This window comes from Pacificibacter marinus, assembly GCF_900109555.1.
In the GTDB taxonomy this organism is placed as follows: Bacteria; Pseudomonadota; Alphaproteobacteria; order Rhodobacterales; family Rhodobacteraceae; genus Celeribacter; species Celeribacter marinus_C.
On the sequence record NZ_FNZV01000001.1, the window covers coordinates 403,701 to 461,371 of the forward strand.

At 51.7% G+C, this 57,671-nt stretch carries 55 protein-coding genes (2 of these 55 cut by a window edge); 17 read left to right on the forward strand and 38 right to left on the reverse strand.

Annotated features, from left to right (window positions below):
• From BM025_RS01820 to BM025_RS01835, 4 genes are all read right to left on the reverse strand, one after another.
• Positions 1 to 746, reverse strand: the 5' portion of a protein-coding gene (locus tag BM025_RS01820) for a shikimate dehydrogenase family protein (RefSeq protein ID WP_085847190.1). 106 nt of this gene lie to the left of the window's left edge; 746 of the gene's 852 nt are visible here — the first part of the coding sequence; it begins with the start codon at positions 744 to 746; its stop codon lies off the left edge, out of view.
• A complete protein-coding gene (locus BM025_RS01825) occupies positions 746 to 2,251 on the reverse strand; it encodes a tripartite tricarboxylate transporter permease (RefSeq protein WP_085847189.1) in 1,506 nt (501 codons plus the stop codon). Before BM025_RS01825 ends, BM025_RS01820 begins: the two co-directional genes overlap by 1 nt.
• Positions 2,251 to 2,826: a tripartite tricarboxylate transporter TctB family protein gene (locus BM025_RS01830; RefSeq protein WP_085847188.1), complete on the reverse strand. Its 576-nt coding sequence runs from the start codon at positions 2,824 to 2,826 to the stop codon at positions 2,251 to 2,253. Before BM025_RS01830 ends, BM025_RS01825 begins: the two co-directional genes overlap by 1 nt.
• A gap of 127 nt (positions 2,827 to 2,953) precedes the next feature.
• A complete protein-coding gene (locus BM025_RS01835) occupies positions 2,954 to 3,952 on the reverse strand; it encodes a Bug family tripartite tricarboxylate transporter substrate binding protein (protein WP_085847187.1) in 999 nt (332 codons plus the stop codon).
• Positions 3,953 to 4,111: 159 nt separating this feature from the next.
• On the opposite strand from BM025_RS01835, the gene BM025_RS01840 reads away from it, so the two are divergent.
• Positions 4,112 to 4,807, forward strand: a complete 696-nt coding sequence (locus BM025_RS01840; protein WP_085847186.1) for a TetR/AcrR family transcriptional regulator — start codon at positions 4,112 to 4,114, stop codon at positions 4,805 to 4,807.
• A gap of 101 nt (positions 4,808 to 4,908) precedes the next feature.
• Here the strand turns inward: BM025_RS01840 and trpA are convergent, their stop codons facing one another.
• From trpA to BM025_RS01885, 9 genes are all read right to left on the reverse strand, one after another.
• Positions 4,909 to 5,775: a tryptophan synthase subunit alpha gene (trpA, locus tag BM025_RS01845; protein ID WP_085847185.1), complete on the reverse strand. Its 867-nt coding sequence runs from the start codon at positions 5,773 to 5,775 to the stop codon at positions 4,909 to 4,911.
• On the reverse strand, positions 5,772 to 6,965 hold the full coding sequence (gene trpB / locus BM025_RS01850) for a tryptophan synthase subunit beta (protein WP_170842086.1): 1,194 nt from the start codon (positions 6,963 to 6,965) through the stop codon (positions 5,772 to 5,774). The genes trpA and trpB overlap by 4 nt, the downstream gene beginning before the upstream one ends.
• A gap of 2 nt (positions 6,966 to 6,967) precedes the next feature.
• Entirely contained in the window at positions 6,968 to 7,900 is a 933-nt protein-coding gene (locus tag BM025_RS01855) for an ABC transporter permease (protein WP_085847183.1), read from the reverse strand.
• The gene (locus tag BM025_RS01860; protein WP_085847182.1) at positions 7,897 to 9,453 is read right to left on the reverse strand and encodes a sugar ABC transporter ATP-binding protein; all 1,557 of its coding nucleotides are present in this window, start codon (positions 9,451 to 9,453) and stop codon (positions 7,897 to 7,899) included. Before BM025_RS01860 ends, BM025_RS01855 begins: the two co-directional genes overlap by 4 nt.
• A complete protein-coding gene (locus BM025_RS01865) occupies positions 9,450 to 10,367 on the reverse strand; it encodes a sugar ABC transporter substrate-binding protein (RefSeq protein WP_085847181.1) in 918 nt (305 codons plus the stop codon). The genes BM025_RS01860 and BM025_RS01865 overlap by 4 nt, the downstream gene beginning before the upstream one ends.
• Positions 10,368 to 10,391: 24 nt before the next feature.
• Positions 10,392 to 11,879: a xylulokinase gene (locus BM025_RS01870; protein WP_139204524.1), complete on the reverse strand. Its 1,488-nt coding sequence runs from the start codon at positions 11,877 to 11,879 to the stop codon at positions 10,392 to 10,394.
• Positions 11,872 to 12,648: a tryptophan synthase subunit alpha gene (locus tag BM025_RS01875; protein ID WP_085847179.1), complete on the reverse strand. Its 777-nt coding sequence runs from the start codon at positions 12,646 to 12,648 to the stop codon at positions 11,872 to 11,874. The genes BM025_RS01870 and BM025_RS01875 overlap by 8 nt, the downstream gene beginning before the upstream one ends.
• Positions 12,649 to 12,798: 150 nt before the next feature.
• Entirely contained in the window at positions 12,799 to 13,758 is a 960-nt protein-coding gene (locus BM025_RS01880; RefSeq protein WP_085847178.1) for an AraC family transcriptional regulator, read from the reverse strand.
• A 117-nt stretch (positions 13,759 to 13,875) separates the two neighbouring features.
• On the reverse strand, positions 13,876 to 14,901 hold the full coding sequence (locus tag BM025_RS01885; RefSeq protein ID WP_170842088.1) for an AraC family transcriptional regulator: 1,026 nt from the start codon (positions 14,899 to 14,901) through the stop codon (positions 13,876 to 13,878).
• Positions 14,902 to 15,042: 141 nt separating this feature from the next.
• Here BM025_RS01885 and BM025_RS01890 point away from each other — a divergent pair, with 141 nt between their 5' ends.
• The 3 genes from BM025_RS01890 to BM025_RS01900 are packed head-to-tail and all read left to right on the forward strand — an operon-like array spanning position 15,043 to position 17,586.
• Positions 15,043 to 15,819 carry an SDR family oxidoreductase gene (locus tag BM025_RS01890; protein ID WP_085847176.1) on the forward strand — a complete coding sequence of 259 codons (777 nt, stop codon included), beginning with the start codon at positions 15,043 to 15,045 and terminating at the stop codon, positions 15,817 to 15,819.
• Between the two features lie 44 nt (positions 15,820 to 15,863).
• Positions 15,864 to 17,093 (forward strand): styrene monooxygenase/indole monooxygenase family protein, encoded by a 1,230-nt coding sequence (locus tag BM025_RS01895; RefSeq protein WP_085847175.1) that lies wholly within the window; start codon positions 15,864 to 15,866, stop codon positions 17,091 to 17,093.
• A 1-nt stretch (position 17,094) separates the two neighbouring features.
• A complete protein-coding gene (locus BM025_RS01900) occupies positions 17,095 to 17,586 on the forward strand; it encodes a flavin reductase family protein (RefSeq protein ID WP_170842089.1) in 492 nt (163 codons plus the stop codon).
• Positions 17,587 to 17,774: 188 nt separating this feature from the next.
• Here BM025_RS01900 and BM025_RS01905 read toward each other — a convergent pair whose 3' ends face one another.
• Positions 17,775 to 18,617, reverse strand: coding sequence for a helix-turn-helix domain-containing protein (locus BM025_RS01905; RefSeq protein ID WP_085847173.1), 843 nt, complete (start codon positions 18,615 to 18,617; stop codon positions 17,775 to 17,777).
• Positions 18,618 to 18,741: 124 nt separating this feature from the next.
• Here BM025_RS01905 and BM025_RS01910 point away from each other — a divergent pair, with 124 nt between their 5' ends.
• Positions 18,742 to 18,963, forward strand: coding sequence for a DUF2061 domain-containing protein (locus tag BM025_RS01910; RefSeq protein ID WP_085847172.1), 222 nt, complete (start codon positions 18,742 to 18,744; stop codon positions 18,961 to 18,963).
• Positions 18,964 to 19,110: 147 nt separating this feature from the next.
• On the opposite strand, the gene BM025_RS01915 is transcribed toward BM025_RS01910, so the two are convergent.
• Positions 19,111 to 19,620 carry a MarR family winged helix-turn-helix transcriptional regulator gene (locus BM025_RS01915; RefSeq protein WP_085847171.1) on the reverse strand — a complete coding sequence of 170 codons (510 nt, stop codon included), beginning with the start codon at positions 19,618 to 19,620 and terminating at the stop codon, positions 19,111 to 19,113.
• 80 nt (positions 19,621 to 19,700) lie between these two features.
• Between BM025_RS01915 and BM025_RS01920 the strand changes: the two genes are divergently transcribed.
• Complete coding sequence (locus BM025_RS01920) at positions 19,701 to 20,576, forward strand: EamA family transporter (RefSeq protein WP_085847170.1); 876 nt, start codon at positions 19,701 to 19,703, stop codon at positions 20,574 to 20,576.
• Positions 20,577 to 20,647: 71 nt separating this feature from the next.
• On the opposite strand, the gene BM025_RS01925 is transcribed toward BM025_RS01920, so the two are convergent.
• The 7 genes from BM025_RS01925 to BM025_RS01955 all read right to left on the reverse strand — a co-directional run bounded on the left by BM025_RS01925 (position 20,648) and on the right by BM025_RS01955 (position 26,439).
• Positions 20,648 to 21,925: a TRAP transporter large permease gene (locus BM025_RS01925; protein ID WP_085847169.1), complete on the reverse strand. Its 1,278-nt coding sequence runs from the start codon at positions 21,923 to 21,925 to the stop codon at positions 20,648 to 20,650.
• Between the two features lies 1 nt (position 21,926).
• Positions 21,927 to 22,457: a TRAP transporter small permease gene (locus BM025_RS01930; RefSeq protein WP_085847168.1), complete on the reverse strand. Its 531-nt coding sequence runs from the start codon at positions 22,455 to 22,457 to the stop codon at positions 21,927 to 21,929.
• 84 nt (positions 22,458 to 22,541) lie between these two features.
• On the reverse strand, positions 22,542 to 23,525 hold the full coding sequence (locus BM025_RS01935; protein ID WP_085847167.1) for a TRAP transporter substrate-binding protein: 984 nt from the start codon (positions 23,523 to 23,525) through the stop codon (positions 22,542 to 22,544).
• Positions 23,526 to 23,723: 198 nt separating this feature from the next.
• Positions 23,724 to 24,242, reverse strand: coding sequence for a peroxiredoxin family protein (locus tag BM025_RS01940; protein WP_085847166.1), 519 nt, complete (start codon positions 24,240 to 24,242; stop codon positions 23,724 to 23,726).
• 191 nt (positions 24,243 to 24,433) lie between these two features.
• On the reverse strand, positions 24,434 to 25,345 hold the full coding sequence (locus tag BM025_RS01945; protein WP_085847165.1) for a sugar kinase: 912 nt from the start codon (positions 25,343 to 25,345) through the stop codon (positions 24,434 to 24,436).
• An 18-nt stretch (positions 25,346 to 25,363) separates the two neighbouring features.
• On the reverse strand, positions 25,364 to 25,675 hold the full coding sequence (locus BM025_RS01950) for a cupin domain-containing protein (RefSeq protein ID WP_085847164.1): 312 nt from the start codon (positions 25,673 to 25,675) through the stop codon (positions 25,364 to 25,366).
• Positions 25,676 to 25,695: 20 nt separating this feature from the next.
• A complete protein-coding gene (locus BM025_RS01955) occupies positions 25,696 to 26,439 on the reverse strand; it encodes an SDR family NAD(P)-dependent oxidoreductase (RefSeq protein WP_085847163.1) in 744 nt (247 codons plus the stop codon).
• A gap of 596 nt (positions 26,440 to 27,035) precedes the next feature.
• On the opposite strand from BM025_RS01955, the gene BM025_RS01960 reads away from it, so the two are divergent.
• Positions 27,036 to 27,728: a GntR family transcriptional regulator gene (locus tag BM025_RS01960; protein WP_085847162.1), complete on the forward strand. Its 693-nt coding sequence runs from the start codon at positions 27,036 to 27,038 to the stop codon at positions 27,726 to 27,728.
• Positions 27,729 to 28,431: 703 nt separating this feature from the next.
• On the opposite strand, the gene BM025_RS01965 is transcribed toward BM025_RS01960, so the two are convergent.
• The 5 genes from BM025_RS01965 to BM025_RS01985 all read right to left on the reverse strand — a co-directional run bounded on the left by BM025_RS01965 (position 28,432) and on the right by BM025_RS01985 (position 33,609).
• Positions 28,432 to 29,256 carry a phosphodiesterase gene (locus BM025_RS01965; protein WP_085847161.1) on the reverse strand — a complete coding sequence of 275 codons (825 nt, stop codon included), beginning with the start codon at positions 29,254 to 29,256 and terminating at the stop codon, positions 28,432 to 28,434.
• 57 nt (positions 29,257 to 29,313) lie between these two features.
• Positions 29,314 to 30,567, reverse strand: coding sequence for an extracellular solute-binding protein (locus BM025_RS01970; protein ID WP_085847160.1), 1,254 nt, complete (start codon positions 30,565 to 30,567; stop codon positions 29,314 to 29,316).
• A gap of 105 nt (positions 30,568 to 30,672) precedes the next feature.
• Positions 30,673 to 31,566: a carbohydrate ABC transporter permease gene (locus BM025_RS01975; protein ID WP_085847159.1), complete on the reverse strand. Its 894-nt coding sequence runs from the start codon at positions 31,564 to 31,566 to the stop codon at positions 30,673 to 30,675.
• The gene (locus BM025_RS01980; protein WP_085847158.1) at positions 31,559 to 32,479 is read right to left on the reverse strand and encodes a carbohydrate ABC transporter permease; all 921 of its coding nucleotides are present in this window, start codon (positions 32,477 to 32,479) and stop codon (positions 31,559 to 31,561) included. The genes BM025_RS01975 and BM025_RS01980 overlap by 8 nt, the downstream gene beginning before the upstream one ends.
• Positions 32,479 to 33,609, reverse strand: coding sequence for an ABC transporter ATP-binding protein (locus tag BM025_RS01985; protein ID WP_085847157.1), 1,131 nt, complete (start codon positions 33,607 to 33,609; stop codon positions 32,479 to 32,481). Before BM025_RS01985 ends, BM025_RS01980 begins: the two co-directional genes overlap by 1 nt.
• 118 nt (positions 33,610 to 33,727) lie before the next feature.
• Between BM025_RS01985 and BM025_RS01990 the strand changes: the two genes are divergently transcribed.
• A complete protein-coding gene (locus tag BM025_RS01990) occupies positions 33,728 to 34,615 on the forward strand; it encodes a LysR family transcriptional regulator (protein WP_085847156.1) in 888 nt (295 codons plus the stop codon).
• Positions 34,616 to 34,757: 142 nt separating this feature from the next.
• Here BM025_RS01990 and BM025_RS01995 read toward each other — a convergent pair whose 3' ends face one another.
• Entirely contained in the window at positions 34,758 to 35,300 is a 543-nt protein-coding gene (locus BM025_RS01995) for a LuxR family transcriptional regulator (protein WP_085847155.1), read from the reverse strand.
• Between the two features lie 63 nt (positions 35,301 to 35,363).
• Here BM025_RS01995 and BM025_RS02000 point away from each other — a divergent pair, with 63 nt between their 5' ends.
• The 8 genes from BM025_RS02000 (at position 35,364) to BM025_RS02035 (ending at position 44,847) form a co-directional block, all read left to right on the forward strand.
• On the forward strand, positions 35,364 to 36,671 hold the full coding sequence (locus BM025_RS02000; RefSeq protein ID WP_170842090.1) for an acetylornithine deacetylase/succinyl-diaminopimelate desuccinylase family protein: 1,308 nt from the start codon (positions 35,364 to 35,366) through the stop codon (positions 36,669 to 36,671).
• Between the two features lie 12 nt (positions 36,672 to 36,683).
• The gene (locus BM025_RS02005; RefSeq protein WP_370738049.1) at positions 36,684 to 38,153 is read left to right on the forward strand and encodes an ABC transporter substrate-binding protein; all 1,470 of its coding nucleotides are present in this window, start codon (positions 36,684 to 36,686) and stop codon (positions 38,151 to 38,153) included.
• A gap of 165 nt (positions 38,154 to 38,318) precedes the next feature.
• Positions 38,319 to 39,263, forward strand: a complete 945-nt coding sequence (locus BM025_RS02010; RefSeq protein WP_085847550.1) for an ABC transporter permease — start codon at positions 38,319 to 38,321, stop codon at positions 39,261 to 39,263.
• The gene (locus tag BM025_RS02015) at positions 39,260 to 40,075 is read left to right on the forward strand and encodes an ABC transporter permease (protein WP_085847154.1); all 816 of its coding nucleotides are present in this window, start codon (positions 39,260 to 39,262) and stop codon (positions 40,073 to 40,075) included. Before BM025_RS02010 ends, BM025_RS02015 begins: the two co-directional genes overlap by 4 nt.
• Entirely contained in the window at positions 40,072 to 41,667 is a 1,596-nt protein-coding gene (locus tag BM025_RS02020) for an ABC transporter ATP-binding protein (RefSeq protein WP_085847153.1), read from the forward strand. The genes BM025_RS02015 and BM025_RS02020 overlap by 4 nt, the downstream gene beginning before the upstream one ends.
• Positions 41,648 to 43,090, forward strand: coding sequence for an aldehyde dehydrogenase family protein (locus tag BM025_RS02025; RefSeq protein WP_085847152.1), 1,443 nt, complete (start codon positions 41,648 to 41,650; stop codon positions 43,088 to 43,090). The genes BM025_RS02020 and BM025_RS02025 overlap by 20 nt, the downstream gene beginning before the upstream one ends.
• Positions 43,091 to 43,094: 4 nt before the next feature.
• On the forward strand, positions 43,095 to 43,835 hold the full coding sequence (locus tag BM025_RS02030; protein WP_085847151.1) for an SDR family oxidoreductase: 741 nt from the start codon (positions 43,095 to 43,097) through the stop codon (positions 43,833 to 43,835).
• Complete coding sequence (locus tag BM025_RS02035; RefSeq protein WP_085847150.1) at positions 43,819 to 44,847, forward strand: P1 family peptidase; 1,029 nt, start codon at positions 43,819 to 43,821, stop codon at positions 44,845 to 44,847. The genes BM025_RS02030 and BM025_RS02035 overlap by 17 nt, the downstream gene beginning before the upstream one ends.
• A 276-nt stretch (positions 44,848 to 45,123) precedes the next feature.
• Here the strand turns inward: BM025_RS02035 and BM025_RS02040 are convergent, their stop codons facing one another.
• Positions 45,124 to 46,677, reverse strand: a complete 1,554-nt coding sequence (locus tag BM025_RS02040) for an alanine/glycine:cation symporter family protein (protein ID WP_085847149.1) — start codon at positions 46,675 to 46,677, stop codon at positions 45,124 to 45,126.
• Between the two features lie 10 nt (positions 46,678 to 46,687).
• A complete protein-coding gene (locus BM025_RS02045) occupies positions 46,688 to 47,125 on the reverse strand; it encodes a universal stress protein (protein WP_085847148.1) in 438 nt (145 codons plus the stop codon).
• 182 nt (positions 47,126 to 47,307) lie between these two features.
• Between BM025_RS02045 and BM025_RS02050 the strand changes: the two genes are divergently transcribed.
• Positions 47,308 to 47,790 (forward strand): Lrp/AsnC family transcriptional regulator, encoded by a 483-nt coding sequence (locus BM025_RS02050; RefSeq protein ID WP_085847147.1) that lies wholly within the window; start codon positions 47,308 to 47,310, stop codon positions 47,788 to 47,790.
• A 126-nt stretch (positions 47,791 to 47,916) separates the two neighbouring features.
• Here the strand turns inward: BM025_RS02050 and BM025_RS02055 are convergent, their stop codons facing one another.
• The 8 genes from BM025_RS02055 to BM025_RS02090 all read right to left on the reverse strand — a co-directional run.
• Positions 47,917 to 48,747: a sterol desaturase family protein gene (locus BM025_RS02055; protein WP_085847146.1), complete on the reverse strand. Its 831-nt coding sequence runs from the start codon at positions 48,745 to 48,747 to the stop codon at positions 47,917 to 47,919.
• A 171-nt stretch (positions 48,748 to 48,918) separates the two neighbouring features.
• Positions 48,919 to 49,938 (reverse strand): ABC transporter ATP-binding protein, encoded by a 1,020-nt coding sequence (locus BM025_RS02060; RefSeq protein ID WP_085847145.1) that lies wholly within the window; start codon positions 49,936 to 49,938, stop codon positions 48,919 to 48,921.
• Positions 49,926 to 51,344: a mannitol dehydrogenase family protein gene (locus BM025_RS02065; protein ID WP_085847144.1), complete on the reverse strand. Its 1,419-nt coding sequence runs from the start codon at positions 51,342 to 51,344 to the stop codon at positions 49,926 to 49,928. Before BM025_RS02065 ends, BM025_RS02060 begins: the two co-directional genes overlap by 13 nt.
• The gene (locus tag BM025_RS02070) at positions 51,341 to 52,252 is read right to left on the reverse strand and encodes a helix-turn-helix domain-containing protein (protein ID WP_085847143.1); all 912 of its coding nucleotides are present in this window, start codon (positions 52,250 to 52,252) and stop codon (positions 51,341 to 51,343) included. Before BM025_RS02070 ends, BM025_RS02065 begins: the two co-directional genes overlap by 4 nt.
• Complete coding sequence (locus BM025_RS02075; protein WP_085847142.1) at positions 52,252 to 53,082, reverse strand: carbohydrate ABC transporter permease; 831 nt, start codon at positions 53,080 to 53,082, stop codon at positions 52,252 to 52,254. Before BM025_RS02075 ends, BM025_RS02070 begins: the two co-directional genes overlap by 1 nt.
• Positions 53,083 to 53,086: 4 nt before the next feature.
• On the reverse strand, positions 53,087 to 53,947 hold the full coding sequence (locus tag BM025_RS02080) for a carbohydrate ABC transporter permease (RefSeq protein WP_085847141.1): 861 nt from the start codon (positions 53,945 to 53,947) through the stop codon (positions 53,087 to 53,089).
• Between the two features lie 89 nt (positions 53,948 to 54,036).
• Positions 54,037 to 55,344, reverse strand: a complete 1,308-nt coding sequence (locus BM025_RS02085) for an ABC transporter substrate-binding protein (RefSeq protein WP_085847140.1) — start codon at positions 55,342 to 55,344, stop codon at positions 54,037 to 54,039.
• Positions 55,345 to 55,706: 362 nt separating this feature from the next.
• Positions 55,707 to 57,671, reverse strand: the 3' portion of a protein-coding gene (locus BM025_RS02090) for a Tex family protein (protein ID WP_090875138.1). The gene runs 396 nt beyond the window's last position; the window shows 1,965 of its 2,361 coding nt (coding positions 397–2,361); the start codon falls outside the window, past its right edge — the gene reads right to left on this strand; the stop codon is at positions 55,707 to 55,709.

Here is a 57,671-nt window from a genome sequence, read left to right on the forward strand (position 1 = left end):
CCCGAAATTACCGTAAGACTGGCCAGCTTGGCATCTTGCAAAAACTGTGTTTCTACAGGGGTATAGACAGCATCAAAGGCCCAACTTGCCCCCTGCATAGCGTCAGCAGGCAAAGAGGATCCACCAATCCCAACCATGCCCAACGGGGTGCAATTGATAAGTCCATCCGCATCTTTGGCGGCAAGGACCGCATCGCTTGATGTTTCGATCAATGTGTCGGCCCCAAGGGCGCTCAAAGCCTGAGCAAGAGCCTCTACTTTGGCCGCATCAAGGTCGACACATCGAATGGTTTTCGCATTAAGGGCAACCAGACCAAAAGCCACAGCCTTGCCCACGCCACCTGTGCCAATAAGGCAAACTGTACCGGGGGGTTGCCCCCCCCGAACACTTCGGTAGGCATTCATAAACCCAGTGTAATCCGTGTTGAACCCTTTGGGACCATCAGCGTCGAAAACGACCGTATTGACCGCACCGATGGCACGGACCAACGGGTCGCAAACGGTCACTTTGGACGTTACCAATTCTTTGTAAGGGTAAGTGACATTGATCCCGCGAAATCCATCAATGCGCGCTTGCTGAAAGACGTCATCAAACGAAAGGCCCATGTCCTTGGGGATGAGCCTGTCATATGTGACATCTAATCCAGCCAATCGTCCAGCGGTGCGATGTAGCCGCGGCGATTTAGACCGAACAATATTGTCGCCGATCAAACCAAGCTTGATGGTATTTGTATGAGTGGATGTCATCACGATGTCTTTCTAAACAAGCGTTTTTTCAGTATCGCCCAAAGCGGTGTTTGGCTCACAAAAATCAAAATCACGGCCACGAACAGCACCAAAGAAAGAGGGCTTGTGAAGATGCCATGGAAAAACCGGCCCAGTTCTTCACGCTCAGAAATGATGGCACGGCGCCAATTGTCATCAAGCAGACGTGACAGGATGACGCCCAAGATCACAGGCCCCAAAGGATAGCCGTAATGACGCATGAAATAACCAAAAACACCAAAGCCGAGCATCCAATACACATCGGTGATTGAATTGTTCACCGCGTAGGCCCCGACAATCGATAAAAGCAGGATGAGAGGAATAATGATTGACCGCGGTATCTCAACGATCTTGGTGAATATCTTAATGCCGGTTAGGCCAAAAATTAGCATGAAAATATTTGCGGTGAATAAAGCACCAACAATGAACCAAAACATATCTGGCTGATCGATCATCAGCATAGGTCCGGGGTTCAAACCGTGAATGAAAAGCGCGCCAATCATGATTGCGGTGACCGCATCACCGGGGATACCCAAAGTCATCATCGGAATAAACGCGCCACCAACAGCCGCGTTATTGGCTGTTTCCGGCGCAACCAGCCCTTCCATTGCGCCTTGGCCGAATGGCACCTTAGGTTTCTTAGTCACCCGTTTTGCGTGATCATAGGCCATCAAAGCCGCGATATCGCCGCCTGTTCCTGGCAAGGCCCCTATAATGACCCCAATGGTTGACGTCTGCAGGGAAAGCGGCAGGTATTTTTTGACAGTCCCAAACGAGGGGACAATTCTGTCAATCTTTTGGCGAACCGCTTTCATGTTGACGTTTTGCAATTGCATCAACGCCTCAGACACGCCGAACATACCGATCATCACGGCGATAAAAGAAATCCCACCTTCCATGATCTGAAAATCAAACGTGAACCGTTCCGTAAACGTCAGCGGGTCACGCCCTACGGCACCGATGGCAATGCCCAAAGAACCCGCAAAAATACCTTTTATCATCGATCCGCTGGACAAAGACCCAACCAAAAGGATGCCTAAAACCGCCAACAGCATGTAATCACGTGGCTGAAAGCTCAGCGCGAATTCGGACACAAACGGGGCTGCAAGAGCCAAGACCAAAATACCAATCAAACCGCCAAAGAAAGACATGACTGTCGTGACGCCGATTGCCTGACCAGCCTCGCCGCGTTGCGCCATAGGATAACCATCCATGGCGGTGGCAATCGCCGAAGGCGCGCCCGGAATGTTCAGCAGAATTGCTGTACGCGACCCGCCATAAACGCCCCCCATATAGATGCCGACCATCAACGAAATCGCGGGATATACATCCCACGAAAAAGTAAAGGAAATCAGGATGGACACGGCCATGGTGACCGAAAGACCGGGAATGGCGCCGATATAAATACCAACAAAGGTGCCCACACCGACAAGCACAAGCAGATCAAGTTGGGTGAAAACTGTAAATATAGCGAGAAACGTATCCATCAGGATGCTCCTGCGGACATAAGGTTGCGAAAATACTGAATGAACTCAGCTTCGGGCAGAACGCCTGCGGGCAAAAGCACGGTAAACACCACACGAAAAACGATCCAGATCACAACCAAAGATCCTAATGCAACGGCCAGCGTGTAACCCCAGCCCCGCTTGGCAAGCACTTTGATCGCAACAATGAGAAACACTGCAGCCGTCAGGACAAAACCCAGTGGTTGCAAAAGCAAACCGAACACAATCAAAAAGCCAATAAAAAGAACCACTGTTCCGGGCAGAATATCTTTGGAAAGCGTTTCGGTTGTGACCTTTTTCAAGCGGGCCGTACGCAAGACCACCGCAAAGGCCGAAATGGCCATCACCAGCGTTGTGGCCATTGGAATGGCACCGGGGGCGGATAAGGCATCAAATCCAGAGATGCCATAGGCACTGTAAAGCAAAAACAGGCTGGCGAGTGTCAGAAATATTGCGAAAGCCAATTCGCCGGGGCGTTGTTTTTCGACATATCCACCAGGTATTGCATCAGATGTGCCATCGTGATGATCCATGTCGCCTCTAAACTCAGGATGCATGATCCACTCCTTATTAGGGATTGATCCGACTCCTCCGCCGGACTGTAAAGCGCCGCCCACAATTGTATGGTGTGGGCGGTACCCAGTTTAAACGGCCTTTAGACCATCCGACAAAGTCGGTTATGCCTTATGGACGGGCGATACCGAACTCTTCTGGAGACGTCTTAGCCAAGCCCGAGTCCTGAAGAAGCCAAGCCGTACCCTGCTGCCACTTCGACAGAAAGGCTGTCGCTTCAGCACCACTGATACCCATCATGGTAAAACCACGATCTTCCATGAGCTTCATGAAGTCAGGATTTGCAGCCCCCTCTGTGTAAGCGGCGCTCAGTTTGGCCACGACATCATCTGGCGTATCTTTTGGCGCGAAAACACCAAAGAACGGCCCCCAAGGCAGGTATGTGTTGTAGCCGTCATTGAACGACGTCACGAGCGGCACGTCCGGCAGATTTTCGTTCTGTTCGACATCAAAAATCGCAATTGGCTTTATCGCACCCGCACGGATGGTTTCAATTGCAGCGCCCAAAACAGCAGGCATTACGTCAATCGCACCACCTTGCAAGGCTGTCAGTGCTGGACCATCACCATCATAAGGGACAGCAATTACATCCAGTTCACCTTCGACGGTGTTCATCATAGCGGTGATGACCGACGGAAGACCACCCGGCCCTGTTGAGCCCAAGCGCAACGCGCCAGGATTGCTTGCGATGTAATCCAGCATACCAGAGTAATCATCAAACGGTGCATCTTTATTGGCCACGAGAATTGGCGTGCCGCGTGCCAAAATGTTGATAGGTGTGAATTCAGAATAGTCTTTGTCGCCAAGCCCCATCACTTTGTAAAGTAGTGGGTTTTCAGCCCCCATAAGCAACGTGTAGCCGTCAGCTTTTGCCCCAGCGACATGGTTGAGCGCGATAGCACCAACTGCTCCGGTCATGTTCTGCATAACAACCGTCCCACCAAGCGCCGCTTCGGCGTGCGGTGTGACCGACCGCATCACGGTATCGGTTGATCCACCAGCACTCCATTGAATGATGCCTTGAATTTCTTTGGTTGGGTAATCCTGAGCCACTGCAATGGTGGTGCTTAGTCCAAGCGCAATTACTGCGCTGATCAGTTTACGAGACATTTTCGTCCTCCCTAGGTGTTTTTTTAGTCGACGATTCGCTCCTCGCATCGCCTCCACATACCTCCTTATGTACCTCTGGGTTAATTTGTCAACAGAATGTACCCAAGGGTTAATTTTGTGCTACTGCTTAAGAATCACAAGAAACTGAGAGGCATTGAAATGGATAAAGATACTGATACAGCAGGACAAAAGCGAAAGACCACTTGGAAAAAAGACCCAGCAGCTGTCAAAGAAAATATCCTAACAATCGCTACTGAAGAATTTGCAGCGCATGGTTTGTCAGGTGCAAATATCAACGAAATTGCTCGAAAGACAGCGACGTCAAAACGGATGATTTACTATTATTTTGGCGACAAAGAAGGGCTGTATCAACACGTGCTTGAGCGGGTGTATTCGTCACTTCGCAACGAAGAACAGATGCTGAATGTTGCAGACCTTGCCCCCATCCCTGCCCTGCGCCGCCTGACAGAGGCAACGTTCGATTCACACGTAAACAACCCTCAGTTCATCCGCCTTGTGATGATCGAAAACATTCACAATGCAGAGTACGTTAAAAAATCAAAAAGTATCCCAAAGCTGAACAAAGCCATCATAGACAAACTGACTGACGTTTGTGAACGCGGCAAAGCAAGTGGTGTTTTGCGCGTGGATGCTGATCCACTCGAACTCCACTGGATGACCAGTTCGGCAAGCTTCTACAATGTCTCGAATATGGCAACGTTTTCAACATCTTTTGGGGACAGCCTTTATACAGAACAAGGCCAGAAAAGATTGCGCCAACGCGTTGTCGATATGGTTCTAGGGACCGTGGTTATTGGGTATCAGCCAGACACACCCAGTTCCAATTGCGCCTGAAACCAATGAAATAGGCGTCAACGGTTCTGTCGCAATCCTAAGCTCGCTTGATGCGATCTATCTGCTGTAATCCTAACCTGCGGACGCTAAGGCCAAATTCGTCATTTAGAAGATGCATCTATGGCAGTTCGATAAAGTGAAATCTGCTCTGCGACATAGTCCAAAAATGCATCACCATCCTTGTCACCAAGGTCCTTATCACCACAATCCAAAACGGCCTGAAACGTATCAATCAACGCTGTGGCAACGATGACACCATCCGCCACCTGCCCGACGTCCGCCGCCATCTTGGGTGTTTTCACACCAAACCCGACCATGACAGGCAATGTGCTTACCTCTCGGCAGCGCGCCACACCTTGTGCAATCGCGTCAATAGATGCCGAAGGGCCGCCAGTTGGGCCCACCACGGGGATGCAATACAAAAAGCCGCCCACAGCCGGATGATCTGACGTGAAATCCTTGGCCTCAAGTGTCGGGGCCGCCATAGGAATCATGAAAATCCCCTGTTCCGCCAAAGCATCAAGCAAAGCGTTTGCTTCTCGTAAAGGGAAATCACCAGCGATTAACCCATCCACACCAGCAGCGGCGGCACGTTCGGCAAAACGCTCATACCCCATCACAGCCAATGGGTTGGCATAGCCCATCAACACCAGTGGTGTCGTCGTATCGGTTTGGCGAAACGCCGCGCAAAGCTCCAGCGTACGGGTCAAATTTCCGCCTGCAGCAAGTCCGCGAATGTTGGCTTTTTGGATGGTCGCGCCATCAAGGATAGGGTCCGAAAACGGGTGACCAATTTCGATCAGGTCAATGCCAGACGCAACGAACCTATGCATCAAAACCAGAGACGCCTCAAATGACGGATCACTCGCAACCGTGTAGGTCACAAACGCAGGTCTGCCCTCGCGTTTGAGCCGCTGAAACATCACATCAATCCGGCGCGTGTCAGGTGTCGTTGCGGCTTGCATCATGGCGTGGTCTCTTCCAGTAAAGTTTCGATATCTTTATCGCCAGAAGATTGCGCCATCACGACGATAGATTGATCTGGGGACAATTGCGCGGCAAGCTGCTCTGCTGCGGCCAATGCGTGCCCTGCTTCAAGACACAGCAAAATGCCCTCGCGCTGCGCAAGACGCAAAACCGCGTCCTTTGCTGCGGCGTCTGAAATGGCCATTGTTTCTACACGGCCAGTTTCGACAAGATCAGCCAATTGCGGCGACGAACCGGGATAGGACAGTCCCGGAGCAATAGATCCCGTCGGAATAATTTGACCGTGCACATCAGACAAGACCATCGTTTCAGCCCCATGAAAGATGCCGCGACGCCCACGTCCTAAACGCGCCGAATGTGCGCAAGCTTCGCCGCCTGTGCCTGCGCCTTCGACGGCCACCAAGCGTGCTTGTGTGTCCCCCAAAAAGGCGGAAAACAACCCGATGGTAGAAGACCCGCCGCCCACAGCTGAAACATAGATTGCGGGCGCCAGCCCGTGGTCGATCAATTGCAGACGAGTTTCTCGCCCGATCACAGCTTGGAAGGCTGCGACCATTTCAGGGTAAGGGTGCGGGCCAATCGGGGCGCCAGCCACATAGGTGGTTGTGTCGCTATGCCCCATCCAATGGCGTGTCGCAGCACTGGTCGCAGCACTCAGCGCACGGTCCGCATCTTTCACGATCTGAACCTGCGCCCCAAACAAACGCATTTTGTTAACTGCACTGGGTTGGCGTGCGGCGTCACTTGCGCCGATGTAGATTGTGCATTCCATCCCGAAACGTGCCGCGACCGCCGCCGTTGCGATTCCGTTTTGCCCAGATCCAGTGTCACACACGACAGCATTGAGCCCCATGCGCTTGGCCAACAGGCATTGCCCCACAGCGGAATTGGCATAATTGCCGCCGTTGAAAGTTAGATCATCGCGTTTCAAGACAATTTGAGCACCGCCTTCGCGGGTCGAAAAGCGTGGAATGTCGAAAAGTGGCGTTGGTCGGCCCACGTAACGATTGAGAAGCAAAGTCAGCGTTTCGCGGAACTCCGCATCGCGCCATGCGTCTTGAAACGCGGTTTCTAACCGATCCAGAACCGGCAACAAAACCGGTGCCACGAATTGTCCGCCGAAGCTGCCGAAACGACCCGCTTTGGCGATGATGTGTGTCTCATGGCCCATGGTCATCGCCCCTGCGCACCGGTTCGGCGCACCAACACGGCAGCCAGAATGATCAAGCCAGTGATAATATCTTGCATAAACGTAGAGACGCCAAGGATTGTCAGCCCATTGCCCACCACCGCGATGATCGCCGCGCCAACCAGCGTGCCGGGAACATTTGCCTCCCCTTCACGAAAGGCCGTCATCCCCAGAAAAACAGCGGCATAGGCAGACAATAAGAAACCTCCACCGCCCGTTGGGCTGGCGCTGCCGATGCGTGCCGTGAGCAACATCCCAACAAGTGCCGCCAAAACCGCAGATGCGATAAAGGCAACCATGGTGTTGGATACAATCCTCACCCCCGCCAAACGTGCAGCTTCTCGGTTGCCCCCAATCGCATAAAGGCGGCGACCGATTTCGATTTTATCAAGCACCAGCCAAGCCATGATCGCCACGCCGATCAACCAAAACGTCAAGATCGGGATGCCAAAGCTTTTGCCACGTGCAAGATCGCGAAAGCCTGCGGGAATATCGCCAAACAACGTCGCGCCATTTGAAAGCCAAAATGTAATGCCGCCGATGATTGTCCCAACCGCGAGCGTCGTGATGAATGACAGGACTTCAAACCGCGCAACGATGAACCCCGAGACAGCGCCAAACACACCCGCAGCAGCAAGAACCGCAAGGCAAGCCAGAGGCGCGGGGACCCCCAGCTTGAATAAGAACACCGAAAAGATGCCGCCAAAGGACACGACAGAAGCGGTCGACAGGTCGAATTCTCCGACGGCCATCACCACAGTGGCACCGATTGCAACAATCGCCAAAAGGGTCATTTGCTGCGTGATATTGATAAGATTGGACGCAGTGCCAAAAGCCTGCGGGGATGCGATTGAAAAGGCGGCGATGATCGCCACAAGCGCCACCAAGGTCCCGTAGCGGCGGACAAAGGTTGTCATACTTGGGTCTCTTTCTCTGTCTGGTGTTGAAAGGCTGCGTCAATGACGCGCGTTGGAGTAAGGCTGTCGCCGGTCAGTTCGGCGGTGATTTCACCGCTTGCAAGCACAAGCACACGTGCGCTCAGCGCCATAAGTTCGTCCATGTCACTGGTCGTCATCAGCACGGCCGCCCCCTGTGCCGCAAAGCGACGTGCAAGCGCGTGAATTTCTGCTTTGGCACCGACATCAACGCCGCGACTTGGTTCATCAAGGATAAGCAATCGTGTTGCCTGTCCGAACCAACGCCCGAACAAAAGCTTTTGTTGATTGCCCCCCGACAGTGTCAGTGGGCCATCCCAAGGCGAGCCCATTTTAACCGATAATGTTGATTGTACAGCTTCGCTGCGTTCAACCATCTTACGGCGGCTTGTCCATGGCATCCCCGCCTGATGGCGGACTTTGGGCAGTTGCGACACAGCAAGATTATCAGCGATTGAGCGACTGGTGATCAGCCCTTCATTGCGCCGATCCTCGGGGACATAGGCCGCGCCTTTGGCAATACGATCACTGATACGACCAGCGCGCAGCACTTTGCCATCCAGCTCGATCTGTCCGCCAGCATGTGGCTGTGCGCCCCAAATCAGTTTCATCAATGAAGATCGCCCAGCGCCCACCAAACCGTAGAGACCGAGAATTTCGCCAGCCCGAATATCGAAAGACACTTGAGTGCCGCGAGATCCGTAAGGCACATCGCGCACACGCAACACCACAGGGCTATCGGGCGCGGGCATCTGTGCAGCGCCGCGCACCTCTTCGCGTCCAGACATCAGATGTACCAGCCCAGCGCGATCCGTCTCGGCAATACGCCCTGCCCCGACAGTGCAGCCACTGCGCAGTACCGTAAAGCTGTCGCAAATCTGCATAACCTCATCAAGGCGGTGCGAGATGAAAATAACAGCCACGCCTTTGTCCGACATCTTTTTGACGGCTTCATGCAGACGTGCGGCTTCGCCATCAGACAAAGATGCGGTAGGCTCATCCATGACGATCAAACGCGCAGGTGCGCCAATGAGCGCGCGGATGATTTCAACCAATTGCTTTTGCCCTGTCGTCATTTGCCCCACAGGAATATCCAGCGGCAAATCAGGCGCAATACTGCGCGCGGTCTCTTCAATCGTGCGCCGCATGGCTGCGCGGTCAATGAACGGCCCCTTGCGTGGATATGGTCGCCCGATGAACGCGTTTTCTACGGCCGTGAAATACGGCACAAGGCTAAGTTCTTGGTGGATAAACCGAAAGCCCAAAGACTCGGCATGTTGCACCCCAGCGATGGTCACGGGCAAACCATCGACCAATATTTCACCCGCATCAGGCACGATCAGCCCTGACAGGGTTTTGATCAAGGTCGATTTGCCTGCACCGTTTTCTCCGACCAAGCTGTGAACGGAGCCAGCCTCAACCACGAGGTCAGCACCATCAAGCGCCTTGGCGCCGCCAAAGTGCTTTTTCAATCCACGCAGCGTCAAAAAGGCATGATCTGCGCGCAAGGTTAGATCCGGCTCCGGCTTTGTCATTTACAGTCGACTCCGAGACTTTCCACGGTGATCGGAACCGCCGCCACGTAGATTTCGTCGCTTTCAGCGGTGCCACCTGCGAGAATTGTCTCAAGTTGCTGCGCGCCGATTTGCGCCATGCCTGCAAAATCTTGCCGCAAAGACATTTTGTAATGGGTGCAAGACTCGATCATATCCACGGCTTGCTCGTTGCCGTCGATCCCCATGATAATGGCTTTTGACTCTGGTGCTTCTGCTTCAAAAGCCAGTTCAGCGCCGATGCCTGGATCGTCAAACGCGGCCCAAACGCCATCAATTTGATCGCCATATTGGCGCAGGATGTTTTCCATCGCCACACGCCCATTGTCCACGGGGCCCGGTACCTGAACAAAATGTTCGGCAATCACATTGATATCGGGATATCTGGCCAATGTTGCGTCCAGACCCAATTCACGTTGGTAGACACCCGGATGGGCCGAATGGAAGAACTTGACGATATTGCCTTTGCCGTCGAGCGCCGTGAACAAGGCTTCGGACAATTGCACACCAAGATCAAAGTTGTTCGATGTCACATTCACAGCGACATTTTCAGCCTTTGCCCCATCAAGCGAGATCACTGGAATGCCCGCGTCAGCCGCCAATGCCACTTGATCCGCGATCAATTCAGCCGTAGTTGAAACCAACACAATCGCATCCGCTTTTGCGTTAACCGTGTCTTCCATACGCGAGGCCAACTGCGCGAAATCATTGCGGGTGTCGATAACCGTCACGTTCCAACCACGCGCCTCGCCCTCGGTTTTGAACGCCTGAACCATATCGTTTGTGGGAATGGAACTCATGTAAGGCGTCAAAATATTGACATCCGTCGCGAGCGCAGGAAGGCTGCTACAGGTCGCAAGCGTCAGCGCAGTAAGAGAAACTTTCAAAGTCGTCATCATATATCTCCTTATAAGTTGGGGTTAAGTTGGCATCTTTTTATGATGCTCTTTGGTGTTGAAAACAGTAATCGGTTCCAGCGCGTCAATCGCGCGCAAATAGGCCTCAAACATGGCGTCATATCGGTCTTTTTGGCGAAGGTCTGGTTCGAAAATCGCCTCGACCCGCGTCATGTTTGGCACGGCACTTTTGATATCAGGAAACGCGCCCAAACCAACGGCAGCCATAATCGCAGCGCCAAGACACCCGACATCGCCATATTCGAACCTATGCAGCGCAATACCCAGAACGTCTGCACGAATCTGGCTCCATAAATCTGAGCGCGCACCGCCACCGCCGTATAGCAAATAGTCAGGCCGCGTTCCTGCAGCTTGGATCAAAGCATCAAACAAATGACGCGCGGACAGGGCAACGCCTTCCAAGACCGCCATGGCAAACTCCGGACCTGCCGATCGGCTGTCCAGCCCGATAAACGATCCACGTATGTTAGAATTCCAAATTGGCGCACGCTCGCCTTCGAGTTGCGGCAAGAAAAGCACGTTGCTTTGCGCACGGTCCGCTTGCTCAGCCAGCGCGATCAATTGCGCAGGTGTCTTTTCCACAACGTCGCCCCACCAACGCAGACTGTCCGCGCCACTTTGGGTTGGGCCTGCGTTCACCACCAGCTTGTCTACCGTGGCAAATGTGACAACCCCAGGCGCGCCAATACGTTCGCTGCCCACCACTGACAAAATTTCACTTGTACCGCTGACATACATGCCCTGCCCCGGCGCAAAAACACCGCAGCCAAACAGGTTGCCCCATGCATCCATCGTGCCGGCAACCACAGGCACTTTGCGTACATGACTGCCAAGCGCCATCTCTCCTACGACATCGGTGAAAAAGCGCAATGGGGGCAACCGCTCTGCAGCCCCCGGCATCAAATCAAGAAGTGGTGCGATGTATTCCAGATCCGCGCCCACCTGGCCGAAAGACGTGATGGGATCAGAAACGGCAGCCCCCGTCAGTTTGAAGAGGCAATAATCCTTGGGCGACAAAACATAGCGCGTGCGATCCCAAATATCAGGATGTGTTTGTGCCATCCATTGCATTTTGGCCATAACATGACTTGCGCCAATCGGCATATCCGTGCCCCACCAAGCCTGTTTGAGCGCTGGCGAAATACGATCATTCAGACCCTTAGCTTGATCAGCCGAACGCACATCTTGCCATGTGATTGCGGGACACAGCGGTGTGCCTGACGCATCAACAAACACTTCAGTATTGACCTGACTGCACATGCCGATGGCCGCCACGCAATTGGGATCGCGGTTCTGAAGCAAGGCATCGATCGCATCGCGAATGCCATCCAGCCAATCTTGTGGATTTTGCTCCACCAATCCTGGGCCAGGGCGCGAGGTGGGATAGGACCTGCTCCAATGATCCACAACCGTACCATCAATGCCAAACAGACCCGCCTTCACGGCTGTTGAGCCGATGTCAAAACCGATGATTAATGTATCGTCACGCATCAAGGCCACTCCGCAAATCTATCAATAAAGACGCCAACGCCTGCGGCCCCTCAAGTGCGGCCCGCAAAACTTGCGATCCGACAATCACCCCATCTGCGCCAAACGCAAGAGCCTCGCGTGCTTGCATCCCATTCGAAATTCCAAATCCCAACAAGATTGGAACACTCACACCAGCGGCACGCAGATGCGTGATCCTATTGCGGCTTTCAGGGTCCAGAACTTTTCGCGGTCCTGTCTGGCCTGCACTCGCCTGCAGCATAACGTAAAACGCTGCCTTTTGGGCAGCCGTCACCCCCTGCTCTGTAAGCGGCACTTCAATAAACGCCGAAGGAGCAACACCCGCGCCAATTGCAGTGTTCTGGATTTGTTGTGTAATAGCGTCATTGTTGCGAGAGACGATCAGACAACTGTCTAACCCCGCCCAAAACTCAGCATCAGCATACCCAGCATGTTCAGCTTCACCATAGCCCATCAGCAAGGCTTTCGGAGCGATAGTGCGCTTGGCCAAGCGTTCCATAATCGCATCCAAATTTGCCCGAGCGCGGTCAGAATTGGCGCGTTTCATAGAGGCGCGTACATCTGGCCCATCCATAAACGGATCGACGGCTGACAGCCCAATTTCCAACACATCGACCCCTTGGTCGGCATAAACGTCGATCATATCCAACGGTATTTTAGGATCTCCCAGAGGGAAATAGCAGCTCAACAGCGGCTTGTCGCTTTCGAAGTGAGGCGAGGCTTTCCGTAAAGATCGTCGCGGCATCTGCATGTCTATCCTTGTCAAACCCAACGCGATTTACCGCATTCGGCAGTGCTTTAAAGTTAAAGGAAAGAGAAATGAGATGTTGGGTTTGGTCAAGAGACAGAATGCGACACGCAACCGTATTGTGCAGGATGCGGATAAAACTACAGGCACGCGCTATTCTTTTAAACCAAAACCTCTCCGTCGGTCGGCCAAAGGGAGCACCCCAAAGGTTTTTCGGTACTGCCCCGAGAACCGGCTTTGATGCGGCATACCAACTTGTTTGGCCACATCCGACAAGGGCAAGTTTCCAGTTCGGATCAAGTGACGCGCAGCGTCCATGCGGATACGCATCAACACCTCATAGGGTGGCTTTTGATAATACCGCTGAAACCCGTCATAGAGAGCCCGCTCAGAAACGCCGACATCTTGCGCCACATCTGCAATCGCCACAGGCATGTGAAAACGCCCACGTAAAATTTCAACAGCAAGGTGGACATGACGCGGTGTGGCATAAAGGCGTTCGGGCACGGGTGACCCATCGCGAAAATACGGTAAGTTTGAAATCAGCAAATCAACGACAGTATCAATCTTGCGCTGAAACGCCTCTGTGTCGGCAGAATCGAAGCGATCCACAACATGTGCCAAACCACGCATCGCCTGCGTCAGAGATTTCCCGTGTGCTGTCGCAAGTTCGACCACAGGATCAAACACAATGTCCGCACTCATCCGACGGTGCGCCCGCGCTTCAAACGCAGTTTGGATAGACCTTTGGCTTATTTGCAGCATCCATTGGTAAGTATCAGGACGCCACCGCGAACGAAATTTCTGCCCCGGCGACAAAAAGAGCGCCCGTCCCGGAAGAGACAGCGCTTGCTGCTGACCAATGGCGATATCAACGCCACCCCGAAGGGGCATCTCGAACATGTAAAAATCTTCAAACCCATTCGCTTGTACTTCGATCTCAGAGCCATAGCTCAAAGTATTGAAAGCTTGTTTGCCCAAAGAAGCCGAGACATGAGAAAACTCAACAGAACGCATACCAAATGGCACCAAACGATGGCGGCAAAACGATTGTGAAAGATGCGCTTCTGCATCTTCGAAGCGACCACTGGAAAAGGTGAGCGTAGAGTTCATGGGCCTGCAATGCTTAGGTAAGTGCAGACACAGCCGTGGGACTGTCTGCGTGCAACAAGTATGCGTCAGAATCAAAATCTTGCAAGTGCAGGCATCATACGTGTGCAAATTGGGCGATCAGAACGACCCAGCCCCATCCATTCGATGGGCCGCCCGAAGGGTCTCAACTGGCGTGCAACCATACTTTTTGCGATAAATCTCAGCAAACCGTCCAAAATGGAAAAAGCCAAGCTCGGCAGCAACACCCGTCACGCGCGTCTCTTGAGAGGGGTTGGACAATTCCTCCCATGCCTGTTCAAGTCGCAAATCACGCAGAACAGTCATCGGCGAGCGTCCGTATCTAGTTCGAAACGCCCCTTGCAGATTGCGCACGCTGGTCCCTGCGGCACCCGCGATATCTTCAATCATGATCGGTGCACGCAGATGCTCGCGCATATAGCTTTCGGCGGTACGGATAATGCGCGGCATCGGGCCCGTTTGCCCCAATGAGACATCAGGTAAATTGTGCGATTGGGTTTGCAGCAGTCCGACCAACAAGGTGCGCTCTAACTGCTTACTCAAAAGTGTCCCTCCTCCCAAAAGCACATCGCCTCGCTCTGCTTCTTTCATCACATAATTCACAATCCCCAGAAACGCTTTGCCTTCCCCGCTGCGCACATCGTTGGCACCCGCGAATTGAAGCGTGGCCCCTGCCGGCAAACCAATCTCGGCACGCGCCACCTCGATCAAAGCGCGCTTTTCAATTTGGATCATCACCTGCACACAACATTCGCTCCAAATCATAGTCGTCTGAGCTTCGGGGTTGATCACGCCACTGGTCCCCCCCCCAATGTCATGCTGGTTGGCCCCGTTGTTAATCGACGCATGCCCCCGAACCGGAAACTGGAACAGATAGAAGTCCTCTAAAGCGCCGGGTGAGATCAAAGTCTTGGCGCCATACGTCATGACGTTGACCGACAAATCCGTGCCACTGATGCGGTTATGCTGCGCAGCAAAACGCTGCTGGCCCATGATTTCGAGCCGATGATCACAATAAACCTCGGCCACCTCGGCACGTGCTTCATCAATATCATAACTCGCGAAAAGCGCATGATTGCTCATCGGAAGCGTGCTGATGTTTGCGGTTGAGTGAAACAGATCCATACGCCTCCTTCCAAGAGATTGATTGAGCCTTAAAGCAATTAATTGCGTAATTCGGATAGTGGTTGCGCACAAAGGATAGCGCAGGTTTCGACACTTTGGCCAAACTTTTCTCACAAAATTGAAACAGGATGGAACACTGGCATGCGTGGATTGACAAACAAAGTGGCAATAGTACCCGGCGGTGCAACAAAAATTGGCGTAGCTGTCGTCGATGCTTTCAAAGCACATGGCGTGAAAGTTGTTGTTGCAGATATTGACGCCGAAAGCGGTGCAAAGCTGGAATGTGATGGTGTGAAATTTGTGCGCGCTGACCTGCGCTCGGATGAAGATCTTGCGCGCGTGGTTGCTGAGACCAAACAAGCGTATGGCCGGATCGATTTTTTGGTCAACGTGGCAGCGACGTACCTAGATAACGGCGCTGAAAGCACGCGCGCTGAATGGTTGGAGGCGCTGGATGTGAACCTTGTCGGTTCTGTGATGTTGATGCAGGCAGCCCACGACGAGCTTAAGAAAAACAAAGGTGCTATCATCAACTTTGGATCAATTTCTGCACGCGTGGCTCAAGCTGGACGCTGGCTTTACCCTGTTTCCAAAGCCGCCATTTTACAACTCACCCGCAATCAAGCGATGGACTTGGCCCCAGACGGAATTCGCGTCAACGCGGTGTCGCCGGGCTGGATTTGGTCAAACATCATGGACAATTTGTCCGGTGGTGATCGTGTGAAAACTGACAAAGTTGGCGCAGATTTTCATCTGCTCCCGCGTGTGGGCGACCCCGAAGAAGTCGCCAATGCCATCATGTTTTTATGCTCTGACGAGGCCAGCTTTATCACTGGCACCGATTTGCGTGTCGACGGTGGGTACACCGCAATGGGACCAGAAGCTGCCATCGCAGCAATTCCGCGACTCATCGACTGACATCACCCACAAAACAACAAAAATAACGCCAACAGGAGATAAAAATGAAACGCATTACCATCATCGGAGGGGGCCACTCTGGCCTACAATTGGGCATTGGCCTGTTACAAAAAGGCTATGATGTCAAAGTCATCCAAGACCGCACTGCAGATCAAATTGCGAACGGCCGCGTCACCTCTTCGCAATGCCAATTCGATGCCTCACTACAACACGAGCGCGATTTGGGCCTACATTTTTGGCAAGACGACTGCCCACCAGTCGAAGGTATTGCTTTTGCGGTTGCAAACCCCGAAGGGCCGGGCAAGGCCATCGACTGGGCCGCACGTCTTGAAAACCCCGGACAATCTATTGATCAGCGTGTTAAAATTCCACGCTGGCTGGCGGAGTTTGAGCGCCTTGGTGGTAAACTTGAGATCAGACTTGCCGATATCCCTTTGCTCGAATCCGAAGCAAAATCCCGCGATTTGGTCATCGTTGCCTCAGGAAAAGGCGATATCAGCAAACTGTTTGAACGCGATGCTGAGCGCTCGCTATTTGATGCGCCACAACGCGCTTTGGCCTTGACTTACGTGCACGGTATGACGCCGCGTGATGAATTTTCTGCTGTAAATTTCAACCTCATTCCAGGTGTAGGCGAGTACTTTGTATTCCCGGCTTTGACCAAATCTGGCCCTTGCGACATCATGGTATTCGAAGGCATTCCAAATGGCCCCATGGACTGTTGGCATGACGTGAAAACACCAAAAGATCATCTGGCAAAATCCCAAGAAATTCTACGAACTTATTTGCCTTGGGAAGCCGACCGTTGCGGTACTGTTGAACTGACAGATGAGGCAGGAATGCTTGCTGGGCGTTTCCCGCCAACGGTGCGCAAACCTGTCGGAATACTGCCATCAGGTGCAAAAGTCCTTGGGCTTGGCGATGCGGTTTGCTTAAACGATCCGATCACGGGACAAGGCGCGAACAACGCCTCAAAGGCAGCAATGGTGTATCTCGATGCCATTTTGCGCCACGGTGATCAGCCCTTTGATGAACCTTGGATGGCGGCAACGTTTGAACGGTTTTGGGAATATGCTCAATGGGTTGTACGCTGGACAAACATGATGCTTTTGCCACCGCCCCCCTTTGTTTTGGATATCATGGGGTCCGCACAAGGACTGCCAGACCTGGCGGGACGTATCGCAAATGGGTTTGATGACCCGCGTGATTTCTTCCCATGGTTTGCTGAACCCGCTGCGGCCACAGACTACCTTTCCAGCCTTCGAGCCGCGTAATATGTCTATCGATATTCAAACATTTCGGGATACGATGGGTCTGTTTCCCGGCGCAGTCACGCTGATCACAACCGGTCAAGGGGCACTGCGTCGTGGGATCACGGCCACGGCCGTGTGTTCCGTCTCGGACAGTCCGCCAAGCCTGTTGGTTTGCGTCAATCGTAAAACCGGAACTTGGGCTGAAATCGTCAGGTCCGGATTATTTTCCGTCCAGCTATTGGGACAGGATCATGCCGATATCGCCATGGCCTTTGCAGGGGCAAAAGGGGTCAGCGGGTTGGACAAGTTTGACACCGGAAACTGGACCAGCTGTGCAGCAGCACAACCCCGTTTAACCGATGCTCTTGCGAGTATATCTTGCCAAGTCAGCAGCACCACCGAGGCCGGCAGTCATACGGTGTTTATCGCACAGATAAAAGATGTCGCTGTCGCAAACGGTGAAGCACTGATCTATGCCCAAGCAAAGTTCCAACGCCTCGCCATAGCGCATTAAGAAACCTAACGTTTCCAAAGAAAGGCCTCGAGCCTCAAGGGGCCTTTCTATCAAACCCACTCCTTTATCCCACCAATCACGACAATACTTGCTCATACAAAAAAAGAGCGATCCGGTGAGGATCGTAACGGGTCTAAGCGAGCGGAATCAACATCCCGTAATGTCGTTTTCGATAGGATATGACAGCGCTACTCTTGCATGAGTGAACGAATATAGGATGGTGCATTGCGCGCATCCACAACCGCTTCTCTGACGAGCCAATCAAAGTGACTTGAGAGAGATTTCACACGTTCAATTTCACGAAAGGCAAGATAGCATTGCCCCACATAAATCACCGCTAAATTTGGTCCAAAAACTGTGACCGGCGAGCTAAAGACCCGATGCGCGTCAAATAAGAACACGCGCAACCTTGGGAACATTTGGTCGCATTGGTCAGCAATAAAGTTCAATTGTTCGTATCGAACACTTTTATCAGCGCCTTTGTAGTATGCCGTTCCGGCAGCACATGCCTCAATCTCGTGAAGGGGCAGAGCAATTTCATAATCAGAAACCCCAGACGACAACCATTCAAGTTGATCCTGCATTGCACGATATGCCTCTGGCAAACGATGCTCTTGAAAGGCCTCGCATTCCCAATGCAGCATCCGTTTGGTTTTCAAAATATCAGGCAAAGTCGCGGGCACATGACGCACTTTATAACCTGCGGCTTCTTGGTGCCATTCAAGAAGTTGCTCATCCGCCGATGTGCGCTCGGCAGGACTGAGAGACAGAGCCGCGGCAACAATATCACCGGGGGATTCTGGCCTATTTGTCAAACCAAGCAACCAGTCGGTACTCACCCCCAAAACATCAGCAACATCTGCTGTCAGCTGTGCATTTGGCAATCTCGCGTGATCTTCTTTTAGAAGTTGCCCTATGGTGGACCGATCCACATTAGCGTCTCTGGACAGCGCACTTTTGGTAACGCCTTTAACTGACATTGCTTCCTGCAGGCGTTTTCGAAACAGGTCTGCGCGATCACGTTTGTCCATTATTTTCACCTATGCAGATAATAATCATCATAAGTGAATTTATGCAGCAAATTCACATAATGTCCATGCCCCCACATTAAGAGTACCTCAATGAAAGCTCGAATAACGACGCGGAGATAAACCAATGGACAGCAAAACCAGAATCCTCATCAAAGCCATAACGTGGCAAGTCATGGGCCTTGTCTCGATGATGTTGATTGGTTTTTTGTTCACCGGCTCGTTGGCCGCAAGTGGCGGCATCGCCGTTGTTGGCGCCGTGACTGGTTTTGTCTGTTATTTTGTACATGAAATAGCTTGGTCCAGAATTTCTTGGGGCCGAGGCATTCTAGGCGCAATCAAGAAATAACATCTGGGCACACCCTCCTGCTCTGCCCCCGAGAACATCTAGCCTCAGGCGGTCCAAGGTTGGGGACAAGTGCAGACCGAAAAAGACTTTGCAACACCAGACGCCAGCAAAAAAGTTTAAGGTTATATTTGCATCAATCTATTAAAGTTAATCAATTTTATTGGAAATTTGATCGGTATCAACAGCCGTTAAATAGGTCCGAAGCAAATCATTTAAGCTGACACGCTCGCCTTCCGTCAGTCCGCTCACAAGCCTTTTTTGTGTTGTCACATGATCGGTCACAGCCGCATCAATGATCTGCTGCCCCTTTGCTGTAAGCTGGACAAGTACACTCCGTTTGTCGCTTCGGTTTCGAACACGGACAACCAGAGCATCTTTTTCAAGTTGGTCTATACGATTGGTCATTGTCCCAGACGTTACCATCATAGTGGCAAGAAGTTGGTTGGGGGACAGCGCATAAGGTGGCCCCGACCGCAAGAGCGTCGCAAGCACATCAAAGCTCGCGGCATTCAGCCCGTGCCTGGCAAAGGTTTTGTTCATCTCATCGGAAAGATGTGCCGAGACACGGATCACATGCCCGATCAGCGACATAGGTTCTGTGTCAAGATCAGGGCGCTGCTTTGCCCATTGGGCTCTAATTTCATTCATATCAAACATGGGATTATTCCATCTTAAATTTATCTTGACGTCAAGACTTATATATCTATCTTGACGTCAAGATAAATAAGGAGGCTTGGATGCCACGCAATTTTGATCTCGCTTTAACGGCCATTGCCCCGGTGATTTGGGGCAGCAGCTATATTGTTACGACACAACTTTTGCCAAATCTCGACCCGCTAACGATTTCCCTTTTGCGCGCCCTGCCAGCAGGGTTGTTTTTATTGTGCTTGGTGCGACAGCTTCCAACAGGGCGTTGGATTCCCAAAATGTTCATTCTGGGGGCATTGAATTTCTCAATATTTTGGTCGCTTTTATTCTTTGCGGCGTATCGCTTGCCCGGTGGTGTGGCTGCGATCATGGGGGCGCTTCAGCCCTTTTTTGTGATCTTCGCTGCCCGCATTCTTTTGGCTGCGCCAATCCGTGCATTGTCCCTGATCGCCGTTGCGACAGGTGGCGTGGGCGTTGCATTGCTTGTCTTGACCTCAGATGCTGGGCTTGATCCCTTAGGGGCCATCGCAGGAATAGTCGGGTCAGCCAGCATGGCTTTGGGAACGGTGTTGAGTCGCAAATGGCACCCCCCTGTTTCAGCGTTAACCTTCACCGCATGGCAGCTGGTCGCGGGAGGGCTGTTACTGCTGCCATTTGCTTTCTTTGCACCCACAAACTGGTCCACGATCACTGGTATGAACATTTTGGGTCTTGGCTATCTCGGCTTGATTGGTGCAGGTCTAACGTATGTTATTTGGCTGCGGGGCATTGCCCGCTTGCAACCTGCTGTCGTCTCAATTCTTGGGTTCTTAAGCCCCTTGAGCGCCACTTTGCTTGGGTGGTTCATTTTAAAGGAAGCTTTAGGTGTGCCCCAAGCAATCGGCATGGCTGTCGTGTTGGTGAGTGTTTTTTTAGGTCAGTACGCGCTGCGACCTCGGCCCGCACACAAACCATTGGCGACATAATGCTTTAAGTAATAGGGGCGCAACCCAACGTGGCGCGCCCCTATCCTGTCTCGGTTAAAGACTTATGTCGGTTAAAACAATGACGGAAGCCAAAGTGAAACAGCGGGCACATAAGTGACCAAAATCAACGCCCCGAGAATGGCCAAATAGAATGGCCAGATTGTCTTGAGCGCCTCTTCGATTTTGATATTCCCAACAGCACATCCAACGAACAAACACGTTCCGACAGGTGGCGTACAGAGACCCAAGCCAAGGTTCATCAACATCATGATCCCAAATTGCGTGGGGTCCATGCCAAGACCAACAGCAATGGGCAGGAAGATCGGCGTACAGATCAAAATCAACGCGGCCATGTCCATGATCATACCTAAGAGCAACAAGATCACGTTGATCATCAAAAGAATGACAATCGGGTTGTCTGAAACGGTGACAAGCGTGTTGCTTAGTCTTTCAGGAACTTGGTACAGCGCCAAAAGATAGGCAAAAGAGCTAGCAAATGCGATCAATATCATCACCATCGCAGTCGTGCGAACTGTTCCGGTGACCGATAAAACAAAAGCTTTCCAACTCAAACTGCGGTAGAAAAAGGTCGTCAAAAGCAGGGCATAAATGGCACCAAAGGCGCCAGATTCAGTCACGGTAAAGACACCAGAAAGCGTACCACCAACGATGATAACTGCAGTCATGAAACCGGGGATCGCAGCACCTGCGGCACGCGCTACTTCGCCCCAGCCTGGGAACGGTTCTGACGGATAATTGTGTTTGATTGACAAAACATAGGCCGCAATCGCGAGACTGGCACACATCAAAATACCGGGAATAACCCCTGCCAAAAACAGTTTAGACACGGACAATCCGCCGCCGGCCGCCACAGCAAAGATAATCATGTTGTGACTGGGGGGAATGACGACGCCTGCAATGGATGACGTGACGGTCACGTTGATCGCAAAGTCAGGGCGATAGCCGCGCTCTTTCATAACCGGCACAAGAATCGACCCCAATGCGGAAATATCGGCCACGGCCGAACCAGAAATGCCACCGAACAACATACTGGAAAAAATGTTTACCATTGCAAGGCCACCTTTGAAGTGCCCCACAAGCGCTGACGCCAATTTCACCAGTCGCACTGCAATTCCGCCGCGCAGCATGATTTCACCAGCCAAAACGAAAAAAGGTATCGCCAAAAGGGAAAAAACGGAAACGCCAGCCGTTGCCCGCTGGAACGTGATCAGCATTGGAAAGCCTTCGAACCAAAAGGCAGAAGCAGCTGCGATGCCCATGGCAAATGCGACAGGCACGCCCAATACGACGCCCATCCCGAAAACGAGCATCAAAATAGTAAGACCCATCTTAGGACTCCTGCAAAATAGGGTTAGGATGCCATTCGGAGAACGTCACAATCCGAATGAGGCCACGGATACCCGCGTTCAAAACGATCAATGCGCCACACAAAGTGATCGCCAGAGTTCGAAAGCTCTCAGGAATGTTGAGCATTGGCAGGAATGAATCCCAGCCGAATTTCATCAACGCAATTCCAGCCACGAACATCACGGCCCCAAAGATTGCAAGGATCAGGTCGATCCCGATAATCACAACCTTTTGCGCGGAATCGGGCAACATATCGCGAAACAAAGTAACACCGAGATGGGTGTCTTCTTTGACGCCCGCAGCAGCCCCCAGAAAGGCGATGTAGCAAATAAGCAATAAGGCAAGCTGTTCGACCCAAGTCGGTGTAACGTTTAGAACGTACCGCCCAAAAACCAGCCACCCGAACGTGGCAACAAGAACGACCAAAGCAACAGACGCTGTAAAAATGCTTGCTCGCTGGACCACGGTAAGTGCGGTTTCACTACGCACTATTAAAGATTTAAGACCACTCATTCTCGCCTCGTGTCGTTTTATGGGCTGATGAAAAACGACCCGCGTCAGATTTTGATGCGGGTCGTATGGTTTCACAAAGTTGTTTTAGCTTGCGTCGCGGATCATGTTGACCAAGTCAGCCAGATCCGGATTGTCCGCAAGGAACTTTTCATAAACCGGCGCCATTGCATTTTGGAATGGAGCTTTGTCAGCAATCGTATTTACGACAGTGCCACCGGCCTGAACGATTTCCATGCTGGCCGCTTCACGCGCCTGCCACAACTCACGCTGCAAGTTGGCGCTGGTGCGGCCCGCTTCCATGACGATGGTTTGTTGATCAGGTGTCAGTTTATCCCAAGATACTTTGGACATGCACAGACATTCTGGAATGATCAAATGCTCGGTCAAAGAATAGTAAGACGCAACCTCGAAGTGGCTGGTGGATTCGTAAGATGGTGGGTTGTTTTCCGCACCATCAACAACGCCAGTCTGGATTGACTGGTACACTTCGGCGAATGCCATAGGTGTCGCGTTGCCATCCATTGATTCAACCATAGAAACGAACAAATCATTGTTCATCACGCGGATTTTCAAGCCTTCAACATCAGCAGGCGTATTGATTGGGCGTACTGAGTTATAAAATGAGCGCGCGCCAGCGTCATACCAACCCAGCGGAACGATACCGCGTTCAATCATGCCAGCGCCGATTGCATCGCCAACTTCGCCGTCCATCAGTTCATACATCTGTGGGATGCTGCTAAAGATAAAGGGCAAGGAAACAACGTTGGTTTCAGGGATAGATGTTCCCATTGGCCCAAGGCTGAATTCACCAAAGTCGATCACGCCAAGACGGATTTGTTCAATCGCATCAGGCTGGCTGCCTAGAACGCCGTTGTGGAATGTTTTTGCGGTCAGATCACCGTCTGTACGCTCGGCAACCTCGGCTGCGAAAGATTCCATCGCGATGGAAACAGGGTAATCCTCTACGTGGATATTCCAGCCGCGCAGTTCTTTTGCTGAAGCTGATGTAGCGGCGAAAGCCAAGCAGCTACCGATTAGGGCGCCGCGAATTGTAAAAGCCAGTGTCATTTATTCCTCCCAGATTAAATTATGTGCTTGCGTGTCTCCTTAGAACCGTTGGTCCTCTCCCGTCACGCCAACAGGTATACTAGTATACCTTTAGAGTTATCCTGTCAAACTTCTCCTTTGCTGCTTGTGAATATTTCGTGGAAACTCGTTGAATATCGGAACGAATGACGGCTTTCGCACGCCATTCGTTCCGAACAGTTACACAGTGCCGCGTGGAGGGCGGTCATTTTGTTTTGTAAAGATCATGCCATCCAGCAATTCACCCAACTCAGGGCGTGCAGATGGTCCGTTTGAAATTGAAATCAACAAAAGGCTGCCATCGGGTCGAATCACAAACGTACCCGGTTCAGCGAATCGACGCTCGGCTTCTGACGCCGAAAGAGGTTCGGTCACAAACACACCAAGCTGTGCCATTTGATCTTCTGTCAGGCCGTAGCCCAGTTCGAAATTCCAGCCAAATTCCTTTTGGTCGGCCTCTGCTTTTTCCAAGCTGTCAGCAGAGACAACAGCAATATCAAAGCCAGCTTCAGACCAATCAGCCCGCATGTCATTCAAAATATTAAGGTACTTTTTGCACCGCGGGCAGTGCTTGCCCCGATAAACGACCAACAACGTCCAGTTGTTTTTGGTGCCGCCGACTGAGACTTCTCCACCGCCTAAGCGAGGGAATGACATTGGCGCAAGAATGCTTCCGGCAATTGGTTTTGGTGTGGGCATGATTTTTTCTCCGGTATTTGGAACTGAATGCAGTCTAGTTTAGTTTTGTCGTTGTCAGTGATAAAACGCACAAGCGTGTTAGAATCTGTTGGCGGGTACAGCGCCAAGATCGAGACCCCGTGATTGATCTCTTCAAGAATAAAGGCCTCAAACAAATTCATCTCGGCATTTATGCGCCCTCTATGTAAAATTTACGGATCAAGGTGAACAGGATCGATGGACACCAGCGCTCCCTTCCCTTGCACGACGGCCCCTGCCAATCGGCAAGCTAACGTGATGCTCTTCTCCATAGGTATATTGTCTTGTAATCCAGCCAAGATACCTGCGTTGAAGCTGTCACCCGCAGCTGTGGTGTCGACAACATGTTTCAATGGTGGCACAGAAACGTTTCCAAAGGCAGCACCTTCGCGGTGATGCACAGCATCAGCACCGTTTTTGACAACAATAGTGGTCGCACCCGCTGCGGCGTAACGATCTGCGGTGGCCATAGGATCAGCATCCTTAAACCACGCAGCTTCATCTTCAAAAGACGGCAAGGCAATGTCACTTACAGCGGCCCCCTGCATGATCGCCTCAGTCATTTCAGACGGGCTTGACCACAAATGCGGTCTCAAGTTGGGATCAAAGGCAATCGTTTTTCCGGCAGCACGCGCTGTCCGCAGCGCAGTCACTAAAACCTCACGAGACGTCGCATCCAAAATAGCCAGTGTGATCCCTGAAAAATAGACAAGATCAACGTCGATCATTGCCTGCGCAAGCGCGTGCGGGTCTGCCGCAAGTTGCCGCGCCGCCGACTGCCCGCGCCAATATGAAAAGCTGCGTTCGCCGTTGATCAGCGAAATCATGTACAAACCAACTGTACTGCCAGTCACGGTCTGCACATAGGTGTCGTCAATACCGCTCGCCAAAAAGGCATCCCGCATCCGTAAAGAAACATCATCGGCCCCAACTGCAGTGAAAAACGACACATGCATATCGGGTCGCAACCGCGCGAGATACCACGCGGTGTTAAACGTATCGCCCGCAAAACCAAGGTGGTAGTCACCCTGTGTCGCTGCAGGCGCAAGTTCGGCCATACATTCACCAATCGCGAGGACGCGCATAGTCTGTACCCCTAAAGTCTATAAAAAATCGTCACGGCGCGGCGTAAAACAATCGATCAATGTGCCCGGTTCAAGACAAACACATCCATGTAGTTGCTCGGATTCGACCACAAAGCTATCGCCTGCTTTCACCTCATGTTCTCGGTCCCCCAACGTAAAACGAAACCGACCGCTTTCTACATAAGTGGACTGTACGTGTGGGTGATTGTGTAGTGCGCCGATGCTGCCTTCCGCACCAAAGCGAAAGGCAACAACCATCAGGTCGCGATGATCAGATAACACTTGGCGTGTCACGTTTTCACCAGTTGAAACAATCGGATAGTCAGACATTTAAGGTCCTCACCGCGTCGTTATGAAAACAGCATGCCGCCGTTTAGATCAATGTTCGTGCCCGTGATGAAAGCAGAGTCGTCACATGCGAGGAACAACACAAGGTTTGCGGCATCATCAGTGTGGCCTTGGCGTTTCAACGGGGCTGCAGCTTCGAATCCGCGACGACCTGCATCTGGTGTGTGAATGTTGTGGAAATCGGTATCGATCATACCTGGGCACAAAGCGTTTACACGAATTTTTGGCCCAAGCTCTTTGGCAAGCCCGCGCGTCATAGTCATGATAGCACCTTTAGATGTTGCATATGCAACAGCACCTGGTCCGCCACCATCACGTCCGGCTTGGCTGGCAAGATTAACAATCGCACCCGTTTCCATATGTGCCAGACATGCTTTCGTGATCATGAACGTGCTGGTCAAGTTCAGGTCCATGACTGCATTCCAATGATCGAGCGGCATCTCAGAAATGGTTTTGCGAGAAATCAGACCACCCGCGTTGTTGACCAAAATATCAACGCCGCCAAAGTCAGCAGCAGCTTTTGAAACCAATGCGTCGACATCTGCTTGCTTGGTCAAATCACCCTGCATCGCAAAGGCACGTCCGCCTTGCGCAGTGATTTGTTCAACAGCTTTGTCAGCGCCTTCGCTGCTTGAAAAATAGTTGATCGCGACGCTGGCACCTTCTGATGCAAGCTTGAGGGCGACAGCCAATCCGATGTCACGTCCACCACCAGTTACAATCGCGGATTTACCTTTAAGTTTCATGCTTTTTTCCTTTTATGCTGAGATGGTCAACTGTGTGCCGCCATCGAATATTTGAGCACTACAACCTTACAGTTGCGGCCATTTGCGTTTGTGAAAGAGAGGGCGCAGTCTTACTTTTGACGCGGTCACATACGGCATGTTGATCGTCAAACCGCCACAGCCGATTGAAACGTACAAAGGGCTTTGCGATATTTTTCAAACTTACTCCAAGCATGATCCCTCCTCTGAATGCGCCACCTCCTCGTGGTGCATTTGAATCGAATGGTTGATTCGTCTTACTTGCTATCTGGTATACTAGTAACCATACTGGTATACTAGTGAGAAATGGTATACATTTTTCCAAACTTACAAAATGGATAAAAATTAAGGATTATCTAAGCATATTCATAGTCAGAGAATACGCAGAACGGATTGAAGCATGCGACTTGTGGGCATCGTCACTGATCCAAAGCGCCCGACCCCTTCCATTTCCCTGCGGGTTATGATCGAGATGCAAAGAAATATGTAAGGCCTCGGCAGACACAATCTCGCGGAGTGACACTCGCACTAAATGGCCGCGATAATCCGGCCCAAGAAACCAAGATGGAGACGATGTAATGGGGCAAGCAATCCAACGCGGCGAACGACGCACAAACGTGGATGACATTTTCGATTACCTGCACGAAGAAATCCTGTCACTTAACTTACGACCTGGCGACAAGATTTCAGAGGCAGATATTGCGTCCCAATTCGGAGTCTCACGCCAGCCCGTACGCGATGCGTTCAGCCGTCTCGCCAATCTTGACCTGTTGCTGATCCGCCCACAACGCGCGACAGAAGTAAGACGCTTTTCAATGCGTGAGATCGAGAAATCTCGGTTTGTGCGTGCGGCAGTCGAAAGCAAAGTTCTACAACGTGCGGCAGAATACTGCGATACCCAAGGGGCCGCACAGCTAGATGCAGCACTTGCACAGCAAGAAAAAGCCATCAAAGAAAAAGACTTCGATAGCTTTGGCGCGCTCGACTACGAATTCCATAAAGCGCTTTGTGAAATCGCACAGGCAGACTTTGCTTTCGACGTCATCATGAGTGAAAAATCCAAGGTAGATCGCTTGTGTATGCTGGGCCTTTCCAAAGAAGATCGCATGCCAGAGCTGGTGGCAGATCACCGTGCGATAGCCGACGCAATCAAAGATCATGACCCCGAAAAAGCCATCGAATTTGGAATGCGCCACCTTTCTCGGTTGGACAAAACAATTGAAAGCATTTCCGCGACCAAAGCGAGCTATTTCGAGCACGCTGATGAGTGAGACGACCCTGTAGCCCCCGTATCCAAGATCGCATTGCCGCCAAGCACTTCGAAGAGGTCGATGTAAAACAACGCGAATTGCAGTCCCTACTGACATGATGAAAGTAGGCGTTCAACGTCGGCTTGTGGATAATAATCTCGTTAGTTCAGTGCTAGATGGTTTAAACGAGAAATTGGTCGGCACAAAAATACTGTCTTTGTGCTTCGTTGTGTCCATATTTAACTTTGCTCCTATCTCATTATATTCTTGTTCACTTCCCCCGTGCCTTGAACAAAACCGTGCTGTAGTATTTCCATACGAGTCTGCGCACCGACATGGCGCAACCGACTAGGCAAAAGAGTCGGCATTAGAGAGTAACTGATGCGATTACGACATATCGAGGTCTTTTCGCGATCTTTCGCAATGGATCTGTAACGAGACCTAGAAACGATGCGACGGCATGTAGCCAGCCTGCGCAATGAGCTGTCGTCCAATCCGCATCGTTTGCCTTCCCAGTTTAGGTCAATGGCTAATTCCACAAAACACGAACGTGAAATGCTTGATGGCTTTGCGCACGCGCGAATTCGATTTAGCCTTCACTTTTGGTCCGCCCCCCCAGCATTTCGCAAAAACATGCTCTGCCGACAAAACTGTCGTCAACTCTCACTTTGGGAATATCCACTCACGTGCTGTATTTCAAAACTGATGCGACAGTAAAACGTGACTACCGAACCATCGTCAATTGATCCCAATCGGCATAGTCGGGTGATCCTTCACCGCGAATTTCGCCTGCATAGCCATATTCGACCATATGTACCATTGTGGTGGTCTCGCTTGCGAAAATGACGCTGTAACTTTCGGTCAAGTCCGCACCTGATAAAAGCTTGGTTGCCGCAAAGTCTGGCCAGCCCGCATGATTTGTGCCGCGCGGGGCCGAAAATGGAATGCCGTGAAGAGATCCAGACAAATGCATATGGCAATGCCCATGAAAAATATGGCGGATTTTTCCCGCATGTGGCGCGACAGTGGCTGCAAATCGATCAGCATCCAAAAGCATGATTTCGTCCATAGGCGCAATTTCGATTGGCACGGGATTGTGGTGCATGAATATCCAAACGGGACCTTCCAAAGTGTCCAAAGTTTGTTCTAGCCACGCGGCACGCTTTTCGCAAAACTGGCCTGCGTGCGTGTCTTGGCCCCATGTGTCCAACAAGATGCCATGACCCAAAGACAGCGGGATCACGCTTTGCACAAAACCATCTGAGCCTTCGGTTTCAGGGAACACTTGCAAAAAGGTCTGCCGATCATCGTGGTTCCCAATACAAAGGTGAACCGGCAGAGCGACCTCGCCCAAATAAGCCTTAAGGCGTTCGTAATCAGCCGCGTCCCCCCAGTCCGACAAATCGCCCGTAATGATCAAAGCCTCGGCATCTGGATGATGGGTGATCGCATGGTTCAAGGCCTTGGCAAAATTCGCATTCGGGTCACGCCCGCCAATGGTTTTGCCAAGCGCGGTCAAATGAATATCAGTGATTTGCAACAGCTTCATAATGAGTCTCCAAATAAAAATGCGGCCACCGATGATTTACGATGGCCGCCAGTCTGTTTAGTCGAGAAGGTCTTGAACTTCTTCACTCAGTTGCTCTTGCAGCTCTGCCATATCGTCGTATTCACCTGTCACGATGCCCTCAAGACCATCGTAGATCACCTGCGTTGCAGCCAAGCCGTTATCGCCCGGGTAGGCTTGCCAATCGCGCAGCAATGGAAGTTGACGTACTGCCGTCGCTTTGGCTGGGTTCTCAGCATAGAAATCCTTGAGGATGATTTCGTTCGCGGCTTGGTTCGGTGGCATGTAGCCTGTTGTGCGTGCAACTGCAGCGGCCCCTTCACCAGATGTAATGAATTTCAACCACTGCCAAGCTGCGTCCAACACAGCCGGATCTTGAGATGTGGATGTGAGCATCGCGGCGTTCCCGCCAGCCGGCAATCCCAAAGGACCACCCGCAGCCATGCCGGGAAATTCATTGGTGATCAAAGTGAAATCGCCCATGGAGCGTTCAACCGCACCGACAGCAGACGTCGACCAGAACATCATGCCGATTTCGCCAGCAGAAAAAGACGACAAAGCGGCTTTCCATTCAATGTTTTGCATATCGCATCCATCGAACAGGGCCTTCATTTGCTCAAGGGATTTTAGACCCTCAGCGCTGTCGAGATTAAAGTCATTGCCGATCACTGTTGGCGTGTCTTGGGACCACATCAAAGCTTGCAAGAACCAGTTGCCCGTGATGTTCCAGCCCCAAAACATTGGGTTGTCGACGCCCGCATCTGTCAATTTACGACAGGTCGCGATAACTTCGTCCCATGTTTTGGGCAGATCAGAGACGTCCGTAATGCCAGCCGTGGCCATCACTTCCATGTTGTAATACCCCACTGGAAGCGAAATCGAAAATGGCAGACCGTAGACCTCATCGTTGAAAGTGCCCAAATCAAGCATGGCTTGGTGGTAACCATCTTTGGCAAAATCTGCCTCTTTGGCGATAAAAGATTCGAGCGGTTTGGCGATGCCTTTGTCAACGAGGATCGCTTGGCGGTTCAGGCCCTGCATCGTCACGTCAGGCAATTCACCGGCCACAGCTTCGCGCAAAATCGTGTTGTTCGCGTCCTCGTAGTTTTCATAAGTCGCGCGGAACTTTACGTCGATGTTCGGGTGCGCCTCATGAAACAGCGGCATAATGTTTTCATAGGTGACATCAAAAAGATGGCTGTAGGGGTAAGCGAATTCGATTGTGACCTTGTCATCGGCCATTGCGGCAGACGCGCTGAGCATCAGTGCCATTGCAGTTGTCAGATTTTTCATTAGTCTCTCTCCAGTTGCCTTTGGGCTCGGGTTGATTTGGCGATTGGCCAAGCCCAGTTATGTCCCTTTCGGGATACGGGTGATGGGGCGTCCCTTTGGGGCGTCCTACTTCATTCCAGACAGTGTGATCCCTTCAATGAAGCGGCGTTGCGCCAGCATAAATGCCACGATCAAAGGCATGACGATGACGACCGCCGAAGCCATCATCGGGCCAAAGTTGTCGCCATCCGCGTCGCCTTTGAATTCGCGCAACCCCAGCGGTGGCGTAAACAGGTCACGGTTGCCGGTGATGACAATGCGCGGCCAAAAATAATCGTTCCAATGGGCGACAACGCTAAAGATCGCGAAGGCCATCAATGCTGGGATTGCAGTGGGCAGCATGACATTCCAGATGATGCTGTACTCAGACATGCCATCCATCCGCGCGGCATCGATCAAATCATCGGGCACCGTCATGAAAAACTGGCGCATCAAAAAGATTCCGAAGACGCTGATGGTCCATGGGATCACCAAAGCCGCGTAGGAATTGGTTAATCCCAACTTGGCAAGCATGATATACAACGGCAAAGCGATAGCGTGCACAGGGATGAGCAAGCAAAACAGCACCAAGCCAAAGACAGCTTCACGCCCCCAAAAACGCAGTTTGGCCAAAGCATAAGCACAAGGTAAAGCGACGACGACTTGGATGACAAAGATGGACCCCGTCACGATCAACCCATTCATCAAATAGCGCAGCAACGGCGCTTTGGAAAAGGCGGTGACGTAGTTATAGATAAAGGGCGTGACCATACATGCATCAACCGGATTACCGCGTTTGATGCAGTAATCATCGCGAAACAACTCTTGTGCACCAAAGATGCCGCCAGTGTTTGTCATAATCTCATGCGGGCTTTTGAAGCTATAAGTCAGCATCACATAGAACGGCAGCAACACGATGATAGCCCCTAAAATAAGCACCGCGTGTTTCACGGTCTCTCGGGTTGAAAAGCCATTAAGCATAGTGGGTTCTCCGTTCGACCAACCAGCGTTGGATCAGGGTCAAGATCATCACAAAACCAAGGAACACCATGGTAATGGCAGCCCCGATCCCCATGAGATTTTGTTGGATTGCTTTTTCGTAAATCGCAAACATCATGACATAAACGGATTTGGATGGGCCGCCGCCTTGGGGGTAAAAGGCCTCGACCGTGTCAAAAACCTGAAACGATCGGATGAAACTGATGGTAACAACAAAGACTGTTGTGGGCCCTAACATCGGCCATGTAACCAAACAGAAACGATCCCAAGCAGACTGCGTCCCGTCCATTTCAGCCGCGTGATATAAATCGCGTGGTATCCCTGTCAAACCAGCCAAATACAGCACCATATTGAAGCCAAACCCCTGCCATATGCCAATAAAACTCACGGTCCAAATCGCGTAATCGCGATCCGTGAGCCAAAGTGGAAATGTGCGTGCGCACCCTTTGGCGTACCATGTCCAGCCTTCCAAAAAGGTGCCACAACCACGCTCTAACGTGGCGTTGATAATCCCGATGGTGGGATGGAATGCGAATTCCCAAACGATCGCCATCGCAATCAAAGCGGACATGACGGGAAGAAAGTAAATCGTTTTGTAAACCTCGCCAAAGCGGGTCAAAGAATTGATCAACAAAGCTGCCCCAAGTCCCAAGCCCACCGTCATCGGCACAACCAAAAAGACATAGCGAAAGGTCGCGCCAAACATCTTGGCATAGGTGCTGCGGGTAAAAATCTGTTCGTAATTTTCAAGCCCGACAAAATCTGCGCTCGTGTTGCCCAGTGAATAATTGGTGAAGCTCATCCCCGCCGCGATGAAAATCGGCAAAAGCAAAATCAGAAACATCAAGATCAACGCAGGCCCGATGCACCAAAGATATGCGCGTTGGTTCCCCATCAGACAGCCACCTTGGATGTCGTATGTTCGGCCCGCAAGCGCTGCCCATCTGCTCCGAAAATCAACAGGTGGTCTGACGACATCGTAAATCGCACCTGTGCGGCCAATGCGGGGGCATGTGCAGGGGTGGCCCGCACAACGACCACGTCTGCGTGTCCATCCACGACAAGGTGCAAAAACACATCAGACCCAAGGTTCTCGCGATGCTTGACCATGCCTCCAAAACGTCCAGTTTTCGACAGCGTCAGATGTTCGGGGCGTATGCCAACCACCACGGATTGTTGCGACAGACCAGAAAATCGCCCCATAGATTCCCCCAAAACGGTCAGCGTCCCTTGCTCATCAATTTCACTCGATAAAGTATTGATCGCAGGCGAACCAACAAAGCGCGCCACGGCCAAAGAATTAGGGTCGCGGTAGATGTCGTCCGGGCGTCCGAATTGCAAGATTTTACCACCCATCATCACAGCCATACGGTCCGACATGGTTAAGGCTTCGGCTTGGTCATGGGTCACGTAAACAAATGTAGTTTTGAGCCTGCGATGCAGCTCTGTCAGTTCACTGCGCATGTGAACACGCAAAGCGGCATCCAAATTTGACAATGGTTCGTCCATCAAAAAGGCCACAGGGTTGCGCACCATAGCGCGCCCTAACGCGACCCTTTGGCGCTGCCCGCCTGACAATTGCCCCGGCTTGCGGGTTAAAAGCTCTGTGATTTTTAACGTCTGCGCGACAGCGTCTACTTGAGCTGTCAACGCCTTGCGTTTTGCCCGCGAGATCAATGGTCCGATTACTGGAAGTCGCTGGGTCTTGGTCAAATCGCGCATCAACAACGGCGTCAACATATTTTGAGCCACGCTCAAATGCGGATAAAGCGCATAGGATTGAAACACCATCGCCAGATTTCGCAAGGAAGGTCGGGTCTGGGTCACATCGCGTTTCCCAATCGTTACCGTTCCTGCGTCGGTCGCTTCAAGCCCTGCGAGTATGCGCAGCAAGGTAGATTTTCCACACCCTGACGGGCCTACGAGAGTCACAAACTTTCCGTCTTTGATGTCCAGATCCACACCGTCCAAGACCATGGCATCACCAAAGGATTTGGTGATCGTTCGCAAAGAAATTGATGACATATGTGCCCCCTAGCGCAATCGACTTGAGGGGAAGTTAAACAGTGCAGTTATCGATTCTGTGACGACATATTAGCGTCACTTATAAAAGCTAAAGTCTTCCTGACATTGGAGAGATAAAATGCGCAGATCGACCCCATATCAATTGACGGCCTTTTCTCATGTGGTGCGCGAAGGCAGCGTGACGGCTGCTGCGCAAAAACTGGGCGTGTCGCAGTCTGCCGTGACCCAACACTTGCAAAAACTCGAAGCTTTGGTCGGGGCAAAATTGATCGCCCGTAGCAGAGATGGTCAGACACTCACGCGCACAGGACAAGAGATTTTTGAACTCGCCGAACGGCATGTCTCCCTTGAAAGGGTCATTGCAGAACGCTTGGCCGGATACGCGGAACTGGACAACGGGCACTTAACGATCATCGCAAATGCGCCCGCCCCTGCCCTCAGCCTGATTGCACGTTTCAACAGGAAATGGCCCAACATCCAGATTGATTTTACCTTGTATGATTGGACCACTGCAATTGAGATGTTGCGCACACATCAGGTGGACATCGCTCTTATTTTTGAACCAACCCACTCTCCAGATTGGAAAATTTATGACATCGGGCGGGAACGTTATGTGTTGTATGCACCAGCAAAACACCCATTCGCCAAAAGAAAAATCATTAGCTTGGGCGATTTAGCAGGCCAAACGCTATTATTGCCAGAACAAGGATCGCTGACCCAGCGGGTCGTCAGCAAGGCTTTGACAAAGCATGATTTGAATGTGCAGCGCAAAATCAAAACCACAACATTTCCGGTGATGAAAGAGGCCATTCTACAAGGCGCAGGTGTCGGAATTTTCTTAGAAAACAGCACAGTAGAAACCGATGCCCTGTGCAGCCTGCCGATACATGAAATGCCGGAAACGTACAGAAGTTGCGTTGTCGTGCCCAAAGACAAGCATGATCTGAGACTTGTTCAAAGGTTTTTATCTCTCGTCGGCTCTGGGAATTGGAAAGGTCACGAATAGCTTAAAAGCGAAAGGCTGCCTTAGCTACCGTGAACACACAGTCGCACGATGGGATAATGGGATGCCGTTTTGATCTGCCTGCTGGTGTCGCCTGAATTCCATCTAAAATCTTGATCGCAAATGTGGTCCATTCAAAAGTCAATTATCCAAGCTCTGTCATTCGGCCCAGCAAATCCGCGGATCGTCTTACACCGAAACGCTTGATCAAACGGGCGCGCACATCTTCGATGGTGCGGGGCGATAGGGTCAGGTCTCGTGCGATTTCTTTGCTGGTCATTCCTTGGTTCATCAATCCTAAAACTTGGCGTTCGCGTTTGCTCAAGGTGATTGGTTGGGCACTGTCGGAAATCAACGCATAGCTTAAGATGATCCGTGCAAGCGGCGCATCTGGGGTCAGGGAATGGGCCCTAAAACGGCACCAAATATTGTCACCATTACAATGACGTAAAAGGCGTTCGTCACTGTAATCTTGGTTGCGCTTAAGTGCTGCAATGCCGACTTCGCGAATGCGTTGATACTCTTCGTCTGATCCGTAAAACATTCGAAAAGACTGCCCTTGGATATCCTCTGCCCGATACCCAAGCATCGTCGCGAAAGTTGCGTTGCACCGCTTGATCACCCTGTCCTCAGACAGCACGATTCCGATGGGGGCGTGGTCAAACGCCAAAGTTGTAAAATCAATCATATCGTCACAGTACCGTAATTATACGGTATTGATACCGTATTTTTTTCCGACAATACTCACCTCATGAATGATCAAAATACCCCAGACCCTTTGTCGCCGCTCATGCACGAAATTCAAAACCGCCGAGACGATCTGATCGCCTTGACGCAGGATTTGATCCGCATTCCCACGTTGAATCCTCCGGGGGACTGCTATCGGGATATTTGTGAGTATTTGGATCAACGCCTGTCCAAACATGGCTTCACAACCCAATTGATCCGTGCTCACGGTACGCCTGGCGACAGCGAAAAATATCCGCGTTGGAACATCATCGCACGACGTGAAGGCAAAAGCGCTGGCGATTGTGTGCATTTCAACAGCCATATCGATGTGGTCGAGGTGGGTCATGGGTGGACCCAAGATCCCTTTGGCGGTGCTTTGATTGATGGCAAGATTTATGGTCGCGGTGCCTGTGATATGAAGGGTGGTTTGGCGGCGTCGATCATCGCTGCCGAAGCCTTTATCGATATGCATCCAGAATTTCACGGTGCAATCGAAATTTCAGGCACAGGAGACGAAGAATCCGGTGGTTATGGCGGTGTTGCCTATTTGGCTGAGAAAGGCTTTTTTAGCCCCAAACGTGTGCAACATGTCATCATTCCCGAACCTTTGAACAAGGATCGTGTGTGTCTGGGCCATAGGGGCGGCTGGTGGGCCGAGATTGAAACCTTTGGCGAGATTGCCCACGGATCGATGCCCTTTTTAGGCGATTGCGCAGTGCGGCACATGGGCGCCGTGATCGATAAATTCGAGACGGATTTATACCCAGCCATGGCGCTGCGACACACTGAAATGCCGGTCGTGCCAGAAGGCGCGCGCCAATCCACCATGAACATCAATTCGATCCACGGCGGCCAACCCGAACAAGATGACGATTTCACGGGACTGCCTGCGCACTGCGTGCCTGACAGCTGCCGTGTGGTTATTGATCGACGCTTTCTTGTCGAAGAAAACATTGATGATGTCCGTGGCGAGGTCACAGGTTTGCTTGATAGCCTAAAAGCGGAACGCCCTAAGTTTTCTTATGAATTGCGCGAACTGAACCGTGTTTTGCCCTCTATGACGGATAAGAACGCCCCCGTTGCAGCCTCACTGGCGAAACAAATTGCAAAGGTGATGGGCAAAGAGGCAGAATTTGTCGCCTCTCCCGGAACTTATGACCAAAAGCACATCAACCGCATTGGCAAATTAGAAAACTGCGTTGCGTATGGACCCGGAATCTTGGAACTTGCGCATAAGCCTGATGAATACATCGGGGTCGAAGATATGATGGTCAGCGTGCAAGTTATGGCACGTAGCCTTGCAGAGCTACTGCTACCAACAAAAGAATAAGGGGAAAAGCCAATGAAAATGACACTATTCGCCGCAAGCGTTTGCGCACTCGTTGCAGGCATGGCGTCCGCACAAACTGACATCACCGTGGGTCTTCAGTTGGAGCCGCCAAACCTTGACCCAACAGGTGGCGCGTCCCAAGCAATTGACTCTGTCCTTTATTCGAACGTTTTTGAAGGTCTTACGCGGTTCCAAGGCGATGGTTCTGTCGTGCCAGGATTGGCGGAAAGCTGGGATATTTCTGAGGACGGAACGGTTTATACCTTTCACCTCCATGATGGTGTGGTGTTCCATGACGGCACATCCATGGACGCTGAAGACGTAAAATTCAGTCTTGATCGCGCCCGCGCGGAAGACAGCACCAATGCGCAAAAAGGTCTGTTTGCTGGCATCACTGATGTCACTGTGGTTGATCCGTTGACTGTAAAAGTGACTTTGGATGGCCCCAACGGCAGCTTCTTGTTCAATATGGCTTGGGGCGATGCGGTTATTGTCGCGCCTGAAAGTATTGAAACCATCGCATCCAATCCCGTTGGCACTGGCGCGTTTGTCTTTACCGATTGGGTCCAAGGCGACCGATTGGAATTGACCCGCAACGACAGCTATTGGGGCACGAAAGCTGCCTTAGAAAAAGCAACGTTCCGCTTTATCTCAGATCCCACGGCGGCATTTGCTGCGGTGATGGCCGAAGATGTCGATGTGTTTAGCGGTTTCCCAGCCCCTGAAAACCTGCCTCAGTTTGAAGCAGACCCTCGGTTCCAAGTTCTTGTTGGCAACACTGAGGGCGAAACGATCCTATCGACCAACAACAAAATGCCACCGTTTGACAATGTGCTGGTGCGCGAAGCTGTGGCCCATGCCATCGACCGCCAATCCGTCATAGATGGCGCGATGTATGGTCTGGGTACCCCGATTGGCACGCACTTTGCGCCACATAATCCTGACTACGTCGATCTACTTGCGAACTCTCAGTACGACCCTGAGAAATCAAAAGCGCTTTTGGCCCAAGCGGGTCTTGCGGATGGCTTCACAACAACCTTGAAACTGCCACCGCCTTCATACGCACGTCGGGGTGGCGAAATCATTGCCAGCCAGTTGCGTGCCGTTGGTATCGACGCCCAAATCACCAATTTGGAATGGGCGCAGTGGATCGAAGAGGTCTTTAAGGCCAAGGACTTTGGGCTGTCCATTGTCAGCCACACAGAGCCAATGGATATCGGAGTTTATGCAAACCCTGACTACTACTTCCAGTATGACAATCCTGAATTCCAAGCGCTCATGGAAGAGTTGAACACCACGACAGAGCCTGCCGCGCGCAGTGCTTTGTTTGCCAAAGCGCAAACGATCCTCTCTGAGGATTATGTCAACGGCTACCTGTTTGAGTTGGCAATCGCAACGATCGCGAAAGCTGGCGTGCAAGGACTTTGGGCCAATCAACCGACAGCTGCTATTGATCTGACAGCCGTCAGCTGGGCCGAATAAAGGTAAGGGCTGCACCGGTTGCAGCCCTTATTTGTTTAAGATTATCGGCATGGCACGCATTTTAAAATGCATCCGAAACCTGCCGGCCTCGGGACACGATTGCCCAAAATTTTGTCCAACGCTCCAAAGGGTCATTTGTATGCCGTATACACAAGAAATTCGCCGATGATCCGCTATACGTGTGGGCGCCTAAGTTCGCTGATTATCAGTTTGATCGTCGCATCCCTTGTGATCTTTTTGGTCATCGAGGTGATCCCCGGAGACCCTGCATCTTTCATGCTTGGTATCAACGCGCGTGCAGACACGTTGGCGGCCTTGCGCACTGAAATGGGTCTCGATCAACCGATGTATATTCGTTACTTTCATTGGGTTGCGGGCATGCTGCAGTGGGAATTTGGCACCTCTTGGACATATAAAACCCCCGTTTCCGAACTGATAAATGATCGCATTTGGGTGTCTTTGCCCCTCGCGATTTATGCTTTGATCCTGTCAACGTTGATTGCCTTTCCTTCGGGTATTTACGCCGCAAGTCGTCGTGGTCGTGCTGGGGATGTGACTGTCATTGGGGCCACTCAGCTTGGTGTGGCGCTGCCCAATTTTTGGTTTGCGATGATCCTTGTGCTGATTTTCGCGATCAAATTGCGGTGGTTTAGCGCAGGTGGTTTTGCCGGTTGGGACAATCCTCTTTTGGCAATCAAATCGTTGACCTTGCCCGCCATCGCATTGGCCCTACCGCAAGCTGCGATCCTTGCGCGTGTCATGCGGTCGTCTTTGCTGGATATGCTGGGCGAGGATTTCATTCGAACGGCCCGCGCCAAAGGTTTGACACGCCGCCAAGCGCTGTGGCGTCACGCTGTGCGCAACGCGTTGATCCCAGTACTCACAATCATCGGATTACAATTTTCATTTCTTCTGGCTGGCGGGATCATCATTGAACAGGTGTTCTTTTTGCCCGGCCTTGGGCGTCTCATTTTTCAATCGATCAGCGCGCGTGATTTGATCGTGGTCGAAAGTGTGGTGATGCTCTTGGTCTTTACCGTCATCGTCGTAAACTTTGCTGTCGATCTTGCCTACGCTGCCGTTGATCCACGGCTCAGGAGCCGCACATGAACAAAAGTCTTTTCATAGGCATCAGCATTTCGACTGTTTTTGTTGTACTTGCTGCGGTTTCGTTTCTGTGGACGCCCTACGACATCGAAACCCTCGACATCGCCAACAAACTCAAAGGGTTTAGCATCGCGCACCTGCTTGGGACAGACCATTTTGGCCGCGACATCCTGTCGATGATCATGATGGGCGCGCGGACTTCGATTGCTGTTGCACTGCTTGCGGTTGGCATCGGGATGGCAATAGGCGTTCCACTGGGGCTGGTTGCAGCCGCAAAAAGCGGGTCTCTGTTTGATGAGCTGATTATGCGTGGCAACGATCTGGTGTTTGCGTTTCCGTCCCTTGTTATTGCGATTTTGATCACGGCCGTTTTCGGCGCTTCCGCCATAAACGCGATCGTTGCCATTGGTATTTTCAACGTGCCCGTGTTTGCCCGCCTGACCCGTGCAGCCGCTCTTCCATTATGGGAGCGTGACTTTATTTTGGCAGCGCGTGTTTGCGGTAAATCGCCTACACGCATTTCCATTGAACATATACTGCCAAACATCACCAACCTGATGATCGTTCAGGGTACTATACAATTTTCGCTCGGCATTCTGGCCGAGGCTGCGTTGTCCTATATCGGGCTTGGCGCCCAGCCGCCAACCGCCAGCTGGGGGCGTATGTTAGCAGACGCACAGACGCTTGTGAGCATCGCACCACACACCGCTTTGGTGCCAGGAATTGCCATTGTGTTGATGGTGCTTGGCCTGAATTTGATGGGCGATGGATTGCGCGATTGGCTTGATCCAAAAGTTAGGGTGGCCCGCACATGAGCCTGTTGAGCATCAAAGACTATTCTCTCGCCATCGGGGATTTCAAAATCCTGCATAACATCGATGTGACAGTTGAGCCCGGCCAAATCGTGGCCATCACAGGTGAAAGCGGATCGGGTAAATCAATGACGGCTTTGTCCGTGATGGGACTCTTGCCAGACGGTGCTTTTGCCCAAGGTCAGATCATGTTGGATGGTGTCGATATCGGTCAGACATCCGAAAGCAACCTGTGTAAAATGCGGGGCAATGTTATGGGCATGGTGTTTCAGGAACCCATGACTGCGTTGAACCCCGTGAAAACGATTGGCGATCAGGTTGCTGAGACGATCCTAATTCACCAAGACACCACCAAAGCCGAAGCGCGAAAACGCGCGGCAGATATTCTTTTGCGGGTCGGGTTAAAGGTTGCGCCATCGCGCTATCCACATGAATTGTCCGGCGGTCAACGCCAACGCGTGGTGATTGCCATGGCGATTGCTGTGCGGCCCAAATTACTAATCGCAGATGAGCCAACGACCGCGCTGGATGTCACCACCCAAGCGCGCATTTTAGAGTTGCTAAAGGATCTCGTGCAAGACTTCGGCATGGGACTTTTGATCATCACGCATGATTTGGCGGTCGTGGCGGACATCGCTGATGAAATCGTGGTTATGCAAAAAGGTAAAGTTGTTGAGGCTGCTGCAACCCAAGACCTTTTGCGCGATATGCAGCACCCCTATACAAAAGCGTTGTTCGAGGCATCCAGTCACAAAGTGGCGTTACCTGAGCGCGCACACACAACCAAGTTGCTTGAGGCTAAAAACATAGTGCGCAGCTATGCGATGCCGCGCAAAGCTTTGCTTGGGCCGCGCCCCACGTTTAAGGCCTTGAACGATGTTAGTTTTCATATCGAGCACGGCGAACGCGTTGGTCTTGTTGGCGAAAGTGGGTGCGGAAAATCAACGCTCACCCGCGCTATTCTAGGTCTTGAGCGCGTTCAATCTGGTGACATTCAACTGGACGGCCTGCCTGTTTTTTCCGGCAAAAAACCCAATTTAGATGTGCGTCGCCGGATGCAAGTGGTGTTTCAAGACCCTTACAGCAGTTTCAATCCACGTCACCGTGTGGACCGTATCATCACTGAGCCATTTCACCTGCTCAAAAGCCCGCCAACAGGCGACGAACGCAATGCTGCGATTGCGAAAGCTTTAAAAGACGTCGGCCTGAGCGAAGCAGATAAGACCAAATACATCCATGAGTTTTCGGGTGGCCAGAGACAACGGATCGCCATAGCCCGTGCGCTTATCGTGGAACCCGAATTGATCATTTTTGACGAAGCGGTGTCTGCGCTTGACGTCTCTGTACGGGCACAAATTTTGGATCTCATCGCTGACCTGTGTCGCAAGCGCCCCCTCGCATATCTGTTCATCAGCCATGATTTGTTTGTGGTGCGCACCGTCACAGATCGCGTCATGGTTATGCAAGCAGGCCAAATCGTTGAGCAAGGCGAAACAGAAGCCGTGTTTTCAAATCCACAACATCCCTACACGCGCACTCTCATTGCCGCGGCCCCCAAACTACCGGAGATCACAGATGCCCCTCTCACCGTTTAATATCCCCAAAGCGCACCATTTTATTGGTGGTGTTTGGCAGCGTGGCAGCGATGTTTTAGAGATGACAGACCCGTCAAACACACAACATCTCACCACCATTGCACGGGGCACGGCCGACGATATCGATGCCGCAGTTAAGGCCGCTCAAGGGGCGTTGGACGGTGAGTGGGGGCGGATGACCGCGCTAGAACGCGGGCGTATTTTGACCAAGATCGGCAACAAGGTTTTGGAGCATGTCGATGCCCTTGCAGAGCTTGAAGCACGTGATGTTGGCAAGCCTTTGGGCCAAGCGCGTGCGGATGCCGTGGCGCTTGCGCGATACATGGAGTTTTACGGCGGGGCCGCCGACAAAGTTCATGGCGAAACAATTCCCTATCAAGAGGGCTATACCGTCTACACCTTGCGTGAACCGCATGGCGTGACGGGGCATATTATTCCATGGAACTATCCGATGCAGATCCTTGGGCGTTCCGTTGGTGCGGCCTTAACCATGGGCAATGCTTGTGTGTTGAAGCCAGCTGAAGAAGCTTGTCTGACGGCCCTTGCATTTGCCGCCATTGCTGCCGAGGCTGGCCTGCCTGCGGGTGCATTGAATTTGGTAACGGGGCTGGGCGCCGAGGCTGGGGCTGCGTTGTCATCGCATCCCGGCGTACAGCACATGTCATTCACGGGATCCGTGCGCACTGGCGAACTGATCCAAGCGGCGGCATCGAAAAACGTGATTCCCGTAACGTTGGAACTGGGTGGCAAGTCGCCTCAATTGGTGTTCGACGACGCAGATATTGATCGCGCGCTACCATTCCTTGTGAACGCAGGCATTCAAAACGCGGGGCAAACCTGTTCGGCCTCAAGCCGCATTTTGGTGCAACGCGGCGTCTATCAAGATGTTGTCGACCGTATGTCGGCCGCTTACCGCGCTCTAAAAGTTGGCCCCGCGATGGACAACTTGCAACTTGGGCCGTTGATTTCAGCACGACAAAAGAAGATCGTGACAGGGTTTATTGAAAAAGGTGCTGATCTTAACTTGGTCGCCCAAGGTGAGATTGTCACGGATGCCCAAGGGCACTATGTGGCCCCTACGCTGTTTGCGGATGTTCCAGCAGATCATCCATTGGCGCGCGAAGAGATTTTTGGGCCAATCCAAGTGATCATCCCCTTTGATGATGAAGCGGACGCCCTTAGAATTGCCAACGGAACAGATTTTGGTCTGGTGGCTTCTGTGTGGACCAAAGACGGGGCGCGCCAAATGCGGCTCGCAAAAGCGTTGAAATCAGGACAGGTGTTTATCAACAACTATGGCGCAGGCGGCGGTGTTGAACTGCCGTTCGGTGGCGTCAATAAATCAGGACACGGTCGGGAAAAAGGGTTCGAAGCCCTCTACGGATTTTCGGCATTGAAAACAGTCGCAGCATGGCACGGGTGAACACATGAGACTTCAAGGTAAAACAGCAATCGTTACAGGTGGCGCATCGGGTTTTGGTGCAGGCATTGCGAAAAAATTTGCAGCTGAGGGCGCAAAGGTCATGGTCGCGGACCTGAACCTTGAAGCCGCACAAGCTGTTGCTGACGAAATCGGTGGTGTGGCACAACGCTGTGATGTGAGCGATGCTGACAGTGTCGACGCGATGAAGGTGGCGGCACTTTCTGCCTTTGGTAAACTAGACATCTTGATCAACAATGCTGGCACCACCCACATGCCAGCCGCGATGGAAGACGTCAGCCCGCAAGATTTTGACAAGGTGTTCGGGGTGAACATGAAATCTGTCTATCTGACCGCGCTGGCCTTTGTACCGCACTTCAAAGAGAACGGCGGCGGCGCGGTGCTCAACGTGGCTTCCACCGGTGGTGTTTCTCCTCGTCCACGATTGACGTGGTACAATGCCTCTAAAGGCTGGATGATCACAGCGACCAAAGGCATGGCGGTCGAGCTTGCGCCCTTTGGCATTCGTGTAAATGCGATCAATCCCGTGGCGGGCGAGACACCGTTGCTCAAATCCTTTATGGGGGAAGACACGCCAGAAATTCGTGCAAAATTCCTATCCACCATTCCAATCGGCCGCTTTTCAACCCCCGAAGACATGGGGAACGCAGCATGTTTTCTGTGTTCAGAAGAGGCGAGCATGATCACAGGTGTCGCAATGGAGGTGGACGGTGGACGCTGTATCTAAGCCGGGCCCCCGCAATCTGATCACAGACGTGCCCGGTTTGCGGGTTGGCAACGCCCAAGACGATCACATAAAAACCGGATCGACGGTCTTGGTCGGTGACAAACCTTTTACCGCAAGCGTGCATGTGATGGGGGGCGGCCCGGGCACCAAAGAAACCGATCTGTTGGCACCTGACAAAACAGTGCAACAAGTGGACGCGCTGGTTCTATCGGGTGGGTCGGCTTTTGGCTTGGATGCGTGTTCTGGCGTTATGGACGGGCTGCGCACTATGGGGCGTGGGTTTCAAGTCGGAGCCATGTCGATCCCAATCGTTCCCGGTGCCATCATTTTCGATTTGATCAATGGGGGCGCTAAGGACTGGGATGACAATCCATATCGATCTTTAGGCGCGAAGGCTCTGAGCAACGCTGGCGAAGATTTTGACATAGGCACGTCCGGTGCAGGCACTGGCGCTTTGGCTGCGATGCAAAAAGGTGGGCTTGGCTCTGCCTCTTTGGTTTTGCCCAATGGCACCACGGTCGGTGCATTGGTCGTCGTGAATCCCATGGGCAGTGTGACGTTGCCAGGTGATACACATTTTTGGGCCGCTCATTTTGAAGTTGGCAACGAATTTGGCGGTATTGGCCCGCACAGCAAAGGCGGTCATGTCACCTTTGGGCCCAGCCGCAAAGAGCGCGCCATGCAGCAGCACTCAGCCGAGATGTCCAACACCACCATTGCGATTGTCGCTACAGATGCGCCGCTTACCAAAGTGCAATGTCATCGACTTGCTGTCACGGCTCATGACGGAATGGCGCGGGCGATTGTTCCATCTCATACACCACTTGATGGGGATCTTGTCTTCGGAGTTTCAACGACAGTTGGCGAGGCGGATCACACAGAATTTCGCGATTTAGCTGCGGCCGCCGCCGTCTGTCTTAGCCGCGCGATAGCCCGCGGAGTATTCGCGGCAACACCCGCGCCGAATGATCTGCTTGCGACATATCAAGAGATGCAAAAACATAACAATTAAGAGAACCAGTTGCGCAAACAGACTGTGGTGGCCCCTCAGATATGCCTTTGCGCTTGGCACTGTGGGGACGAGAGGCGGGAATGTGGCACGAAGAGCGAAACCGTCTGCGCAGGTGGTGGTTATTTGTTCAGGGTATATGATGATGCATCGCACTGCGCGATACTTGGGCGTTGAACTTGAGAACGCTCGCGCTATTTCGCAAGCTATCAAAATCTCAAGGCACCAGTTCCATCATGGGTCTTTGCGGCGCACAAAACTTGCGCCGCAAAGTGTTGCTTAATGTGTGAATTTCTTGATCTCGCCGCTCTTCAAACGAGCCGCGTAGGATGCAAGTTCTTTGCGCACCAATTTCATCAAGAAGTACAGGCAGAAGATGTTCACCACCGCCATTGCAAAGATTGCTGCGTCTGAGAAATCGATGACCGGACCAAGGCTTGCAGCAGCACCGATAACGATGAACACGCAAAAGATGCTCTTGAACACAAGCTCAGATGTTTTGCCTTCGCCAAAAATATAGGTCCAGCTTTTCAAGCCATAGTATGACCATGAGATCATTGTTGAGAAAGCAAACAACACAACAGCAACGGCCAACACATATGGGAACCAACTGATGCCCGCACCGAATGCCGCTGACGTCAAAGACACGCCTGAATTTCCGTCGACTGTCGCAATTGCCGTACCTGCTTCGTTCAGCATGTAATGGCCTGTTGCGGGATCAACGATCAATTGCTGCGAGATCACGATCACCAAAGCTGTCATCGTACAGATCACAACCGTGTCGATAAGTGGCTCAAGCAAGGATACGAAACCTTCGGTGATTGGTTCTTTGGTTCTGACCGCAGAGTGCGCAATCGCTGCAGACCCAACACCTGCCTCGTTCGAAAACGCGGCGCGTTTAAAGCCTTGGATCAAAGCACCAACAAAACCACCAGCAACACCAAGGCCTGTGAACGCACCAGCAAAGATTTGACCAAAGGCCCAGCCGATCATGTCATAGTTCACAAGCAAGATAATCAATGCTGCACCGACATAAAGAATGCCCATGATTGGCACGATTTTTTCTGTCACATTGGCGATGGATTTGATGCCGCCCACGATGACTGTGAATACCACCACGGCAAAGACAATCCCCGTGATCCAACCCGGATAATCCCCAACGATGCCCGAGATTTGAGCATGTGCTTGGTTGGCTTGGAACATATTGCCGCCACCAAGTGCGCCAAGAATACAAAAGACAGCAAACAAGGTTGCAAGGATTTTACCCCCTGGCAGTCCCAATTCTTTAAAACCTTTCGAGATGTAATACATCGGACCACCAGACACAGTGCCGTCTGGGTATTCGTTGCGATATTTCACGCCAAGCGTACATTCCGTGAACTTGGCGGCCATTCCGAGCAGCCCCGCTAAGATCATCCAGAACGTGGCGCCCGGACCACCAATACCAACGGCAACAGCAACACCTGCGATATTACCAAGGCCGACGGTCCCCGAAAGCGCTGTGGCTAGGGCTTGAAAATGACTGACCTCGCCCGCGTCGTCGGGATCAGAATAGTCCCCTTTGACCAATTGAATTGCATGTTTAAAGAACCGAAATTGTACGAAGCCAAAGTAAATTGTGAAAATCGTCGCCGCGACAACCAACCATAGAACGATCCAAGGAAAGTTTGTGCCCGGCAGCGACATGAAAATAAAGTTTACAAACCAGCCTGTAGAGGCTGCAAAAATGTCGTTTACTTTTTGATCAAGTGACATAGCCTCTTGTGCAGCAAGCGGGGTTGCAGCCATAGCGGTCGTGGCTGCCGCAAGCCAAATTTTTGATGTGATATTCATTTTATCCCCCTTATCCAACAACTGTGACAGGCACGTCTGCGTGCATGACAAGGTTCTGGGTTGAGCTACCAAACAAGCGCTTGCTGATACCGTTTGCTGACGTTCGCCCAACGATGATCTGCGATCCGCCTTGCGCGACTGTGATTTTATTCAGCGTTTCGGCGACATCCCCGTGGCGCACAACGCCGCTGGCTTTGAAACCCGCTTGTGTCAATGATGCGACCGCTGGTTCGACAATACGGCTGTTGGCGAGTGCGATTTCTTGTTCGCGGCGCTTGTGGCGTTGCGCGTTTTCTTCGGCTGTTTGGAATGTGAACGGCGACCATTCGATGACATAAGCCACCAGCAGTTCACATCCCTCAATACGAGACGCCAAGTCCTTTGCAAAGATCAAGGCGCGTTCACCAGTTTCGGTGCCGTCTAATCCAATGACTATTTTTACTGTCATTTCATCCTCCATGTTTTCTAGTTTTGGGATTACGCTTCCCTATTTGAGATGATGTGTAAAGGTTCTTGTCTGACCACCACCTTTGTTCAGTATTGGTGATAATCACTAGACAAAGGGCATTTTATCCCCCAAATTTTAGGCAATGATCTGGTAAACTAGAGTTCATTTAGGGATATTACCTGTTGAGTAGGGATTTAGACCGAATAGATTTACGTATACTTGAAGAGCTTGAGACCAATGGAAGGCTTTCGATTGTCGAGCTTGCAGGGCGTGTTAACCTAACCAACACGCCCTGTTCAGAACGCGTAAGGCGACTTGAGCGGGCCGGTCACATCACCGGATACCGCGCTATTTTGGACATGGACAAACTCGGTTTCAGTCATTTGACGGTGATGCAGGTGTCACTCGCAGCGACTGCGGGCAACAATTCCCTAGATGATTTCAACGACGCCGTGCGTCGTATTCCCGAAGTTGAAAGCTGCCTAATGATCGCGGGCTCCTTCGACTATTTGTTGACGGTTCGAACGCGCGATATCGCGCAGTTCAGACGTGTTCTAGGGGACAAGATCAACAAACTTCCCGGTATTTTACAAACCAATTCATTCGCGGTCATGGAAGTCGTTAAAGAAAGCGGAGAATTTAAGCTGGCAACCCAGATCGAATAAACAAACCGCGCTCTAACAAAGTGAACGTGCCTTTTTACGAATGCAACAGATAGGTGCAAGGGAGCGCGACGGGATTGGAATGGGACTGCGACAGAGCCTAATATATTGGCACTTTATCGGCTGACATCAATCAGATCTGCCCTTGTGCTTGGGCTTATCCCGCCGCAAAGGCTGCAGGATCATCCGGTCGATCCACAGATCTCTACGGCTGCGAAACATCTCAATTCCGATCAACATATCATCGTGCCCCGCTTTGGGTTGGGCAATGTAGGTGCCCAACAATCTATCCCACCACGGCACGTTGAAGCCATAGTTGCTGTTGGTCTCACGCGGATCAATCGAATGGTGCACACGGTGCATATCCGGCGTGACAATGATCAGTCGCAGCACCTCATCCACTGATTTCGGCAAACGGATATTGGAATGGTTGAACAAAGCGCTGGCATTCAGCACAACTTCGAACAACAAGACGGCAACAGCGGGAGGTCCAAGCACCAGCACCAGCAGCAATTTAAACGCCATCGACAGCACGATTTCAAGCGGATGAAAGCGCAGCCCTGTGGTGACATCAATCTCGGTATCGGCGTGGTGCATCCGGTGCAATCGCCACAACACGGGCACATGGTGAAACACCACATGCTGCACGTAGATGGCAAAATCAAACAGCACCACACAGAGCAAAATTTCGATCCAAATTGGCAATGCGATCAAATTAAATAGACCAAACCCCTGCCCCTCTAGCACTAAAGCCAACGCAACAGCTGCAACAGGAAACAGCAGGCGCACCACGATGGTATCCACCACAACCAAAGCCAAATTGTTAGACCAGCGCAACACACGCGGCACCTCAACACGGCGGCGTGGGGACCAAACTTCCCAAATTGCCATGCCCACGAGCACCGTCAAAAAGACTGCAAGTCGTGTGATCGGCTCATGGGTGAGTAAAAAATCGGTCATGCGCAGCGCTCCAAATGGTCAACTGTATTTTACCTCAGTCTACCTTGCACGTTCGCCCCGCGATAGAGGCCCGCCGATCACAACCTGTTTGATCATATGTGTAGACAGAAAAAGGCCCCAATCGCGGGTCACGATTAGGGCCTAAAAAGACGCGCACTTGGGGGAAGTGACCTACACCAACCGCAAACCACTAACACGGTCAAACATATGCAAGCGCTCGACTTTTTCTGGAGCGAAATATATCATCTCGCCTTTTGGTACCGCAGGGGCGGTTTCAAGTTTGACAATGAACTCAACCCCATGAGGTGAGACCAAGTGTACCAAGACGTATTCACCAAGGTTTTCAACCAATTCCAGCTTGCCTGACACGATTGCATTAGCAGCATCAGACACGACCATATGCTCAGGGCGCAGGCCAACGAATTGCGCATCATCCACGGTGCGATTTATCACATCGTTGCCATCGAAAAAGTTCATCTTAGGACTGCCGATAAACTGCGCCACAAAGCTGTTGGCGGGGCGTTCATACAACTCAATCGGGCTGCCGACTTGTTCGACTTTACCCGCGCGCAACACCACAATTTTATCGGCCAACGTCATCGCTTCGACCTGATCGTGGGTCACGTAAATCATTGTCGATTGCAAACGCTCGTGCAAACGCGCGATTTCCAAACGGGTTTGAACCCGCAACGCCGCATCCAGATTGGACAAAGGTTCATCGAACAAAAACACTTCGGGATCACGCACAATCGCACGACCGATGGCAACACGCTGACGTTGACCGCCCGACAGGTTACGCGGGCTGCGCTCTAGGTAATCGGTGATTTGCAGCACATCAGCGGCAGCATTGACGCGGCGGTTGATTTCATCTTGCGGTGTTTTGGCCTGCTTCAACCCAAACGCCAAGTTTTGGAACACTGTCATATGCGGGTAAAGCGCGTAGGTTTGAAACACCATCGCCACACCACGTTTTGAAGGCGCAACTTCGTTGACCACATCATCGCCAATCGAAACGGTGCCCGATGTGATGTCTTCCAGCCCTGCTATCATGCGCAAAAGCGTTGATTTCCCGCAGCCCGATGGACCAACAAAAACGACAAATTCGCCGTCTTTAATATCCAAATCGACCCCATGCATGACCTCAGTGGCCCCATAGGCTTTGCGCAAGTCGCGAATTGTTACACCGGCCATGTTTGCTCCATCTCTTTGATCTCGGCCCGCAGCGCCGTGGCGAATGCAGGGTAGGTTGTGGGAAGATCGCCCCAAAGCTGTTTGGACGTCACAAACGCGTCGGTGCCAATCAGCTCCGAAAGCTGATCCCAGCTTGGGTCGATGTATTCGAATGTCACGCGTTTGGCCGCGACATGTTGCGCAAAGCAATGCCAACTGGCGATTGATTTGATACCAGCTTGCGGCAGGATGCCTTGGGCCAAGCAGCCCTCAAGCGTTGGGCGAATAAAGATCGGAAATTTCGCAAATCCATCTGCGCAGATGCGCGCAACAGTATCTGCAATCGCCTCGTTTTTGAACCGCGCTGCAATGCTGTCCAAGTAATCAGATTTGGAAAACGGCAGATCAAGCGTCAGCGCGGGCAGAACTTCTTGCGTCTCATAGGTCCAAAAATGATCGAACAATTCAGGCACACCCATTGCTTGGTCAAAGGTTGCGATGCCATGCAGCGCTGCCAAATAGGCCAAACACGTGTGCCCGCCATTGAGCACGCGAATTTTAGTTTCCTCATACGGGTTCACATCAGGCGTGACGATCACTTCAACTTTATCAAGCGCGGGCATCGGTCCTGCGAACCGCTCTTCCAGCACCCATTGCGTAAAGGCTTCTGCCATAATGGGTTGCACGATTGTCTCACCCAAATCCGCGCTAAGGCTATCTGCCAAATCTTGGGTCGCGCGCGGTGTGATACGGTCCACCATTGAACACGGGAAACTGACGTTGTCTTTGATCCAGTCCACAAGTTCTGTATCGCCACGCAGGGTCAGATAGGTCAAAAGATTGCGCTCGAGCTGGGTGCCATTGTGTCGAATGTTGTCACAGCAACAAATCGTCAAAGGTGCCCCCAAAGCCGCTTTGCGCGCCAAAAGCCCCGCCGCCAAATAGGCATAAACTGTCGTACCATTTTTAGGCACTCTGTTCGCGGCAATCTCAGCGCTGATGGCTGGATCATTGGCGTTCAAATTACCTGCAGGGTCAGTGTAATAGCCGCTTTCTGTCACCGTAATCGTGACCATATGGACCGAAGACCGAGCCAAGAGCGCTTCCGTCGTGGCCCTGTCTTTGGACCAATCGAAAAACGCGACATGGCTGCGTACTTTACGCAATTGCGTTACACCGTTTGGCGCGATGCTTTTAAGCACATAGCCGCCGGTTTGATGTGCTGCGAACGGTACCGATTCAGCGCCGCGCAAGTTTACAGCAGCAACCCCCCAGCGCAAATCGCCCGTCTGGTCCATGTAATCGTCAATGTACACCGCTTGGTGAGCGCGGTGAAACGCCCCAAACCCAAGATGCACAATCCCGATAGAACAGGCGTCTGTATCATACTGTGTCGTGTAGACATCTACAGTTTTCGTTAAGCTCATTGTGCGGTCTCCACAGCCATAGCAAGGTCAGCACGCGTTAGTTCGCGACGCGCTGTTTCACGGTAGGCCGATGGTGTCATTCCCTTTTTCGCAAGGAAGTGTCGGTTGAAATTGGCGAGATTTTGAAACCCGACTTGAAAGCAAATCGTGGTCACTTGATCATCGGTGGCGTAAAGCATGCCGCAGGCTTGGCCGATGCGCACACGGTTGACGAATTCAACAAAGCGGTTTCCCGTAACTGTTTGAAAACTACGGCTAAACGTGGCGGGGCTCATGCCAGCCATATCTGCAGCCATTTGCACAGACATGTCTTCGGCATAGTTTTTAACCACGTGATCCACAACTTCGGTGATCCGCAATTGTTTGGCACTGCGCTCATTGTGATAGAGTTTTTGCACAGACAGGCTGCGCTTTTCAGCGTGGCGGCTCATGTGCAAAAGCAGTTCTAGAAACGGCATGACCTGCGCCGTGCCGCTTGCGTCAAATGATGCTTCTATCAGCGCTTGCACGTGTTCAGGATCAATACCGACAAATTCAATGCCAGATTGTGCTTGTTCAAGCATCGCCATCAAAGAATTGAATTCAGGGAATGCTTGCATCAACGTCAGCAGGCGATCTTGATCAAATTGAATCACCATATCGCGCAGCCCAACAGGGTCGGAATAAGCGTCATCCGTGATCCAATTGTGCGGTAAGTGTGGCCCTGTGAGAAACAAAGACCCAGGACCGAAATCCCCGATGTAGTCGCCTACAAAAGCTTTGCCATGAGACGCCACCAGCAAATGGATTTCGCATTCTTTGTGCGAATGCCAGCGACACAAAGGATCAGGCCAACCGTGTTTTAAAAACCTTAGGCTTTCAGACCGCGGGGCCAGAACCTCAAGTTCGACAGGAATATTGTTGGTCATTACTTCACCGCCCCGAATGTCAGACCTTGTACCAATTGTTTCTGGCACAGCCATCCAAAGACCACGATTGGCGCACAGGCCAGTGTTGAGACGGCCGACAGTTTCGCCCAGAACAAGCCTTCGGGGGAAGAAAACGATGCCACTAGTGCAGGCAATGTGCCGGCATCAGATGCCGTGAGATTGATCGACCAGAACGCTTCGTTCCAGCATAGTACGATTGAAAGCAGTGCGGTCGATGCGATCCCACCCCATGCCAATGGCATCACGATTTGCGTGATTTCATTAAAGGTTGATGTTCCGTCCATGCGAGACGCTTCCAAAATTTCTTTGGGAATTTCGCGGAAGTAGTTGAACAAAATCAGCATGATGATCGGCAGATTGATCAAAGCGTAGATGATGACCAAAACACCTTTTGTGTCCAAAAGACCGAATTTTTGGCTCAGCAAATAGATCGGCATCAACACCCCAACAGCGGGCAACATTTTGGTCGAGAGCATCCACATCAAAATGTCTTTGGTCCAACGTCCAGAGTTGAACGCCATCGCATAGGCGGCAGGGATCGCAATGATCAACGCCAGCCCTGTGCCACCAACAGAAGTGACAATCGAGTTCCATGCGAATTTGGTGTAATCCGTGCGCTCTTGGATCAACGCAAAGTTTTCCAACGTTGGCTTAAAGAAAAGCTTAGGTGGCACTGAGATCGCTTGAAGCTCGGTTTTAAAGCTGGTCAGCACCATCCAAAAGATCGGGAAAAAGAACAGGCAGGCCACGATCCATGCGGCAATAACAGCGATGCGGTTTTTGATATCGGAGATTTGTTTATCTGTCATTTGCCTACACCATGAGTGTTTTGCCAACGGCGCGGACCAAGAAGTACGCGACGATATTGGCAAGAATGATTGCGAACACACCCCCAGCTGAGGCGACACCAATGTCAAAGCCCTGCAGCGCTTGGGTGAAAATGAGATAGGTCAAGTTGGTCGATTGCACGCCTGGCCCACCGCCTGTGGTGACGTAGATTTCGGCAAAGATCGACAGGTGAAAAATCATCTGGATCAGCAAAACAATCGAAATAGGGCGCGCCAGATGCGGCAAGGTCAGGTTCCAAAATTGTGACCAAAACCCAGCTCCATCCAACATGGCAGCTTCTTTTTGCTCTTGGTCTTGTGACTGCAAAGACGTCATGAAAATCAACACAGCAAAGGGTGTCCACTGCCAGCTCACAATGATGATCACGGTCAAAAGCGGATAGGATGACAGCCAGTCGATCGGCTCAAGCCCAAGCGAGGTCGAAATAACGGCGAACAAGCCATAAATAGGATTCATAAACATGTTTTTCCAAACCAGCGCACTCACAGTGGGCATGATGAAAAACGGGGAAATCAACATAACACGGGCAAGGCCCCGACCTTTAAACGGGCGGTCAATCAACATCGCTATGGCCAAACCAAGAATGACCGATATCGCTAGAACAGACCCAACCAAAACCAACGTGTTGAACAAGGCAGGAAAAAACGAGGGGTCTGTCCAAAAGTATTCGTAGTTATCTAACCCAACAAACCCTGATCTTTCAGGATACAAAAGATTATACCTGATGGTAGAAAAGTAAACCGTCATGCTGAGCGGGACGACCATCCACAAAAACAAAACGATGATACTGGGGGCTTGGAGCCATCTTACCAATGTGGAATTCATTGCTTTGGTCCTGCTTAAATGTTGGGAAAAGCGTCTCAGGACAACACGTGGTTGCCCTGAGACCTGGGAGAGTTAGTCAAAAGCTAGGTTTAGTAGTAACCCGCTTTTTTCATCTCACGATCAGCTGCCTTTTGTGAGGCTTCGAGCGCTTCTTCTACTGAAATGTCACCCGCAAGTGCTGCTGACATTTGTTGACCCACAGCTGTCCCAATCGCTTGGAATTCAGGGATAGCAGCGAACTGAACACCAACATATGGGGATGGGTTCAAGGTCGAGTTTTCAGGATCAGCTGACAAAATCGCTTTCAATTCAGCTTCGGCGAAAACCGCTGCTTCTTGGAAGTTTGGATTGTCATATGTGGACTGGCGTGTGCCTGTTGGAACAGCGCTCCATCCATTGGTTTCGGCAACAAGTTCGATGTACTCTTTTGAAGTCGCCCATTCGATGAACTTTTGCGCATCATCCGCTTGTTTTGTGCCTGCAGGAATGGCCAAAGACCACGCCCATAGCCAGTTGGACCCGCGCGTTGTCACGGCTTGTGGTGCTTGTGCAAAGGCAATGACATCAGACACTTCTGATTGCGATGGGTCGGATACGAAAGACGCCGCAATTGTCGCATCGATCCACATGCCGCATTTGCCAGCATTGATCAAAGCAAGGATTTCATTGAACGAGTTCCCTGAAGAACCGGGAGGGCCGTAGTTGGTCAACAGATCAACATAGAAGTTCACAGCGTGGTTCCATGCTGGGCTATCCAACGCAGGTGTCCAGTCTTCGTTAAACCATTGTGCGCCAAACGAATTTGCCATTGTGGACAAGAACGCCATGTTGTCGCCCCAGCCTGGTTTGCCACGCAAACAGATGCCGTAAACGCCATTGTCTTTGTCTGTCATCGCAGCGGCCGCATCTTGAATGTGGCCCCAGCTTGGGTTGTCAGGCATGTCCATACCAGCCGCATCAAGCAAATCTTTGCGGTACATGATCATGGAAGATTCGCCGTAGAATGGCGCGGCATACAGATTGCCGTCATGGGACAGGCCATTGCGCATAGCGGGCAAAACGTCGTCGACGTCATAGTCTTCGCCAAACTCAAGCGCCTGCAACCAGCCACGTTCGCCCCAGATCGGCGCTTCGTACATGCCGATGGTCATGATGTCGAACTGACCACCTTTTGTGGTGACGTCTGTGGTGACGCGGCTGCGCAATGTGCCCTCGTCAAGTGTCACCCAGTTGACCGTGATACCCGGATTGGCTTCTTCAAAAACTGAGGTGAATTTTTGCATTTCGATCATGTGACCGTTGTTCACAGTCGCGATGGTCAGTTCGCCTGCTGAAGCGGCTGAAAGGCCAGCAACGCCAAGCGTCAAACCGAGCGCCGTTGTACGTAAATTTGTCATGGTTTTCCTCCCTGAAAACACGGTTGAATTTGCAACTCGTAACTTAAAGTTGACGCAAATTTAGTCGGCAAACTCATACAAAAATTGCAACGACCTATACAAAACTAACACAAATTACCAAAAAAATCAAAAACACGCACATTAAAGTACAGGTGCCGCATCGCAGCATTCGCCAATACGTTGTTATTGCGCTCTCTTGTTCAACTTGGTGTAGGTCGTGATTCTACCCGTGACGCCTCAAAAAACCGACATCGAATCATGGCCAGAGCATCGTTAGAAACTGCATTCGAGCACAAAAAACACCACGCAGATGATCCGCATGGTGTTTTGAAACGTCATTTAAAATACCGCAATCGCGATGCTTATTTCTTTTTCATCGCATCCAACAAAGCCGCGCCAAAGGCACCTGTGCTGGCAGCGGGTGCGCTACCTTTACTCTTAGGCCCAGCAGTGGTTTTACCTTGGTATCCACGTGAGCCTCCGCTTTTTGTGGCGCCCGGCCGTTCAGAGCGTTCTTTGCGATTTGAGCCGCCTTTGGCCGCATCATCACCCCCGCCATCATCTTTGCGCATGGTCAAAGCAATCCGTTTTCGCGGTGCATCCACTTCGGTCACGCGGACTTTGACGACATCGCCTGCCTTGACCACGTCATGCGGATCTTTGACGAACTTGTCAGCAAGCTGACTGATATGCACCAACCCGTCTTGGTGCACCCCCACATCCACAAATGCGCCGAACGCGGCCACATTGGTCACGGTGCCTTCTAACAACATACCGGGTTTGAGGTCTTTGATCTCGTTCACACCATCGGCAAAGGTCGCTGTGACAAAGCTTGGGCGTGGATCACGGCCCGGCTTTTCAAGCTCGCCTAAAATATCGCGCACGGTTGGCAAACCAAATGTATCAGTGACAAAATCTTCTGCCCGCAAACCGCTCAATGTTTCAGGGTGCCCCATGATCGCACGAATATCGCGACCGCAAGCCGACACAATTTTACGCGCTACACCGTAAGCTTCAGGGTGGACAGAGGACGCATCAAGCGGCTCATTACCCCCTGCCACCCGCAAAAACCCAGCGCATTGCTCGAACGCTTTTGGTCCCAGCCCTGCGACTTTCAAAAGCGCTTTACGCGACCCAAACGCCCCGTTCATGTCACGATACTCAACGATATTTTGCGCAATTGATGGCCCAAGCCCCGCCACATGCGACAACAATGCGGTTGAGGCCATGTTCAAATCAACACCAACCCCGTTCACCGCATCTTCGACGACAGCTTCCAAAGATTGCGCCAATTTGCGCTGGTCCACATCATGCTGATACTGGCCAACACCAATGGCTTCGGGCGAGATTTTCACCAACTCAGCCAACGGATCTTGCAAGCGCCGTGCAATCGACACAGCCCCGCGCAGCGATACATCCAAATCAGGGAACTCTTTTGCGGCCAATTCTGACGCCGAATAAACCGATGCCCCTGCTTCAGACACGATCACTTTGGTGGGCGCTTTTACACCTGCTGGTAACAGTTTCAGGGTATCTGCCACCAGCTTGTCTGTTTCGCGGCTCGCTGTCCCATTGCCGATGGCCACCAATTCCACACTGTAAGTTTTGATCAAACGCACAATCGCGGCTTCTGATCCGCGAATGTCATTTTTAGGCTGAAACGGATAGATCGTTTCAGTCGCCAAAACCTTGCCCGTTGCGTCCACCACGGCAGCCTTGCAGCCTGTGCGAATGCCCGGATCAAGCCCAAGTGTCACACGGGGACCGGCAGGTGCTGCCAAAAGCAAGTCTTTCAAATTACGCGCGAAAACAGAAATAGCATCTTCATGAGCGCGTCGCATTAAATCGCCCAAGAGATCAGTGTACATCGACATCGCGAATTTCAACCGCCATGCCCAAGACGCCACACTGCGCAGCCACAGATCGCCTTTGCCATTGCCCGTTATGCCAATTTCAGCTTCGATCATTTCAATCACACGGGGCAGACCTGCCTCAGGATCGGGAGCGATATCAACGGTCAGCACGTCTTCTTTTGAGGCCCGTAAAATTGCCAAAGCGCGGTGCGACGCAATCTGAGACCATTTTTCAGAATGCTCGAAATAGTCAGAAAACTTTGCGCCTTTTTCCTGCATCCCGTCCTTGACGCGCGCGGTGACCAAGGCCTCGCGGCGCATGAAATCGCGCAATCGACCAAGCAATACAGCGCTTTCAGACAACTCTTCAGAATAAATGTCACGCGCGCCATTCAACGCGTCTTTTTGGGTTGCCACCGCGTCAGACAGATAGCCATTTGCCAATTCAGCAGGGTCCGCATTGCGATCCGCCAG

Excerpts from the sequence above, each read along its gene's own strand:
- BM025_RS01825 (WP_085847189.1), bottom strand. The coding sequence starts at position 2,251 with ATGGATACGTTTCTCGCTATATTTACAGTTTTCACCCAACTTGATCTG.
- BM025_RS01830 (WP_085847188.1), bottom strand. The coding sequence starts at position 2,826 with ATGCATCCTGAGTTTAGAGGCGACATGGATCATCACGATGGCACATCT.
- BM025_RS01835 (WP_085847187.1), bottom strand. The coding sequence starts at position 3,952 with ATGTCTCGTAAACTGATCAGCGCAGTAATTGCGCTTGGACTAAGCACC.
- BM025_RS01840 (WP_085847186.1), top strand. The coding sequence starts at position 4,112 with ATGGATAAAGATACTGATACAGCAGGACAAAAGCGAAAGACCACTTGG.
- trpA (WP_085847185.1), bottom strand. The coding sequence starts at position 5,775 with ATGATGCAAGCCGCAACGACACCTGACACGCGCCGGATTGATGTGATG.
- trpB (WP_170842086.1), bottom strand. The coding sequence starts at position 6,965 with ATGGGCCATGAGACACACATCATCGCCAAAGCGGGTCGTTTCGGCAGC.
- BM025_RS01855 (WP_085847183.1), bottom strand. The coding sequence starts at position 7,900 with ATGACAACCTTTGTCCGCCGCTACGGGACCTTGGTGGCGCTTGTGGCG.
- BM025_RS01860 (WP_085847182.1), bottom strand. The coding sequence starts at position 9,453 with ATGACAAAGCCGGAGCCGGATCTAACCTTGCGCGCAGATCATGCCTTT.
- BM025_RS01865 (WP_085847181.1), bottom strand. The coding sequence starts at position 10,367 with ATGACGACTTTGAAAGTTTCTCTTACTGCGCTGACGCTTGCGACCTGT.
- BM025_RS01870 (WP_139204524.1), bottom strand. The coding sequence starts at position 11,879 with ATGCGTGACGATACATTAATCATCGGTTTTGACATCGGCTCAACAGCC.
- BM025_RS01875 (WP_085847179.1), bottom strand. The coding sequence starts at position 12,648 with ATGCAGATGCCGCGACGATCTTTACGGAAAGCCTCGCCTCACTTCGAA.
- BM025_RS01880 (WP_085847178.1), bottom strand. The coding sequence starts at position 13,758 with ATGAACTCTACGCTCACCTTTTCCAGTGGTCGCTTCGAAGATGCAGAA.
- BM025_RS01885 (WP_170842088.1), bottom strand. The coding sequence starts at position 14,901 with ATGGATCTGTTTCACTCAACCGCAAACATCAGCACGCTTCCGATGAGC.
- BM025_RS01890 (WP_085847176.1), top strand. The coding sequence starts at position 15,043 with ATGCGTGGATTGACAAACAAAGTGGCAATAGTACCCGGCGGTGCAACA.
- BM025_RS01895 (WP_085847175.1), top strand. The coding sequence starts at position 15,864 with ATGAAACGCATTACCATCATCGGAGGGGGCCACTCTGGCCTACAATTG.
- BM025_RS01900 (WP_170842089.1), top strand. The coding sequence starts at position 17,095 with ATGTCTATCGATATTCAAACATTTCGGGATACGATGGGTCTGTTTCCC.
- BM025_RS01905 (WP_085847173.1), bottom strand. The coding sequence starts at position 18,617 with ATGGACAAACGTGATCGCGCAGACCTGTTTCGAAAACGCCTGCAGGAA.
- BM025_RS01910 (WP_085847172.1), top strand. The coding sequence starts at position 18,742 with ATGGACAGCAAAACCAGAATCCTCATCAAAGCCATAACGTGGCAAGTC.
- BM025_RS01915 (WP_085847171.1), bottom strand. The coding sequence starts at position 19,620 with ATGTTTGATATGAATGAAATTAGAGCCCAATGGGCAAAGCAGCGCCCT.
- BM025_RS01920 (WP_085847170.1), top strand. The coding sequence starts at position 19,701 with ATGCCACGCAATTTTGATCTCGCTTTAACGGCCATTGCCCCGGTGATT.
- BM025_RS01925 (WP_085847169.1), bottom strand. The coding sequence starts at position 21,925 with ATGGGTCTTACTATTTTGATGCTCGTTTTCGGGATGGGCGTCGTATTG.
- BM025_RS01930 (WP_085847168.1), bottom strand. The coding sequence starts at position 22,457 with ATGAGTGGTCTTAAATCTTTAATAGTGCGTAGTGAAACCGCACTTACC.
- BM025_RS01935 (WP_085847167.1), bottom strand. The coding sequence starts at position 23,525 with ATGACACTGGCTTTTACAATTCGCGGCGCCCTAATCGGTAGCTGCTTG.
- BM025_RS01940 (WP_085847166.1), bottom strand. The coding sequence starts at position 24,242 with ATGCCCACACCAAAACCAATTGCCGGAAGCATTCTTGCGCCAATGTCA.
- BM025_RS01945 (WP_085847165.1), bottom strand. The coding sequence starts at position 25,345 with ATGCGCGTCCTCGCGATTGGTGAATGTATGGCCGAACTTGCGCCTGCA.
- BM025_RS01950 (WP_085847164.1), bottom strand. The coding sequence starts at position 25,675 with ATGTCTGACTATCCGATTGTTTCAACTGGTGAAAACGTGACACGCCAA.
- BM025_RS01955 (WP_085847163.1), bottom strand. The coding sequence starts at position 26,439 with ATGAAACTTAAAGGTAAATCCGCGATTGTAACTGGTGGTGGACGTGAC.
- BM025_RS01960 (WP_085847162.1), top strand. The coding sequence starts at position 27,036 with ATGGGGCAAGCAATCCAACGCGGCGAACGACGCACAAACGTGGATGAC.
- BM025_RS01965 (WP_085847161.1), bottom strand. The coding sequence starts at position 29,256 with ATGAAGCTGTTGCAAATCACTGATATTCATTTGACCGCGCTTGGCAAA.
- BM025_RS01970 (WP_085847160.1), bottom strand. The coding sequence starts at position 30,567 with ATGAAAAATCTGACAACTGCAATGGCACTGATGCTCAGCGCGTCTGCC.
- BM025_RS01975 (WP_085847159.1), bottom strand. The coding sequence starts at position 31,566 with ATGCTTAATGGCTTTTCAACCCGAGAGACCGTGAAACACGCGGTGCTT.
- BM025_RS01980 (WP_085847158.1), bottom strand. The coding sequence starts at position 32,479 with ATGGGGAACCAACGCGCATATCTTTGGTGCATCGGGCCTGCGTTGATC.
- BM025_RS01985 (WP_085847157.1), bottom strand. The coding sequence starts at position 33,609 with ATGTCATCAATTTCTTTGCGAACGATCACCAAATCCTTTGGTGATGCC.
- BM025_RS01990 (WP_085847156.1), top strand. The coding sequence starts at position 33,728 with ATGCGCAGATCGACCCCATATCAATTGACGGCCTTTTCTCATGTGGTG.
- BM025_RS01995 (WP_085847155.1), bottom strand. The coding sequence starts at position 35,300 with ATGATTGATTTTACAACTTTGGCGTTTGACCACGCCCCCATCGGAATC.
- BM025_RS02000 (WP_170842090.1), top strand. The coding sequence starts at position 35,364 with ATGAATGATCAAAATACCCCAGACCCTTTGTCGCCGCTCATGCACGAA.
- BM025_RS02005 (WP_370738049.1), top strand. The coding sequence starts at position 36,684 with ATGAAAATGACACTATTCGCCGCAAGCGTTTGCGCACTCGTTGCAGGC.
- BM025_RS02010 (WP_085847550.1), top strand. The coding sequence starts at position 38,319 with ATGATCCGCTATACGTGTGGGCGCCTAAGTTCGCTGATTATCAGTTTG.
- BM025_RS02015 (WP_085847154.1), top strand. The coding sequence starts at position 39,260 with ATGAACAAAAGTCTTTTCATAGGCATCAGCATTTCGACTGTTTTTGTT.
- BM025_RS02020 (WP_085847153.1), top strand. The coding sequence starts at position 40,072 with ATGAGCCTGTTGAGCATCAAAGACTATTCTCTCGCCATCGGGGATTTC.
- BM025_RS02025 (WP_085847152.1), top strand. The coding sequence starts at position 41,648 with ATGCCCCTCTCACCGTTTAATATCCCCAAAGCGCACCATTTTATTGGT.
- BM025_RS02030 (WP_085847151.1), top strand. The coding sequence starts at position 43,095 with ATGAGACTTCAAGGTAAAACAGCAATCGTTACAGGTGGCGCATCGGGT.
- BM025_RS02040 (WP_085847149.1), bottom strand. The coding sequence starts at position 46,677 with ATGAATATCACATCAAAAATTTGGCTTGCGGCAGCCACGACCGCTATG.
- BM025_RS02045 (WP_085847148.1), bottom strand. The coding sequence starts at position 47,125 with ATGACAGTAAAAATAGTCATTGGATTAGACGGCACCGAAACTGGTGAA.
- BM025_RS02055 (WP_085847146.1), bottom strand. The coding sequence starts at position 48,747 with ATGACCGATTTTTTACTCACCCATGAGCCGATCACACGACTTGCAGTC.
- BM025_RS02060 (WP_085847145.1), bottom strand. The coding sequence starts at position 49,938 with ATGGCCGGTGTAACAATTCGCGACTTGCGCAAAGCCTATGGGGCCACT.
- BM025_RS02065 (WP_085847144.1), bottom strand. The coding sequence starts at position 51,344 with ATGAGCTTAACGAAAACTGTAGATGTCTACACGACACAGTATGATACA.
- BM025_RS02070 (WP_085847143.1), bottom strand. The coding sequence starts at position 52,252 with ATGACCAACAATATTCCTGTCGAACTTGAGGTTCTGGCCCCGCGGTCT.
- BM025_RS02075 (WP_085847142.1), bottom strand. The coding sequence starts at position 53,082 with ATGACAGATAAACAAATCTCCGATATCAAAAACCGCATCGCTGTTATT.
- BM025_RS02080 (WP_085847141.1), bottom strand. The coding sequence starts at position 53,947 with ATGAATTCCACATTGGTAAGATGGCTCCAAGCCCCCAGTATCATCGTT.
- BM025_RS02085 (WP_085847140.1), bottom strand. The coding sequence starts at position 55,344 with ATGACAAATTTACGTACAACGGCGCTCGGTTTGACGCTTGGCGTTGCT.